The following is a 54877-nucleotide window of genomic DNA, read 5'->3' on the forward strand; positions in this document are numbered from 1 at the left end:
GGCCACGACGCTCGTGTTCATCGTCTCCTTCTCCCTTGCGGGGAGCGATCAAGGGTGGGGCTTTCTTGGGGGAGGGGCATATGGCTGGTGAGCAATTCGCGCTCGAAGCGCGCGGAATAATAAAAGTCTTCGGCAACCATGTCGCCCTCGACAATGTCAATTTCGGCCTAAAAGCTGGGGAAGTGCATGCGCTGCTGGGCGAAAACGGCGCCGGCAAGTCGACGCTGATCAAGATCCTGACCGGCGCCTACCAGCCGACCACCGGGCAGGTCCTGGCCGATGGCGAGCCGGTCGTGCTCGATAATCCGCAGCAGGCGCAGAAATACGGCATCGGCACGGTCTACCAGGAGGTCAATCTCCTGCCCAACCGCTCGGTGGCCGAAAACCTCTATCTAGGGCATCAGCCGACGCGGTTCGGTTTCGTCAATCGCCGCAAGATGGAGGCGGATACCCGCACCGTGCTGGCGCGCTATGGCCTCGATCTCGATCCGGCAAGTGAATTGGGCAGCCATTCGGTGGCGGTGCAGCAGATCGTCGCCATCGCCCGCGCCGTCGAGCTGTCGGGCAAGGTGCTGATCCTCGACGAACCTACGGCAAGCCTCGACCGCAATGAGGTCGAGCGGCTGTTCGAGATCATTGCGGGCCTGAAGTCCTCGGGCCTGGCCATCGTTTTCATCACCCATTTCCTCGACCAGGTCTTCGCCATTGCCGATCGGGTCACCATTCTGCGCAATGGCAAGCTGATCGAAACCCGGGCGCTGGACGATCTCAGCCGCACCGACGTGGTGCGCCTGATGTTGGGCAAGGATGTCGCTTTTTCGGGCGCTACCAAGCTCGAGGAAAACCGGCCGCTGGGCGACGTGCTGCTCGACTTCCAGAACTATGGGCGCAAGCGCTCGGTGCTGCCGTTCAATCTCACCATTCACAAGGGCGAAGTGATCGGCGTTGCCGGGCTCCTGGGCTCCGGGCGCACCGAAATGGCGCGCATCATGTTCGGGGCAGACAGCGCCGATGAAGGCACGGTCAGCTTCGAGGGCAAGCCGGCCAGCATCGCCCGGCCAACCGACGCCATCGCGCTCGGCTTCGGCTTTTGTCCGGAGGATCGCAAGGCCGAGGGCATTTTCGGCGACCTTTCCGTGCGCGAAAACATCATCATCGCGTTGCAAGGCAAGCTGGGCTGGTTCTCGGCGCTTAATCGCGACGAGCAGATGGAAATCGCCGGCAAGTTCGGGGAGTCCATGGATATCCGAGCGGCTTCGCTCGACATGCCGATCAAGCTCTTGTCCGGCGGCAACCAGCAGAAGGTGATCCTTTCGCGCTGGCTGGCCACAGACCCGTCTTTCCTCATCCTTGATGAGCCCACCCGCGGCATCGATGTCGGCGCCCATGCCGAAATCGTCCGCACCATCAATCGCCTGCGCGACGAGGGACTGGCGCTGGTCGTCATTTCCTCCGAACTCGACGAGGTCGTGGCCTATTCCTCGCGCATCGTGGTGATGCGCGATCGCGAAATGGTCGCCGAGCTCAACGGAGAAAACATCAATCCCGGCGTGATCGTGCAGGCCATCGCCAATCACCGTGAAGGAGCGCCCGCATGATCCGGCGCTATGTCAGCAAGCTGGCTAACCCGCAGCTCATCGCCCTTGCCGGCGTGCTGCTGATCAACTGGCTGCTGTTTCCCAATTTCTTCCGTATCACCTGGCAGGACGGGCGCCTGTTCGGCAGCCTGATCGACGTGCTCAACCGTGGGGCGCCTGTGGCGATCCTCGCCATCGGCATGGCCGGCGTCATCGCCACCAAGGGCGTCGACCTCTCGGTGGGCGCTGTGATGGCGGTTGCCGGTGCGGTCGCGGCGACGCTGGTGGTGGCGGGCTATCCGGCGCCTGTCGCCGTCACCGCCGCGCTGGTTGTCGGCCTCTTATGCGGACTCTGGAACGGCTTTTTGGTGGCGGTGCTCGACATCCAGCCTATCGTCGCCACGCTGGTGCTGATGGTGGCCGGGCGTGGTATCGCCCAGCTCATCACTCAGGGCTTCATCGTCACCTTCAACGACCCGGTACTGATCTTTATCGGCACTGGCTCTTTCCTCGGCCTGCCCATGGCCACGGTCATCGCCCTGGTGCTTATGGTGCTCGTCACCTTGCTGGTGCGTCGCACGGCCATCGGCCTCTTCATCGAGGCAGTGGGCGTCAATCGCGCTGCCGCCAGTCTCGCCGGCATTCGCAGCCGCATGCTGCTGATGCTGGTCTATTCGCTGTCCGGCCTGTGTGCCGCCATTGCCGGCATCATCGTGGCCGGCGATATCCGCGGCGCCGACGCCAATAATGCCGGGCTGTGGCTAGAGCTCGACGCCATCCTTGCCGTGGTGATCGGCGGCACCTCGCTTCTTGGCGGGCGCTTCTCGGTGCCCCTGGCCGTGGTCGGCGCGCTGATCATCCAGGCGATGAATACAGGCATCCTGGTCTCCGGCTTCCCGCCCGAGTTCAATCTCATCGTCAAGGCTGGGCTGATCTTCATCGTGCTGTTGATCCAGTCGCCACTGGCCTCGCGCCTGGCCCCCGTCCGACTCCGGCCCGTTGCCAAGGGAGCGCAGAAATGAGCCGCAGCCTTCGTCCGCTCGTCGCCACCGCGCTGATCTTCGCGATCGCCTATGCCGTGGCGGTCATGCAGTTCCCAAATATGTTCTCCACCCGGGTGCTGGGCAATTTCCTCACCGACAATGCCTTTCTCGGTATTGCAGCGGTGGGCATGACCTTCGTCATCCTGTCGGGCGGCATCGACCTGTCGGTGGGTGCTGTGATCGGCTTCACCGGGGTTCTGGTGGCGGTGCTGATCTCCTGGGCGGGCCTGCATCCGCTGCTGGCCTTCGCCATCGCCATTCTGGTCGCGGCCGCGTTCGGCGGCACGATGGGTCTGGCTATCCACTTCCTTGCAGTGCCATCTTTTATCGTGACGCTGGCTGGCATGTTTCTGGCGCGCGGCGCCGCTTCGGTGATAACCCAGGATTCGGTGCCGATCAGCCACGAATTCTATTCTTGGATTTCGAGCCTGATGATCCGCATGCCGGGCGGAGGACGACTGAGCTTTATCGGCCTGTCGATGGTGGCAGTGTTCATCATCGGCGCGCTGGTAGCGCACCGGACCAAATTCGGCTCCTACGTCTATGCCTTGGGCGGCAACCCGGTTTCGGCCTCGCTGATGGGTGTGCCGGTGGCGCGCACGACAGTCGCCATTTATATGCTGTCTTCGGTGCTGGCGGCCTTGGCCGGAATCGTGTTTTCCCTTTATACCTCGGCGGGCTATCCGTTGGCGGCAGTTGGCGTGGAGCTCGATGCCATCAGCGCGGTGGTGATCGGGGGCACGCTGCTCACCGGCGGTTATGGCTTCGTTCTCGGCACCTTTATCGGTGTCATGCTGCTGGGCCTGGTGCAGACCTACATCATCTTCGACGGCACGCTGTCGAGCTGGTGGACCAAGATCGTGATCGGCATACTGCTGTTCCTGTTCATTCTGCTGCAGCGCATCATTTTCGCGGCCGCGGCTCCCGGAGACAAAGCCTCACAGAAAGCCTGACATGATCGAAGCAGGCAGCCTCATCCGGTCCCTTTCGGGGCGGCACGCTGCGCGCAATTTCCACACCTTCGTCATCAACGAGATTGGGCGCGCCATTGTCTCAGGCGCGTTTCCCGTTGGTTCGGTGCTGGCGAGCGACGCGGTGATGATGGAGCAGTATGGTGTGTCGCGCACCGTGCTGCGCGAGGCCGTCAAGACGCTCGAGGCCAAGGGACTGGTTGAGGCGCGGCCCAAGGTCGGCACCAGGGTGTCGCCGCGCAGCCGCTGGAATTTCTTCGATTCACAGGTGCTGGCCTGGCATTTTCACGCGCCTGACGACCCCCATTTCTTTGAAAATCTGTTTGAGGTGCGCGCGGCCCTGGAGGTGCCGGCCATCGAAGGGGCTGCCCGCCATCGCACGGCAGAGCATGTGCGACTGATGAAATATTGGCTGCATCAGGCAGCAACCTCAGGAGACGGGGTCGAGCAATTCGGCCTCGCGACGCTCGAAATTCATTCCATCATTGCCGAGAGTGCGCACAACACCCTGCTGCGGTCGGTGGTGGGGGTCGTCGAACTGCTGCTCGCCCTGGCGCTGACACGTGATAGGTCGGGGTTGAGCGACTACATGCACCAAGCCTCTGTTCGGCTGGAGGTGATGGTTCTGGCCGTTGAGAAGGGTGATGTCGAGGCGGCGCGCGTCGCGCTCGAGGCCGCCATGCTATTGGACCGCGAGCGGCTGCTTGCCCGCTAGGCGCGAATACGCTCGGGCCCTGCGAGAAAGCCGGCAATGCTGTCGACCGAAAGCGGGCGGGCAAAGTAGAAGCCCTGAATCAGGTCGCAGCCCAATTCGCGCAGGACCTTGAGCTCTTCCTCGGTCTCGACGCCTTCGACCACGCAGGACAGGTCCATGTCGCGGCACAGTGCCACGAGGGATTTGACGATCTTGTGGCTGGCTGGATTCTTGTCGATATCGACGACGAAGCTGCGGTCGATCTTGATCTTGTCGAGCGGCAGCCGATGCACCTGGGTCAGGCTGGAATAGCCGGTGCCGAAATCGTCGAGCGAAATGCCGACGCCGAGCGATTTCAGCGTGTCGATGGCCTGGGTGACCTGGGCAAAGTCGCGCATCATTGCTGTTTCGGTGATCTCGAGATCGAGCCGGCGTGGATCGAAGCCGCTGGCAGTGATGATGCTGATGAGCGGCAGCAGCCCATCGGCGATGCTGAGATCATGCACCGAAAGATTGAAGGAGAGCCGGAGCGGCGCAGGCCAGGCACCGGCCTGGTGAAGCGCCTTTGTCAGCAGCAGGCGGGTCAGCTTCGAGATGAGCCCGGCGCGTTCGGCCACGGGAATGAATAGGCCGGGCGAGATCTGTCCCAGGGTCGGGCTGCGCCAGCGGGCCAGCGCCTCAAATCCCATGGGCAGGCCGTTGCCGGCTTCAACGATGGGCTGGAATTCGAGATAGAGCTCGTCCTCGAGATTTCCGTTGATCAGCGCATGCTCGATGGCGATGTTCTGCAGGATCGCCGACTGATGCGCGGCCGAGAAGAAATGTGCCTTGCCGCGCCCGCTGCCGCGCTTGGCGTCGTAAAGCGCATAGTCGGCCTGTTCGAATAGATCGTGGGCGGTGCGACATTGGGGGCTCAGGGCGCTGAAGCCGATGCTGGCCGAAATCTGTGCCGTGCCATTGGTCACCGGATAGGGCATGCGCAACAGCGCACAGATGCGATCGGCTTTTTCGAGAATGACATCCTCGGTGAGATGTGTGCCCACCATCAGGGCGAATTCGTCGCCGGCCAGCCGGTAGGGGGTGATGTCGGAGCCGCAGACATCGCGCAGGCGCTGCGCGACTTCCACCAGCACTAGATCGCCCACGCCATGGCCATAAGCGTCGTTGACGGGCTTGAAGCCGTCGAGGTCCAGAATGCCTAGCACCAGCGGGGTATCGGTCTCGCGCGCCTTCGCAAAGCTCTGCTCGAGATTGAAGAAGAAGCTCCGGCGGTTGGGCAGGTCGGTCAGCGCATCGAGATTGGCGAGACGGAAATTCTCGTCGCTGAGCGCCTGGGTCTCGACCTGCTTCTGCTCGAGTTCGCCCTGCTTTTGCAGCAGCGCCTTGCGTGAGGCGATGAGGTGCGTGAAGTCGCGATAGGAGATGTTGAGGATAATCAGCATCGCTACCGATACGAGGGCAACGTTGATGGAGGTGGCGATGAAGGTCGGGTTGCCCGTGGCGCTGAAGAACAGCACGAAGGGCACATTCACCAGCACCATCAATGACAGCGCCGCGGCGCGCAGATGCATGAGGCAGAAGATGCAGCTGACCACGGTGATGCCCATGAAGAAGGCGATGTGGCTCTGCGTATAGGCATTGCCATAGGAATAGAGCGACAAGCTCCAGGCAACGAACATGACGCCGAGAATAGCCGTCAGCCGATTGGTGCGCGTCAGGGCCTGGTAGGCTTCGCCGCTGCTGGGGACATAGCTGCGGCTACGCCACCAGCTGATGCAGCGGATGATGCAGACCAGGGTCAGCGCAGTGGGCAGCAGAATGGCAAGCCAATCCGGCGCCAGACCGATATGGGTCGTCGCCAGCCCCCAGGTATTGATGACGAGGATGGTGTAGAGCAGGGGCACCTGCTTGGAGAATGCTGCATATTGCGCACGCAGCAGCTCCGGATTGTCTCGGGGCACGGAAAACCAGGACCGCACAACATCAAGCATTAAAGCCCCCATTTCGGCGCGGACTGTTCTGGTCCTGTCGCTCCAGTGAATTGCTGCACTGAAAACGTTTCCAAACTCGATACGGCCTAGGGCGAAACACCTATCCTGCTGGCCGATTATGACGGTTGGTGCGCGATAGGGCGGATTTTGCGCGATATGGTTGCGGAAGTCTGTCGCCGCAGCCGATATCGGCGAATGCGAGTTTGTCCGAAAAATTGATGGTTTGAGCGCGCCTTTACAGCAAAATATATGTTGATATTGGATAATAATCGCATATTTTGCTTCTATGGATGAAATTGACCTCAAAATTGTTGCGCTGCTGGCTCAGGATGCGCGTCGGGCGCTGGCGGATATTGGCCAGGTGGTGGGCTTGTCGCCCTCGAGCGTGAACGAGCGCATCAAGCGATTGGTGGCGTCGGGTGCAATCCGGCGGTTCACCGTCGATGCTGCCCCCGAGGCGTTGGGGCTCGCTACTTTGGTATTTCTCTGGGTGGCGCTGCGCCAGGATGCCGACGAAGAGGCATTCCGCCGCTTTGCGTCGGCGCATCCCAATATCTTTGAATGCCATCATGTCACCGGCGCCTGGTCGTATCTGGTGAAGCTGCGCGTGGCGAGCGTGGCTGACATCGAGGGCGTACTGGCCGAGCTCAAGGCCCAGCGTTTCCTTGGTCGCAGCGAAACGGTGATCGCCCTGTCTTCCACCGTGGGTGGCGCCTTCGTGCCGGGGGGCTGAACATGGACTGGATGTTGCTGGTCAAGAGCGTGGCGCTTGGCATTGCCATTGCGGCGCCGCTTGGGCCCATTGGTGCGCTCTGCATCAATCGAACGCTCGAGCGCGGCTTTGCCGCCGGTTTGGCGGGGGGCCTGGGCACCGCTCTGGCTGACGGCACCTATGCGCTACTGGCGGCGCTCGGCTTTGCGGCCTTCTCCGGGGCGCTGGGTATGGTCGATCTGCCGCTGCGTCTTCTGGGCGGCGCTTTCATGCTGTGGCTGGGCTGGACGAGCCTGAGGCCAAAACCGATGCGCGCGGCTGCAGACGTGCCGGCGCGCGACCTCGTCGGCGTTACCGTTGCCACCTTTGTTCTGACCATCGCCAATCCGATGACCATAGTGTCGTTTGCAGCTTTGTTCGCCGGGCTGGGATTGGCGTCGGCCGACGGGCTGGGGTCGGTCGCAATGGTGGTCGGAGGGGTCTTTGCCGGCTCGATGCTCTGGTGGTGCCTGCTAATCGGCGGGGTGGCGCTGTTGCGGCAGCGCCTGCCCACCGGTTTTGCCGCCGTCATCTCCCGCCTTTCGGGGCTGGTGATGATCGGTTTTGGGCTCTGGGCCGTCGTTTCGGCCGTCGCGTCCACCCTTGGCCGTTAGGTCACGTCCTGGGTGATCACCACCTCGGCTGTCTGTGTCACGGGTGCCGGCTCGTCGAGATCGAGCATCCATTCACGCCACATCGACACCAGCAGCGCCATCAGCACCGGGCCGATGAACAAGCCGACAAAGCCCATGGTCTTGACGCCGCCGATCAGGCCGAAAAAGGTCGGCAGGAAGGGCAGCTTGATGGGGCCACCCACCAGCTTGGGCCGCAAGGTCTTGTCGACGATGAAGAGCTCCACCGAACCCCAGGCCAACAAGGCCAGTCCATGGAATGGGGAGCCCGAGGCGACCAGATATGCCGAGACCAGGGTAAAGGAAAGCGGCGCACCGCCCGGGATCATGGCGGCGACGCCGGTGATGATGCCCAGCAAGACCGGTGACGGGGCGCCGGCCAGCCAATAGGCAATGCCCAGCACGATGCCTTCGCCGATGGCGATGATGGTCATGCCAGTAACGGTGGAGCTTATTGTTGCGGGCACGATGCGCGACAGGCGATCCCAGCGCAGCGGGAAGATCCGATTGCCGATCTTGTCGAGTTGAGCCGCCAGCTTCTCGCCGTCGCGATAGACAAAGAGCAGGGCGACGATGGCAAAGAGCAGGTTCAGCAGGAAGTTGAGGGTGCCGCCGGTGATGCTGAGTATGCTGTGGTAGATATTTAGAATATTGGCGCCAACAGTGCCTTCCACCAGGAGCGCCACTGCGCCGGGGCGGCCGATGCGCTCAGCCCAGAGCTCGCTCAGCCAATCGCCGCCAAGGGGCAGCGTGGCTAACCAATCCGGTGGCGGCGCGCCGGCGCTGTTGGTGGCCATGGCCCACTGGTAAAGCGCCCGCACTTCTTGCACCGCAAAGGCACCGATGAACAGCGCCGGGACCACCAGGAACAAGACGATGGCGGCGATCATCATCGATGCCGCGAGCGTCCTGTTGCCACCGGCCCAGCGGATCACGTGGCGGTAGAGCGGCCAGCTGGCAAAGCCGATGATCAGTGCCGCCAGCACCGGCACTAGAAAGCCATGGAAGAAATAGACGCTGATCAGCACGATCAGGAGGATGATCCAGCGCGCGGCAGACAGAGGCGGGATCAGCGCAATGCGGGCCGGGGCGGCAAGGCCGAGAAGTCGGGGGCGGCGCTTGTCACCCGATGGGTCGGATTGCGTCATGCTGGCCTCTGGTTGTGCAAGGGTCGGGTGCGGTTATTGGGCCGCAATGGCATGCTCGTCAAATGTCTTGTTGTCAGCAAGATGACGAAGGAACGAATTTAGCACCCAATGGGATAAAAATACGCGGCCCTTGCCTTGCATTTTCAGCTGATTGCGATGTCAGGGCGCGAAGAAGTCCCGATCCTCCTCGGCCAGATATTTTTGTGCGCCTTCGGCGTCGATATCGAGGCCGAGGCCAGGTGCCTCAAGCAGGCCGACATGGCTATCCCTGACGATGGGGCCGTCGGGCAGGCCGATGACGATGTCGGTCCACCAGGGATCGGACGCGCTGGGATATTCGAAGGCGATATAGTTGGCGGGCAGGGTGGCGCAGACATTGATCAGCGCGCCGAGGCCCAGGAGGCCATTGGCTGTGCCATGCGGCGCCATCATGATCGAATGCATATAGGCGTGTTCGGCCACCCATTTGAGTTCGGCAATGCCGCCAATGTCCGCGGGGTCGGGACCGACGACGCGCACGGACTGGGTCTCGATCAGTTCCTTGAAATTGTGCCGGGAATAGATCTGCTCGCCGGTATGGATCGGCGTCGAGGTGGAGGTGGTCAGTTCGCGATAGGCCTGCGGATTGACCCAGGGGACATAGTCGCCGGTCAGCATGTCTTCGAGCCACATGAGGTCGTATTTTTCGACGGCGCGGGCAAAGCGGATGGCGTCGTTGAGGAACCAGCCGGGGCCGCAATCGAGCGCCAGAGAGACCTTGTCGCCAAGCACTTCCTTCATGGCGGCGACGCAATCAAGCATGTGGTTGAAGCCACGCTCGGAAATCTGCCCCTGGTCCATGGCGCCGTGATAACCGGACTTGGTCTGGGTGATGCCGTAATGGAAGTCGGGAATGGTGTCCTTCATGTTGGAATGAAAGGAGATTCCCTGCTTGACCATGAAGAAGTTTTCGGGCCGCTCCATCATCCATTTGACGTCGGCGGCGTAATCCTCCGGCCGCTCACCGTTCCGCTTCTGGCGGATGGAGCCGTTGTAGACGCGGACCTTGTCCCGCACTTTGCCGCCGAGAAGCTTGTAGACCGGCACATTGGCCGCCTTGCCGGCAATGTCCCAAAGCGCGTGCTCGATGGCCGAGACGGCGGCGCCATAGGGCTTGAAACTGCCGCGCTGGCGGATTTTGAGCATGCAGCGCTCGACATCGGTGGGGTCCTCGCCGATGAGGGCTTCCTTGAAATGGAGCACGAAGGGTTTGAGGTAGGGCTTGGTGAACTCCACCTCTCCCAAGCCATAAAGGCCTTCATCGGTGACGATGCGGACGATGGGGTGGCGGCCGATGACGGCGCAGCGCAGGTCGGTGATTTTCATGGTGATCTGCCTTTCTTCACCTCTCCCTCAGGGGGAGAGGTCGACCGAAGGTCGGGTGAGGGGGCCTTGTCGTGGGCGAGGGGAAGGCCCCCCGACCCGTCGGCTGCGCCGCCGACCTCTCCCCAGAGGGAGAGGTCAGAAATCAACTCCAGGTGCGGTCCCAGGAATATTCCTCGTCCCACTGGTCAGTGGGCTGCCAGATGCCGGTGGTGTGGTCCTGGAGGTGTTGCAGGAGGACCTCGTCGACGATGTCGTCAATGCCGAGACCCGGCTTGTCGGAAACGGTGATGAAACCGTCCTTGACCAGCGGCTTGGGCAGCCCGGTGACGATGTCGTCCCACCAGGGCACGTCGACCGTGTGATATTCGAGCGCCATGAAGTTCTCGGTGGCCACGGCGACATGGGCGGCGGCCATGCAGGCGATGGGGCTTTCGGCCATATGGATGGCCATGGCTATGCCGTGTTCCTGCGCCGCATCGCCGATCTTCTTGGTTTCGAGAATACCGCCCGAGGTCAGCAGGTCCGGATGAATGACCGAGATGCCGCTCTTGAGCAGCGGCTCGAAGCCTTCCTTGAGGTAGATATCCTCGCCGGTGCAGATCGGGACGGTGGTGGCTTGCTGGAGCTGGCGATACTGGTCGGTATATTGCCAGGGGATTACGTCTTCGAGCCAGGCCGGGACGTATTTCTCGATGCGGCGGGCAAGGCGGATGCCATTCTGCAGGGAGATATGGCCGACATGGTCGATGGCCAGCGGCACTTCCATGCCGATCACCTCGCGCACCTCGGCGATATACTGCTCGAGCAGGTCCAGACCCTTGTCGGAAAAATGCAGGCCCGTGAAGGGGTGGCGCACATTATGCGTGTCGTAGACGGCATTGCGAGCACGGCGGTCGTCCATGGTCTTGCCGGAACCGCGCGAGGGGTGGATGCGATAGCCTTCGAGCGAGCCGACCGGGGCAACGACGGCGCCGGGGACGTCGGCGATCTGCATGAGACCCAGATCCATCTTGAGGAAGGTGTAGCCAAGGTCCATGCGCTCCTTGAGGCGCTTGCCCGTCTCGGTGCCGCTGGGCTTTTCGGCGTCGGTGTCGGAATACATGCGGACCTTGTCGCGGAACTTGCCGCCCAGCATCTGGTAGATCGGTACGCCATAGGCCTTGCCTGCCAGATCCCAGAGCGCAATCTCGACCGCCGAGACGCCGCCGCCCTGGCGGCCATGGCCACCGAACTGCTTGATGCGGCGGAAGAGGCGGTCGATGTCGCAGGGGTTTTCGCCAAGGAGGCGGGATTTGAGCATCAAGGCATAGGTGGCGCTGGCGCCGTCGCGGATTTCGCCGAAACCGACAAGGCCTTGATTGGTGTAGATCTTGAGCAGAGCGGTCTGGAACGGGGCGCCGGTGATTTCGGCGACCCGCATGTCGGTTATGCGCAACTCGCTTGGCCGAGAAGCCGTCCGCACATTGTTTTCGATACTTTCTGCGGCCTTGTGCGCATCCATGGTCATTCCTCCTAAACGAGTTCAGTTCACGCCGGTCTTCAGTCGACTTCTATGGCGTTGGCTTCGAGATAGGCCCGGTTCATCTCGATGCCGAGCCCAGGCGCCTTGTTGAGCTTTAAGGCGCCATTGGAATTATCGAGCGGCTTGTCGATCAGGTGATCGTATTTGGAGAGGTTCCACTCCGAGGTCTCGAGACGATAGAAATTGGGCACCGTCATCATCACCTGCGCGCCGGCCACGACATTGATCGGGCCGGCCGCGTCATGGGGCGAGACCGGGATGTAGTAGGCCTCACACAGTGCCGCGATTTTCTTGAGCTCGGTAATGCCGCCGGTCCAGGTGACGTCCGGCATGATGTAGTCGGCGAGCTTGTTTTCGAGGACGGGCACGAAGTCCCATTTGGTGTGGCCGCGCTCGCCCCAGGAAATGGCGGCATTGACCTTGTCGCGGACCTGCTTGAGGGCATTGACGCTTTCGGGTGGAACGGGCTCTTCGAACCAATCGATATCTCCGGCTTCTTCGAGATCGCGGCAGCAGCGGATGGCGGTGGGCACGTCGAAGCGGCCATGGGCGTCGATGAGGATGTCGATATCCGGGCCGGCGGTTTCGCGGATGAGGGCGGTGAGTTCGGCGGCTTCGCGGGCGTGGCGGCGGTCCATCGAGCCATCGAGATAGCCATCGCCCTGTTCGCGGGCGATGCCGTGCCGGTCCAGCTTGCCCTGCTGCGGGTAGGGGTCGAATTTCAGCGCCGTGTGGCCGGAGGCGATGATGTCGCGGATTTCCTGAACCACGCCTTCCTTGCTGGTGAATTTGCGCTGATCGGGATGGGTATAGAGCAGCACCTCTTCGCGCACTGGTCCGCCGAGCAGCTCGTATATAGGCTGGTTCAGCACCTTTCCCCGGATGTCCCAGAGGGCGATGTCGATGGCGCTGACGCATTCGACGGCGGCGCCGCGGCTGCCGACATAGGTGAAGTTGCGGAAGATCTTGTGCCAGATGCGCTCGATATGGGCGGGGTCGTCGCCCTCGATGATCTTGCTGATCTGGCGCAGCATGACGGTGAGCGCGCGATTGCCCACGAAAGTGGTGGTGGTGATTTCGCCCCAGCCGGACACACCCTCATCGGTGGTTACCTCGATGAAGAGAAACTCCCCCCAATAGGATGCCGTGGACCGAATAAGCCACGGCCTGACGCCAGTGATCTTCATGCTGAGCTCCCCCCGTTCGGCTGGCGCCGAATTATAGTTATCCGGCGCGTGCGGCCTCCGCGGCGCGCATATGTTCGAGAATATGGCGGCCCGAGCCCTCCACGTGCTGGGCCACGAGGGCGGCGGCCTTGTCGGCCTCGCCGTCCTTGATCAACTGGATGAGTTGGCGATGTTCGCGCAGCACCTGGGCCCGACGGGCCAGGGTGAAATTGAAGCGGCGGCTGACGGCACGCAGCACTTCACGATGCTTCCACCACAGTTCGGCAGCGTGCCGGTTGTAGTGGCGCTCGTACATGATGGTGTGGAAGCGGGTGTCGAGCTCGCTATGGCGTGTGGGATCGAGGAAATTGTTCTCCTCGATCTGGGTCTGGATCTCTTCCAGCCGCGCGATATCGGCGTGGGTGGCCATGCCCACGAACCAGCGGGTGAGCGCTGGTTCGATCAGTACGCCGATCTCGTAGATATCGCGCACGAAGTTCTGGTCGATCGGCCGCACCCGCGCGCCGCGATTTGGCGAGATGACGACGAAGCCTTCGCCGCGCAGCAATTGCAGCGCCTCGCGCACCGGATTGGTGGAGGTGTCGTGCTGGCGGGCGAGGTCGGCCACGATCAGCCGTTCATTGGCCTTGAGGCGGCCGGAAATGATGTCGTCGCGAATCTTCTGGTAGACCGAGTCGCCGGCCAGTGAGGCGCCGCTGGGCTCCATGCCTTCGGGTGGCTGCGCCTTGAATTCGCTCATCTGTAGCTCCGTTGTCCCTGGTGTCCTGAGCCGGCTTTGTAGCCTTGTGGTGGTGGGACTTCTCTAGGGCCCTGGTCGAAATGCACGTGAAAATTCTTGGATAATGTATAATCTGATCCGGTTGACACGCAATATGGCTTCTGCAACGTTGGTTTCAACGACAGATGTACATAAGAGGCCAGAGCCCGATGTCTGCTGTCGGATGGGAGCCTGCCGCGGAGAGGCGTGGGCAGGGTGACAGGAGGATTTTATGGGACGATTTCATCTCGGCCGTGCGCTGGCGCACGGCGCGATCGTGTCTGCCATGTCGGCGTCGCTGTTGGCCAGTTCGGTCATGGCGCAGAGCGTCGACCTCAGCAAATGGTCGCCGGAATATGTGCGCTCGATCGCCGGCACAGAAACCTACAATACTGCCGAGCAATGCGGCGCCGTGACGCCACTCGACTACAAGGGCAAGCTGAGCTTCTGGTACCAGGGCGTGTTCGAGGGCGACCCGGACCTGCTGCGCCAGTATTACAAGGACTTCTTCGAAGCCTTCCGCGCCACTTATCCCAATATCGAGCTGCAGGAACAGGCGCTGACCTATAACGACCTGCTGGACAAGTTCCGCACTGCGCTGCTCGGCAATGCCGGCCCGATGGTGGTGCGCCTGCAGATCCTGGGCGGCGTGGAATTCGCTTCCAAGGGGTACCTGCAAGAGCTCAAGCCGGAAGATGTGGGTTGGAAGAGCGAGGATTTCTGGCCAGGCGCCATGAAGTCGGTGATGTGGGAGGGCAAGGCCTATGGCATTCCGACCAATAACGAGACCATGGCCTTCATCTGGAACGCCGATGTCTTCGAACGCGCCGGGCTCGACCCGGAAAAGGCGCCGGAGACCTGGGATGATGTCGTCGCCTATTCCAAGCAGATTCACGACAAGCTCGGCATTGCCGGTTATGGCCTGGTCGCCCGCAAGAATGCCGGCAACACACCCTATCGCTTCATGCCGCAACTCTGGGCCTATGGCGGTGGCGTCTTCGACGAAGCCGACCCCAACCCGAATTATGGTGAAATCCGGCTCGATAGTCCGGAAAGCATCCGCGCGCTGCAGGCGTCCTATGACATGTATGTTCGCGACCAATCGGTCCCGGTTTCGGCGCTGACCAACCAGCAGGCCGACAATCAGCCGCTGTTCCTGGCCGGCCAGGTGGCGATGATGATCAGCCATCCGTCCGACTACAATGTGATGCTGGACCTGCAGAAGAAGGCGACCGGCAGCGATGCCGAAAAGGCCCAGACCGTCATCGACAATATGCGCTATGGCCTCATCCCCACCGGCCCCGACGGCAAGCGCGCCGTGGTGTTCGGCGGCTCAAATATCCACATTCTCAACCCCGAATATGTCGAGGGCGGCGAAGTGGACGAGGCCGCGGCAAAGGCCATGGTCTGCTTCTGGACCAGCCCGGAATGGAGCCTGAAGATGGCCTATGCCGGCTCCAATCCCGGCAATCTCAACGGTTTCAAGACCGAGTGGATGAAGGAGCGACTCGACAGCATCAAGTTCCTCGATGTGACGACCTCGATGCTGCCCTATGGCATTCCGTTCCCGACCCTGCCGGAAACGCCCGAGATCATGAACATCATCATCCCGGACATGCTGCAAAACGCTCTGACCGGTGCGATGACGGTCGAGGAGGCAGCGGCCGATGCGGCGCGCAAGGTGAGCGAAGTCACCGACGGCGGCGGCCTCTAATAACCTGCGGATCAAAACGGCCGGCGGTGCAAAGCGCTGCCGGTCTTGCCTTCCTGATCAGGACAAGGGCTCATTTCGATGACCATTGCTTCAGCCGGGGTGGGCGCCACGCGTAAAGACGCGACGGCGCGGCCCAGCGTGTTCCAGCAGATGTGGACCAACCGAGCGGACTATCTCTACGTGCTGCCGGCCATCATCGTCATGCTGATCGTGATCGCCTATCCGATCTACTACACGATCGAACTGTCCTTCTTCAAAACGCCGCCGGGCCTGCAGTTGCGCGACAAGATTTTTGTCGGCACGGAAAACTACTCGGCGATCCTCTCCAGCGACGTGTTCTGGAAGGTGACGATCAATACCTTCGTCTGGACCATCGCTTCGACGTTGGTCGCCTTCGTGCTCGGCTATGGCTGTGCGCTGGCCCTGCATCGCGACTTTTTTGGCCGCGCCATATTGCGTGCCATCCTGATCATTCCATGGGTGATCAGCGCGGTGGCCGCCTCCTATATCTGGAAGTGGATCTACCACTCCGATTTCGGCATTATCGGCGCCGTCATGGTACAACTGGGCATCGTCGACCGGCAGCCCAACTTTATTGACAACGTCAATACGGTCCTGCCCTCGCTGATCGTGGTCAATATCTGGCGCGAGTTTCCCTTCGCCATGATCATGATCATGGCCGGCTTGCAGACCGTGCCCGAGCAATTGCTGCGCGCGGCGAAGGTCGATGGCGCCAGCGCCTGGCAGCGGTTCTGGCACGTGACCTTCCCGCATCTGCGCGGCGTCTCGACCGTGACGATTCTGCTCTTGGCGGTGGCCAATTTCAATTCTTTCATCGTGCCCTGGATCATGACCGGCGGCGGGCCGTCCAACGCTTCGCACATCTGGATCACGCACATCTATGAGCTGGCTTTCGGCCGGCAGCGCTGGGGCGTGGCGGCGGCCTATTCGGTGCTGCTGTTCATCATCCTGATGGTGCTGGGCTACTTCTATGTCCGCGCCCTCAACGGCAATGAAAAGGAGCAGGGCGCATGAGCACTTCTTCCGAACCCATTCGCCCGCGCAGCCGCAAGAAGATCGATGGCTGGCGCTGGGGCGGGCGCTTCTTCCTGTTCCTGATGCTGCTCTATACGGCCGTGCCGATGGTTTGGATGCTGCTGACCTCGATCAAGTCCGGCTTCGCCGCCATGCAGTTTCCGCCGCAATGGTGGCCGAGCGAACCGACATTGGCGAGCTATCAGAAGCTGCTCGACCCGGCCAACAGCGTTGGGCAGGACTTCCTGCGGTTTTTCCTGAACAGCCTCATCGTCTCGGTGCTGACCACGATCCTGGCGGTGGTGGTGGCGGTGCCGGCGGCCTATGCCTTCTCGCGCTTCCGTTTTCCGGGTCGGAAATTCCTGTTCTTCTCGGTGCTGCTGCGCAACATGTTCCCGGCGGTCATTTTCCTGGTGCCGCTGTTCATCCTGATGCGTTGGCTGGGGCTGGTGAACACCCATGGCTCGCTGGTGCTGACCTATCTGACCTTCGGCCTGCCGCTGGCGATCTGGCTGCTCAAGGGGTTTTACGACAATATCCCGATCCAGCTCGAACAAGCGGCGCGCATCGATGGCGCAACTCGCTTCCAGGCGTTCCTCCTGATCGTCACGCCGCTTTCGGTGCCGGGGATCATCGCCACGGCTATCTATTCCTTCATCGGGGCGTGGAACGAATACATCTATGCCGCGACCTTCCTCACCAAGAACGAGCAGTTGACCCTGCCCGTTGGCATCCAGCGGTTCTTCTCCGAGAACACCACGGATTTTCCTGGCCTGATGGCGGCCAGCTTCATGATGAGCGTGCCGGTGGTCGTGCTGTTCCTCGTTCTCCAGAAATACTTCGTGCGTGCCCTCACCGAAGGCGCGGTCAAGCACTAAAGGCGGTCTTTTATGGCTCAGGTTGTACTCAAGGATCTCGTCAAGACCTATGGCTCCGTCTACGCGGCCAAGGACGTGTCGTTGACGGTCAATGACGGGGAGTTCGTGGCGCTGGTCGGCCCGTCCGGCTGTGGCAAGACCACGACGCTCAACCTGGTCGCGGGGCTGATCCCGATCACCTCGGGTGACATCGTCATCGGCGACCGGATCGTCAACGATCTCGATCCCAAGGACCGGGACATCGCCATGGTGTTCCAGAACTATGCGCTCTATCCGCAAAAGAGCGTGTTCCAGAACCTGGCTTTTCCCTTGCAGATGCGCAAGCTCGCCAAGGAAGAGATCGAGCGCAAGGTGCTGGATGCCGCCAAGGTGCTCGATATCACCCACCTGTTGGAGCGCAAGCCGCGCGAGCTATCGGGCGGACAGCAGCAGCGCGTGGCACTGGGCCGGGCGCTGGTGCGCGATCCGGCAGTGTTCCTGATGGACGAGCCGCTGTCCAATCTCGATGCCAAGCTGCGCGTGCAGATGCGCTCGGAGATCAAGCGCTTCCACCAGGATCTCAACGCCACCATCATCTATGTGACTCATGACCAGCTTGAAGCCGTGACCATGGCCGACAAGATGGCGGTGATGAATGGCGGGCTGCTGCAGCAATATGACTCGCCGGCCAATGTCTTCGCCAATCCCGTCAACATGTTCGTGGCCAGCTTCGTCGGCAGTCCGGCCATGAGCCTGGTGCCGCTGGAGGTTGCGAACCAGGATGGACGCACGGTGCTCAAAAGCCCCGAAGGGTGGAGCCTGCCGCTCTCCGATGCCAATGCCCGCAAGGCTGCCACCTTGACCTCGCGCAAGGTGGTTCTGGGGGCGCGGCATTCGACCATCAAACTGCACAAGGGCCAGGTGGAGGGCGCGGTGCCGGCCAAGGTCTATACGGTGGAGCCCACCGGCGACATCACCTTTGTCCAGGCTTTCCTGTCCAGCTCCATCGTCAATATCAGTCTGCCGCCCTCGGTACAGGTCGCGCCCGATGAGATGGTGTGGCTCGAATTCGACCAGGACAGAATCCACCTGTTCGATGGTGAAACCGAAATGGCGCTGCGCGCCAGTTGACGCCGCCTGTTCTTCTCCCCGAGACCAAAATGTCGATCAAGCTCAAGATTACCGCCGTAAAGCCCTATCCCGTCTGGGTGGGGATCAGGAACCAGTTCCTGCTCAAGATCGAAACCGATCAGGGGATTTTCGGCTGGGGCGAGAGTGGGCTTTCAGGCCGCGAAAAGGCGGTTGCCGGTGCCATCGAGCACTACCGCGAATTCCTCATCGGCCAGGACGCGATGCAGATCGGCCGCATCTGGCAGGAAATGTATCGCAGCCAGTATTTCGAAGGTGGGCGCGTGTTGCAGGCGGCCATTTCCGCCATCGACATTGCGCTGCACGATATCAAGGGCAAGGCCCTGGGCGTGCCGGTCTATGACCTGCTGGGTGGCAGGCAGCGTCACCGGGTTCCGGCCTTCGCCTCCACGGGCGACGCCGCCGGCGAAGGGGCGATCGATCGCGCTCGCGAGCTGATGGAAATGGGGTTCGACGCCATTCGCTTCTTTCCCATTGGGCAGGATAATCGCGAGGTTTTCGAGCCGCGCGATTCCATTGCGCGAACGGCGCGATTGCTCAATCGTGCGCGCGCCGAACTGGGCGATGCGGTGGTTCTGGGTATCGACTACCATCATCGGTTATCGGTTGCAGAGGCCGCGAGCTTTTGTGCACGGCTCGACAAGGGCGTGCTCGATTTCCTAGAGGAGCCGATCCGCGACGAGACGCCGGAAGCCTATGAATCGCTGCGGACCATGACCGATATTCCCTTCGCCATCGGCGAGGAATTCGCCAGCAAGTGGCAGTTCGTGCCCTATATCGAGCGCGGCATCCACCAGTTCAACCGGCTCGATGTGTGCAATGTCGGCGGGCTGACCGAGGCGATGAAGGTGGCGGGGTGGAGCGAGGCGCACTATGTCGATCTGATGCCGCACAATCCGCTGGGGCCGGTCTGTACGGCCGCGACGGTGCATATGGCGGCGGCAGTGCCCAATTTCGCCTGGCTGGAAACCCGGGCGCCAGAGCAGGCTCTGGGCTTCGACAACAGCGACTTCTTTCCGGTGCAGCCGCGGCTGGACGGCGCCGCCTATCCGGTCAGCGACCTGCCGGGGCTGGGGGTCGAGGTGAACGAAGATCTGCTGGCCAGGCAGAGTTTCCAATTTTGGGAAGCGCCGCACTTGCGGCGCAATGACGGTTCGGTGACCAATTGGTAGGTCACTGCCGCATTGGAGGACTAGAGTATGATCAAGACCGCAGACATCACGCGGCCGCCAAAGCATTTGATTGAAGGATTAAAGGATCTGGGCGCAGCGACCATTGCCGGGACGCTGGGCCATATGGGGTTCAAGAACCCGCACATGACAGGCATCCTGCCCCAGACCAAGGGAAAGTCGATCTGCGGGCCGGCGCTGACGCTGCAGTGCCTGCCACAGCGGCCAGACCTGTTCAGCGAAGGCGAATATGCCGATCCCGAAACGCAGTTGCACCGGCATGTGCTCTATCACGTGCAGGAGGGCGACGTCGTCGTCGTCGATGCACGCGGTGACATGCGCTCGGGCATTTTCGGGGACATGATGTCCACCTATTTTAAGGGCCGCGGCGGCGCCGGCATCATTATCGATGGCGTGATGCGTGACCGGCCGAATGTGGAAAAGCTCGACCTCTCGCTGTGGCTCAAGGGCTGGTCGCCCAATTACCATGTGCAGACGGATATCTTCCCGAATGCGGTCAATGTCACCATTGCCTGTGGCGGTGTGACCGTGGTGCCGGGCGACATCATTGTTGCCGATGACGACGGCGCTGTCGTGGTGCCGGTATCGATGGCCGAACGGGTGATCGAAGACGGCAAGAAGCATGCAGAATGGGAGGAATTCTCCCGCCTGAAGTTGATGCAGGGCGAGTCGCTGCAGCGGTATTATCCACTCCATCCGGATGCGGAAGAAGAATATCAGGCCTGGCGCAAGCTGAACGCGGCCAAGAAGGGGTAGCTCCAGCTCGCATTGGTGAGCCATGTGAACAAAAAGCCCCGGACGCACGTCCGGGGCTTTTGATTCAGGCAGCAGGGGTGAAGTTGAGGGCGACCCCGTTGATGCAATAGCGCAGGCCGGTGGGCGGGGGACCGTCGGGAAAGACGTGGCCGAGATGGCTGCCGCAGGTGGCGCAATGGACTTCTGTGCGCACCATGCCATGGCTGCGATCGGTGGTGGTTTCCACCGAGCCGGGGAGCGGATCGTTGAAACTGGGCCAGCCGGTGCCACTTTCGAATTTCAGCGTCGAGGCGAAGAGCGGGGTGTCACAGCCGGCACAGGCAAAGGTGCCCTGGCGCTTTTCGTAGAGCAGGGCGCAGGAGCCGGGGCGCTCGGTGCCATGCTGGCGCATGATGTAATATTGTTCTTCGGTCAGCCGCGTACGCCATTCGGCGTCGGTGCGGGTCACGGGGAAGGCATGAGCGTCCATCGGCATCACTCCTTTGGCGGACTGGTCTTTGGCCCTAGATATAGGCATAGTCGCGGCGATTTCCCAGCGTTGGCCTCATCACAAGGCCCGGCACATGCTCCGAGGATGCCCAGTCCATGACCATCGTTTCCAGCCTCGAGCACCTCGAGGCGCTCTATCAACCTGCTCCGGCGCCGGCGGCCATGACCAAGGTCGCCTCAGTCGTCACGCCTGATTATCGCAGCCTCATCGAGGCCAGTCCGTTCCTGGCGCTGGCCACCATTGGACCGGAGGGGATTGATTGCTCGCCACGTGGTGACAGGCCGGGCTTCGTGCGCATTCACGACGAGAAGACGCTGATGCTGCCGGATCGGCGCGGCAATAACCGCATCGACAGCCTCAGGAATATCGTGCGCGATCCGCGCTGTGCCTTTCTGTTTCTCATTCCGGGTTCGGGCACCACGCTCAGGGTCAATGGCCGGGCGCAATTGTCCATCGATCCGGCGCTGCTCGAAAGCTTTGCCGTCGAGGAGAAGGCGCCGCGTTCGGTGCTGGTCCTCGACATTGACGAAATCTACTTCCAGTGCGCGCGCGCCATCATCCGCTCCGAATTGTGGAATCCGGAGCGGCATGTCGATCCCGCGAGCCTGCCAACCCCGGGGCGAATTCTTGCCACGCTCACGGAAAATGCCGTGGGCGGCGATGCCTATGACACGGCCTGGCCGGAACGGGCGAAGCAGACAATGTGGTAAGCGAGGCTAGCTTTTGTCACCGCTGGCCGGATCATCGCTGCGCCGCGGTCCCCAGTCGAAATCGGAATTGGGTACGGCGGGCCCGCATTTCGACATGATGCGCGTCTCATAGCGTTCGCACTTGTAGGTTTTCTGGCCGTTATATCCAATCCAGGCCCAGCTGGCACAGACCTTGGTCGTGCAAATCTTGGGTGCCTCGGCAAATGCGGGTGCAGTACCGGTGAGGCACAGGCCCAATCCGATGGCGGCAAAAATCGGTCGGATCATTCCGCTATCCCCTTCTCTAAAGGGTATAGGCTAGAGGTGCGACTTGGTCTGCGCATCGTTCACTCGAATGAGTGGAGCAGCGGCGCAATATTGTACTTCGCGGGAAATCTTGTTATAGCTCACTGAGCTATTAATGGGTGCAGCCATGGACGTAGTGCTGTTTCGCAATCGCATGGGCGGCCTCAATCTGCTTTGGGCGGGACTAGGCTTTCTGGTCGCTGCGGTTGTGCTGGTCTATCAGGGCATCCCCCTCCTGGAGGTGGCGCTTTATGTGGGGTTGCTGATGCTGGCGGCCTTTGCCTTCATCTGGGGCTTGATCGCCTGGATGGGCCGCAGCAATGCCGCCGAGGTACGCCTGCGCGACGGCAGGCTGTCTATAGAGATGGTGCATATTCTGGGGCGTGGGCGGACCGTGACGGTGCCGCTCCACGAGGTGTCGCGCATCGCGCTGCGGCGGCAAAAGAATGGGGCCGGCGCCGGTCGCGACGGTTTCTGGATCGATATTTTCGTTCAGCACAAATGCTATCGGCTGCCGCTCTATGGTGCCAGCGTCTTTGATCGAACAGTTCTCAAGCAGATCGCGCCCGAGGCGGCCGCTGACCTCGAGCGCATCGCCACTCCCGGGGCGAGAGGCAAACGCTAGAAGCGCCCGTTTCCATGGGACTTGCCAAAAGTTCGGCGATGGCGAATATCCTTTATGCAGGGGGCTGGAGGGGACGGTCATGCGCCTGGCAAGGCTGTGGATGCGGGTGTTTCCGGCCGGCATGGTCATCCTGCTCGCGCTGGCGATGGGATACCTGATTGTTTCCGGGCTGAACCGCGACGGGCAATTGGCGCCGGCTGCGCCGCCCGATCCCGCGATCCTGGTCGGCGCGACCGCCGATTTCCTGCTCGACCGCAAGACCATCATCACCATCGACGCCACGACCTGGCCCGAGATCGCCGCCCGCTTTACCCCCAATGAAGGCAAGGTTCCTGGTGTGGGCTGGCGCTACTATCAGGGCGATGCCCTATGGCTACGATTCAATATCCCCAGCATGGACACCGACCAGTCGCGCTGGGTGTTGCGACTGGCCAATACCCGCGTCGAGGATTTGCGGCTGATCATCATCCGCGACGGGGCGTTTCGCGAATATGACTGGTCCTATGACGATCCTACCCGCAGGGCCGGGCTGTCCAATCGACAGCCGGTGTTTTTCTTTGATCGCGAGGACATCGAAGGCGCAGTGGGTGTGATCGGCTTTACCGCGCGCGGTGCCATGCGCGGCTCGGTTCTGCTCGAAACCGAGCGGGGCTTTGTCGCCGGCGAAGTGCGTCAGGCGGTGGCCTATAGTACGCTCTGGGGCATTCTGCTGGCCCTGGCGATCTATCTGCTGGTGATCGGCTCACGGCTCGGCGAGCCGGCCATGCTTTATGCAGGCGGGCTGTCCTTTTTTGCCGGCACCTTCATTTTCGGCGCGGGTGGATACATCCACGCGCTGCTGCTGCCCAATTGGCCAAACCTGGCCGATGTGCTGCTCTATGGCTCGCAGCCGGTGATGATGACCTTCTGGGTGCTGCTGGTGGTCAGCTATCTCGACCTGCGCCAGCGCAACCCGGTGCTGGGAGCTCTCCTGGTCACCCTTGCGCTGGTTTTGCCGCTGCAGGGCATCTTCGTGCTGTTCGCCGCGCTAGGCTATCCGGTCCCCATTCTCACCGACAATGCCACACCTGTATTGATGGGCATCGGTGCCGGCGTTTTGACGCTGGCTTACTATGCCATTCGCGGTGACCGGCGGGCGCTGCGGCTGCTGGTCTGCTTTGCGCCGGTGGTGATTTTCAGCGTCGTACGGGCGCTGCTCTATCTCACGCCATCCCCCAATCCGGCTGTGGTCGCTGTGCTGGAGGGCTATCTCGACCTCGTGCTCACCATGGGACTTCTGGCTATCCTCATCGTGCTCGACCTGCAAATCCGCGAGCAAGGACTGCGCAAACAGGCGCTGCGCAATGAGCGGCGGTTCCGCCAGTTTGCCGAGATTGCCTCGGACTCTTTCTTTGAACTCGACGGACAGGGGCGCATTGTCAGCGCCGCTGGCACGATGGCACGACGGCTGGGGCTGGAAGAGGGCGGCGACTTTTCCGGCGTGCTCGTCCATCAGGTGCCATTGGGCTTCGACACGTTGCGTCGGCAACTGGTGGCAGTGCAGAAACAGGGGCGTCCGGCCCGCGATATAGAAATCGCGATTGCCGGCTCTGCGGACGCGCCCAACTGGGTATCGTTCAATCTCGAACCCTGGCCGGGCGAAGACGGCGCCATGGGGCTGCGCGGCACGCTCACCGATGTAACCGACCGGGTGGAGCGGCGGCTGCGCGAAAGCCGGCAGAATACGCTTTCGGCCCTGGGCCAACTGGCGAGCGGGGTGGCCCATGAGGTCAACAATCTCCTCCACCCCATGGTCAATCTGGCGCAGCGCGTGCGCGACAAGCACACTGAGGACCCAGAAGCGCGCAAGCTGCTGGACCTTGTGGTTGCCTCAGGAAAGCGCGCGGGCGAAATCGTGGCTGGAGTGCTCAATGCCTTCAATCCGGGCCGGATTCCTGGGGAGAAAATGGCAGTGGCCGGCGCCCTCATGGATGCTTTGGCGACGGTGCGCTCCACCTTGCCGGCCACGATCATCCTGGCAGAAAGCATTGATGAGAGCGCCCAGGCTGCTGTGCCGCCGGGGGAAATGCTGCAGATCGTTTCGAATATTATTGCCAATGCCGTCCGCGCCATGGAGGGCAGCGGCACCATCCAGGTGACCCTCGCCAATGAGCAGGGCCTGAGCCGGCTGGTGTTTGCCGATGACGGCCCCGGCATGCCCGAAGATCTGCGGCGTCGGGCCACCGAACCCTTCGTGTCCGGGCGTGCGGAGGGCACCGGCCTGGGCCTGGCTGTGGTGGCCAATATCGTGCGCAACTGGCAGGGGCATTTCGACATCGATTCTGCGCCCGGCGCTGGCACGCGGGTCGTCATCACGGTGCCGCCGCAGCTTGTCGGCGAACCATGAGTGCCGCGCCGGCCAGCGTGTTGATCGCCGATGACGGCGTCGCCAATCGACTGTCACTGCGGTTGGAGCTCGAAGATCGCGGCCTTGTCGTCACCGAGGTCTGGGATGGTGCTTCGGCACAGCTGGCTTTGACGGCGCGCAGTTACGATGCCGTCATCAGCGATATGTGGATGCCGGGTACCGATGGACATTCCCTGGTCCGTGCGCTGCAGGCGCAAAACCCAGATATCTTGGTGCTGGTGGTTACCGGCGGTGGATCGGGTCTTGCCGATCCGGAGGCCATCGCCCGCAAATGGCATGCCGAACGCGTTTACCTCAAGCCGTTCGATCTGCGCACTTTGGTGGGCGACCTCGTTGGGTTGCTAGAGGCGAGGCGTAGCGGTGGCTGATGCGTGATACGGATGCCGACGAGACAGGCGCAGAAGCGCTCGCTCCAAACCAAGATTTATATCTGATCCGGAACAATGGTGGGTGCGACAGGGATTGAACCTGTGACCCCTGCCGTGTGAAGGCAGTGCTCTCCCGCTGAGCTACGCACCCGCTGCCTCAGGCAGGGAAGAAAGAAGAGATGGTGGGCGTAACAAGGATCGAACTTGTGACCCCTACGATGTCAACGTAGTGCTCTCCCGCTGAGCTATACGCCCATCTCTCCGGGTCGAAGCGCCTGTGGCGTTCCGATGGCGCGGATAGACCACAATTCCCGGTGCCTGGTCAAGAGGGCAAAATCGGGCCTGTGGATTGTTGCCACGATTTTTCTCAGGCGGCCAGCAAGCGCTCCACTTCGGACACCAGATCCTTGAGGTGGAACGGCTTGGACAACACCGATGCATCCTTGGGGGCGTCGCTATCAGGATTGAGCGCCACGGCGGCAAAACCGGTGATGAACATGACCTTGAGGTCGGGATCGAGCTCGGTGGCGCGGCGCGCCAACTCGATGCCGTCCATTTCGGGCATGACAATATCGCTGAGCAGCAGCGAGAAGGGTTCTTCGCGCAGGCGCTCATAGGCGGAAAGGCCGTTATCGAAGGACACCACCTCGTAGCCGGCGGTCTTAAGCGCCCGGGTGAGGAACTGGCGCATGTCGTTATCATCTTCGGCGAGCAGAATTCGCTTCATCAAAAAACCCTTTGGGCCGGTTCGGCAGGTGAGTCGCGTCTTTCCCGATGTTTAGTGCAGTTTGCCGCTTTCGCAACCGCTGAGGCGTATGCCTCAAGCTCGAACGCTGCTTTTCCCGGCCGAGGGCGCGGAAATTGTGGCTTTGCGGTGCGTCGTGGCGGCGATCGCTGGACAAGACGGGCTTTGCAGGCGACACTTGATTGACACAAATCACCACGAGGGCCCTGGCGAACAGGGCCGCAGGGGAGGCGGCGTGCGATCCGACTATTGGGATCAACCGGCATTCGAAACGGTCAGGCCACGGCGTCTGGTGGCGCCTATCGTGTTCAATTCGCCCCATTCCGGTCGGGTCTATCCGCCGCGCTTTCTGGCGATGACGCGGCTGGATCATCTCTCTATCCGTCAGTCGGAAGACGCCTTTGTCGATGAGCTGTTTGCGCGCGCGCCGCATCTGGGCGCCCCCCTGCTCAGGGCGCATTTTCCGCGCGCCTATCTCGACGTCAATCGCGAGCCATGGGAGCTCGATCCCACCATGTTCGTCGAGCCGCTTTCGGACCGGTTCAACACCAATTCGCCGCGCGTCGCCGCCGGGCTCGGAACGCTGGCGCGCGTCGTGGCCGAGAACAAGCCGATCTATCGCGAGCGCCTGACGCTTGAGGATGCGCGCATGCGGATCGACGGCATCTACCATCCCTATCATGCCGCCTTGCAGAAGCTGTTGAGCGAGGCAATGACCGGATTCGGACTGGCCGTTCTCATCGATTGTCATTCCATGCCGCGCATTGGTCGGCATGGGGAGCGGGCGGCGCCCGATATCGTGCTCGGCGATCGCTATGGCACCACCTGCGCGCCCGGACTTGTCGATCTGGTGGAAACGGTATTCACCGCCGCCGGTCTGCGGGTGGCGCGCAACCGGCCCTATGCCGGCGGCTTCTGCACCCGCACCTATGGGCGCCCCCAGCATGGCGTGCATGCCTTGCAGATCGAAATCAGCCGGCACCTCTATATTAACGAGGCGACGCTGGAGAAGAATGCCGGCTTCGAGATCGTGCGCGGGCTGATGGAGCGGCTGATGCTGACGCTGCTGGGCCTCGACCTGGTGGCGCTGGCCGGCGGGCCTGCCATGCCTGAGAAGGCCGCCGCCGAATAGGCTCAAATCCCAAACAAAAGGGGCCGCCTCGAGTGACGGCCCCAGTAAGGGAGGAACGATGTGCGGGACTTCGGCGCAAATCTGCCGGACGGTCTCGAAACGCATCATGCCCATAATCGGTGCGCCGATTTGCGCGTCCCCTCAAGCCAGGATCGGCTGTGCGCTGCGCATTGCTGCCGGCTTGTTGCAAAAAGGAATCAGCGTCATCCTGTTGCCGGAGCGTTCCGGTGGACGAATGGGTCGCGCTGTGGCAGTCAGCTTGGCGTTCCGCCCGTCCAATTGGAGTGCCCGCGATGACGGCTGCCGATCCGATCGATTTTGCCCGCGTCGAGGCTACGCTGCTGGCTGCGGCCGACGCCGCCGCTGCGCATACGCTGGCGCTGTTCCGCACACCGCTGGCCGTGGACAACAAGCTGGCTGCCGGTTTTGATCCGGTCACCGAGGCCGACAAGGGCGCCGAAACCGTCATTCGGGCGGTGATTGCCGAGACCTTCCCTGATCATGCAGTGATCGGTGAGGAATGGGGCAGCAGCGGCGAAGGGCGGTTCAGCTGGATCATCGATCCGGTGGACGGCACCCGCGCCTTCATTTCGGGCGCCCCGGTCTGGGGCACGCTGATCGGCTTTGCCGTGGATGGCGTGGCCGTGGCGGGACTGATGAGTCAGCCTTTTATCGGCGAGAGTTTCGTGGCAGTGCCGGGGCGGTCGCGCTATCGCCGCGCCGCCGTTGATCAGGCCAACCGCACCAGTGGGCTGACCGAGTTGGGCTCGGCGCGGGTGTTCACCACGACCCCGAAACTGTTCGATACCCCGCAAATGCAGGCGCTTTGGGCGGCTGTCGAAGGGGCGACGCGGCTGCAACGCTTTGGTATGGACTGCTATGGCTATGCGCTGCTGGCGGCCGGACATGCCGATCTCGTCATCGAGCCTTATCTCAATACCTATGATATCGCGGCGCTGGTGCCGATCATCCGGGAGGCGGGCGGCGCCATTGCCTGTTGGGACGGGTCGGAGCCGACCGGTGGTGGCAATGTCGTCGCTGCCGCCACGCCCGAGCTTTTGGAGCGCGCCTTGGCGCTGATTAACGCCGCCTGAGACCTTCTCAGGCGAGCAGCATGCAGGCCAGGGCAATGGCTCCGGAGACGAGCCCCATCCAGGCCAGCGCCAGCCAGCCATCGCGCGCGGTGATGGCCAGGGCGTAGACAGCGACAATGCTGGCTGCCCATGTCGAGGTGAAGGGGATTACCTCCAGCACCGGCATGATGCAGCCAACCAAAACACAGATTACAGCGCCGGCCCGGCGCATGGCTGCCCCGGTGAGCGCATGGGCACGCGGCTTGACCACATGATCGGCTGCGCGGCTGACCGGGCGCAGGAAGGTCATCAGCTTTTTGGCGTATTTTGCGGGGACGCAGCGTTCGGTCAGCCATTTGGGCAGCCAAACCTGCTCCCGTCCCAGCGCCAGTTGCCCGGCGACAAGAATGGTATTGATGCCCACCATGGCCGGCAGGCCGGGAATTATGCTGAGGGGCGAGACCACGATCAGCGCCGGCAAAAGCAGCATGGGACCGGCAGCGCGCTGGCCGGCGACGCGCTGGATGGTGCCAATGGACACGGCTTCGCCGGCGTCGAGCCGCTCCTCCACCTTGCGCACCAGCTTACCCAGTGCCCCTTCCTGCGCCGCTTCCATGGGAAACTCCTTCCCACTCGCAACGCGCGGCACGGCGGCGTGTTCCGCCGCACCGCTTAGTCGTGCGCGTGCCTTCTATAGCCGCAGGCCATTCTGGCCGAAGGCGAGCATCGCGCCCGGCTCTATGCCAACTGTGATGGGGGCGCCGACGGTGATGCGTGAGTGGCCCTTTTGCTGGATGGTCACCTTGGTCTCACTGTCCGTGCCCAAGGCATAGACATAGGAGACGCCGCCCAGTTGCTCGATCACCTGCGCGCTGGCCGAGAGGGTGGGGCCGCCAAGTGCAGCGTCGGCAAAGTGCTCGGGGCGAATGCCGACATTGATGGTGTCGCCCACTACGCCGCCGCTGCCACGGCGCCTGACCTCGAGCGCCGGCGCGTCGAAAGCGGAGAGCGAGACGGTGAGGTCCTGACCATCGATGGCAGTGATGGTGCCTTCGAGGAAGTTCATTCGCGGCGAGCCGATGAAGCCGGCAACGAAGATATTGTCGGGATTGTCGTAGAGCTCGACCGGGCTGCCCTGTTGTTCGATGCGGCCGGCACGCAGCACCACGATCCGGTCGGCCAGGGTCATGGCCTCGACCTGGTCGTGGGTCACATAGATCATGGTGGCGCCCAGCTGGTTGTGCAGCTTGGCGATTTCGATGCGCATCTGCACGCGCAGTTCGGCGTCTAGATTGGAGAGCGGTTCGTCGAACAGGAAGGCCTTGGGCTGACGCACGATGGCGCGGCCGATGGCGACGCGCTGGCGCTGGCCGCCCGAGAGTTGGCGTGGCTTGCGGTCGAGCAGTTCGGTGAGTTCGAGGATGCGGGCCGCCTCGGACACACGCTGGGCCACCTGGTCGCGTGGCATGCCGCCCATGCGCAGGCCGAAGCCGAGATTCTGCTCGACGCTCATATGCGGGTAGAGTGCATAGGATTGGAACACCATGGCGACGCCACGCTCGGAAGGGTCAAAATCGGTGACGTCCTCGCCGCCGATCAGCACCTGGCCGGAGGTGGGCTCCTCCAGCCCCGAAATGGTGCGCAACAGGGTGGACTTGCCGCAGCCCGAGGGGCCGACAAACACCACGAATTCTCCGTCACCGACATCGAGATCGATGTCATGAATGATCTTCACCGAACCAAAGCTCTTGTTGATCCCGCGCAGTTGCAAGTCCGCCATCGTATCCTCCTCGCCGATGGTTAGAGACGATCAGCGTGCCGCCCACAGGGCGCCACGTTCGAAAATGGTACGCATTTGCGGCACCTTGAACTCGTCAGCGATATGCCCGAGCGCGGAGTAGAAAACCCGTCCCTTGCCGAAGCGTCGTTTCCAGACCACGGGCATCACCACGCCATCGATCTCGTCGAAGATGTCGCCCGAGAAGGTGGTGGTCGCCAGCACTTCGACGCTGGGGTCGAAATGCATGTAGTACTGCTCGGAGCGATAGGGAAAATCACCGATGCCGGCCATGACGGGATCGTCCGATTTGGTGATATTGACGGTGTAGTCGATGATGTTGCCGGGATGAGCAACCCACTGCCCGCCGGTCATGAACTGATAGTCCGGCTCATTGCGGAAGCTGTCGCACATCAGGCCATGAAAGCCGGCAATGCCGGTCCCGGCCCGCACGGCGGCCAGCAGATTGGTCAGCTCCTCGCGTTCAATGCGGGACATGGTGACGGCGGGCACGATGAGATCATAATTGGCCAGCCCTTCATCGGCGAAGGCTTCGGTGGTCGGCTCGATATCGACGGAAAAACCATGCTGCTCGAGAATGTCGCCGACGATGCGGGCGCTTTGCTCGGGGGTGTGGCCATCCCAGCCTCCCCAGACGATCAGGGCTGATTTGCTCATGGTATTTCCTCCTAATATGCGGGTGTCCAGGGGGCGCTATAAATGTCGCGCAGCATCAATGCAGCCGCGCCGCGCGCCCAGAGCTGGTCGTCCAGAGTATGGAAAATCAGCTCGGTGGTGGCGAAATGGGCCCGGAAGGAATTGGCCTCGGCGGCGGCGCGCAGGGCAGGGGCCATGGCCTCGCCCAATTGTGCCGATTCCAGCGCGATGATGATCTTTTCCGGGTTGATGAGATTGATGATGTGCGAAATGCCGACTCCCAACTTCTCACCCAGCTCGGCGAGCAGCGCGGAGGCAGCGGGATTTCCAGTGACGGCGGCATCGGCCAGCGCCTGCTTGAGGTCGGCACGGGCGGCAGCGCTGCCCAGGAAATCAGGCCCCATGGCGTCTGCGGCCTTTCGGCGAATGACTGCTTCGCTGACATAGGCATTGAGGCAATCTCTTTGCCCGCATTCACAGACCACACCTGCGCCGCCGACCTTGATATGGCCGAAGGTGGGGCCGAGCGTGCTGGCGCCGCGATGCAGATCGGCCTCGACCCAGAGCCCCAGGCTGGCCGTCTGGTCCAGGGCGACAACGGCAAAGCTGCGCTCGCTCTGGGCGTAGCCGAACCAGCTTTCGGCCAGGGCCATGAGGTTGGCCGGCTTTTCCAGTTTGACCGGCAGGCCGGTCCGGCCCTCGAGCAGCGAAGTTATCGGCACTTCCCGCTCGCCGAACACCGAGCTGGAATAGCTTTTGCCCGAGCGCGGATCGACTAGGCCGGGAACGCCAATGCCGATGCCACGAATGCGCTTGCGGTCGATATCGGCCTTGTTGACGCAATCGTCCATGGCGTCTTCGATGAGGTCGGCGATGACTTCGGCGGGCTGGCGGGCGAGACGCACCGGCAATTGCACCGAGGATACCGATTCACCACGGAAATCCACCAGCGTCACCGTGGTCATGGCCTCGGAAATCTTGATCCCCAGTACATAGGCGGCATCGGGGACGAGACCGAGCAGAACGCGTGGCCGTCCGCGCTGGCTCTCGCCGTTAACCTGGGTATGGGTGGCTTGGATCAGCCCTTCTTCGATCAGCGCGCCGGTAATGGCCGAAACCGTGGTGCCGCTCAACAGGGTCCGCTCGGAAATCTCGACGCGCGAAATCTGTCCATGGTGCCGGATGGTCTCGAGCACATGGTATTTGTTGATTTCGCGCATCAGCAGCGGATCTGCGATCTTCACGCCCAAAAAGGCTTCTCCTGTTTCCTGCAGTTGTCAGACAAATTAGTTTGTCCTCTGTATCAAATTATTCCGGCGGATGGCGAGGTCGCGGTGCGTACTCTGGCGAAAATCCAGGGATTATCGATTTAAATTCAATGTGGATAGGGGTTTCATGGCGCCCCATGCATGCTGTGGACAAGCTGAGGTACGTCCCTCTTGCGTCTTTAATACGGGATGCGTAAAAAGTAGCAAGTGCTGAGTTCAGTGGGGACTGGTTCAGTGCCGCGGCCAGGGAGGAGACCGAGTTCCGGTTTCGGCGGTCGCATGCGACAGGAGGAAAACATGAAGCATATTGCGCTTGCCGCAATGCTGGGACTGGCCGTCATCATGCCGGCTCAGGCTCAAACCGTAGTCAAGCATCTGCACATCACGTCGATCCCGGCGGAAGTGGAGCTGATGAATTCCATCGCCGCCGACTTCATGGCGCAGAACCCGGATATCAAGATCGAACTGCCGTTCCTCGAGAACGAGGCTTTCAAGGCCAAGCTCACGACGCTGTTGCAGTCGGCCGATGCGCCCGACGTGTTTCACACCTGGGGTGGCGGCGTGTTCTACGAGCAGGCCAAGGCCGGCTTCCTGCGTCCGGTAGAGGATGTCTTGAGCGACGAAGCCAAGGAGGCCATGGGCACGGCGGGCGTTTCCGCCTTCACCGCACCCGATGGCCACCTCTATGGCGTCGCCCGCGACGTTGGCGAAGTGGTGTTGTGGTACAACAAGGCCCTGTTCGAGCAGGCTGGCGTTGATCCGGCCAGCATGGAAACCTGGGACGGGTTCCTGGCCGGCGTGCAGAAATTCAAGGATGCGGGGATCACCCCGATCGCCATCGGCGCCAAGGACAAGTGGCCGGCGCACTTCTGGTGGTCCAAGCTGGTTGTCCGGCTGGCCGGCAAGGATGGCTTCCAGGCCGCCCAGCGCGGTGAAGGCGACGGCTTTGCCGGCGAAGACTTCGTCAAGGCGGGCGAATATTTCCTGCAGCTGGCTGAGATGGAGCCGTGGCAGCAGGGTTTCCTGGCCGCGTCCTATGGCGACGCCTCCGGCTTCTTCGGTGACGGCAAGGCCGCAATGCATCTGATGGGCGACTGGGACTACGGCGCCATGAAGGACAATTCGGCCAATAAGGAAGGCATTCCGGATGACCAACTGGGCATCCTGCCGTTCCCGACCATCGAAGGCGGCAAGGGCGATCCCACCGATACACTGGGCGGTCTGGGCGGCGTGCTGTTCTCCAAGAACGCCTCCGATGCTGCCGTGAAGTGGGTCGAGTTCTTCAACAATGCCGAGAACCAGGCCAAGTACGCCGCAGAGGCCTACTACATCCCGATTTCTAAGGGTGCGGCCGATGTGATGACCAACCCCTTCAAGGTGCAGATCGCCAAGAATATCGGCAATGCCCACTGGCATGCCCTGTTCTTCGACCAGGCGCTGGGCCCCAATGTCGGTGGCGTGGTCAACGATGTGTCCGCCGAACTGGCCGGCAATTCCATCAGCGCCCAGGAAGCTGCCGAGCTGATCAAGGAAGCGGTCGACGACACCCTGTAGTCGAACGGTTCCGCCGGCGGGCAGTACCCTTTCTGCCCGCCGGTTCTTGTGCCGCACACCAGATTTTTCCATGCCGGTTTTTCGTGCCCATGCATCGCCCGTTGCCGCGCTTCATGCGCCGCCGCGATGTTCGGGGACAGGGCGGCAGGGTCGAGGACGCCGATGACCAGCATCGCTACCGCATCGAACCCGGCAATGGCAGGCGCGCCGCGGCGCCGCCGCTATATGGACCGCAAAAGCCTCGTGCCGCTGCTGTTGTTCCTGCCGCCGTCGATCATTCTTTTCACCGTCTTCGTCGTCCTGCCGATGATCGATGCAGCCACGTTCTCGTTCTTCAAGTGGAACGGCTATGGGCCCATCACCGATTTCGTCGGCTTCAAGAATTACGAGGATGTGCTCACCCATCGCAATTTCGGCACGGCGGTGCGCAACAGCCTGATCGTGGTGGCGGTGTCGCTGGCGATCCAGTTGCCTTTGGCCATGTGGTGCGCGGTGGCGCTGTCAGAGCGCGGCGCCCATATCAATCTCATCCGCGTATTGTTCTTCCTGCCCTATATGTTGGCCGAGGTCGCTGCGGGGCTGATCTGGAAGTTCGTCTATGACGGCAATTACGGCCTGTTGCCGGCCATAGGCGGCGCCATCGGGGTCGATATGCCCTTTGTTCTGGGCGACAAATTCTGGGTCATGCCGGCCATCATGCTGGTGATCACCTGGAAATATTTCGGCTTTCACATGATGATCTATATCGCCGGGTTGCAGTCCATCCCCGGCGAGGTGATCGAGGCGGCTCGGCTCGACGGGGTCAAACGCTGGCAGATCGTGTGCCATATCCAGATCCCGATGATCCGCTCGGCCATCGTCATCTCGGTGTTTTTCGCCATTACCGGCGCCTTGCAGCTGTTCGACCTGATCATCCCGCTCAGCAATGGCGGTCCCTCCCATTCCAGCCACACCATCGTGACCTTCCTCTACCAGTTCGGCATCACGCGCATGAATCTGGGCTTTGGTGGTGCGGTCAGCGTGCTGTTGTTCATCGCCTGCGTGGCGGTAGCGCTGGCCTATCGCCGCGTTCTCTTCAAGGCGGAGCAAAACTGATGACCACACGCACCAAAAAGCGCCGCCGTTCCGCGATTTCCGGCGTACAGTGGATTACGCTCATCATGGTCGCCGCCTTCGTGATCGTGCCGTTTTACACCACGGCTCTGGGGGGCTTTAAGGAGATCGGCGAGCTGCGGGTCAATCCGTTCGGCCTCCCCGCGAGCTGGGATCCGGTACGTTTTGTCGAGATCCTGGGCGGGCCGCGCTACTTCTCGTCGCTCGGCAATTCGCTGCTGATTGCAGCCGGTACGGTGGCGCTGTCGACGCTGGTGGCGTCAATGACCGCCTTTGCTTTGGCCCATATCAAGTTCTTTGGCTCCAAGTTCATCCTGGGCTATCTGATGCTGGGCCTGCTGTTTCCGGCAGCGACGGGCATTCTGCCGCTGTTCATCAAGATGCGCGATCTAGGCATGCTCGACAGCCACTGGGGCATCATCATCGTGCAAGTCGCGTTCAGCGTGTCCTTCTCGGTGCTGCTGTTCCACAATTTCTTCAAGGAGCTGCCCAAGGAGCTGGTTGACGCGGCCCGCATGGATAATTGCGGCTATATCCGGATCTACTGGTATGTGACGCTGCCACTCTGCCTGCCGATTATCGCCACCGTTGGCGTGTTCAACTTCGTTGGGAGCTGGAACAGCTTCCTCTTGCCGCTCATCGTGCTCAATTCCGAGGCCAAATATACCTGGCCGTTGGGCATCATGCAGTTCCAGGGTCAGTTCGGCTCGGACTGGCCGCGTATTCTGGCCTTCCTCACCCTTTCGATCATGCCGGCCATCGCCTTTTTCCTTCTGGCGCAACGCTACGTGATTTCGGGGCTCACCGGTGGGGCAGTGAAGGGCTGATCTCAGGGATCTGCACTTGGCCGGGGCGCCGTATGTGAAGTAAGACCGGACGCCGATCTGACATTGTGCGGGTCGGCGTTTCGTTCAGCGCACAAACGGTTTGGCCAACATGTCAGCGTCAGTCTCCCACCGCATCGTCATGCTCGACCGCGGCACCTTTCCGCCCGATACCCGGCTTGATGGGCCCAAGGCGCGCCACAGTCTCGTCCTGCATGAGCGGACTGCGGCGGGAGAGACAGCGGCGCGGATCGGTGAAGCCGAGATCGTCATCACCAACAAGGTGCCGATCACGAAGGCGGTGCTCGATGCGGCGCCAAACCTCAAGATGGTGGCGGTGGCGGCAACCGGCTATGACGTCATCGATGTCGCCGCCTGCAAGGCGCGCGGGATCGTGGTTTCCAATGTGCGTGACTACGCCCGCAACACGGTCCCGGAGCATTGCTTTGCACTCATGCTGGCGCTGCGACGAAGCCTTATTGCCTATGAACGCTCGGTTGCGGCGGGTCGCTGGCTGGAGAGTGGGCAGTTCTGCTATTTCGATTATCCGATCAGCGATCTGGCGGGCTCGACGCTGGGCATTATCGGCGGGGGTACCTTGGGGCAGGCCGTCGCCAAGATTGCCGAGGCGTTTGGCATGCGGGTGCTGTTCGCGGCGCGGCGCGGTGCGTCCGAGGCGACGCCGCCCTATGCACGGTTCGAGACAGTGCTGGAAGAGGCTGACGTGCTGACCTTCCACGTGCCGCTGCGGCCCGAAACCCGCGACATGATCGGCGCTGCCGAGTTCGCTCTGATGCAGCGCCGGCCGCTGATCATCAATGCCGGGCGCGGCGGGCTGGTCAATGAGGCGGCGCTGGCCGAGGCCCTGGTGGCAGGAAAGATCGCCGGGGCCGGCTTCGACGTGACCTCGGTCGAGCCGATGCCGGCCGACCATCCATTCCAGGCGCTGTTGGGTCGGCCTGATTTCATCCTGACCCCCCATGTGGCCTGGGCCAGCCGTCAGGCGACGCAGGCGGTGGCCGACCAGGTCTTCGCCAATATCGACGCCTTCATCGCCGGAAAACCGGTCAACGTGGTTGGATAGGGGCTAGGTCCTCCCCTATTGCGTGCTGGCGGCGAGGAATTCTTGGCTATAGGGCTGGGTCAGGTCACGATCGACCAGTTGCTGGCGGGTCAGCGTTTCGATCTGCCGGGCATTCTGCATCAGCATCAGCCGGTCGCAGCAATAGGAAATGACAGCCAGATTGTGGCTGACGATCACATAGGTCAGCCCCATCTCTGCGCGCAGCTGATTGAGCAGGTTGAGGATTTCAGCCTGGATCGACACATCGAGGGCTGAGGTCGGTTCGTCGAGCAGCAGCAGCTTTGGTGACAGGGCGAGCGCGCGGGCGATGGCGACGCGCTGACGCTGGCCGCCGGAAAGCTCATGCGGATAGCGATAGGCAAATTCCTCGCCGAGGCCGATGAGGCGCAGCAGTTCTAAGGTGCGGCTCTTGGCATTGGCAATGCCGTGAATGTGCATGGGCTCGGCGATGGCGGCGCCGATCAGGTGCCGAGGATGCAGCGAAGCATAGGGGTCCTGAAATACCATCTGCACCTGGGTGGCGAATTCACGCCGGCCGGTGCCGCGCGCCGGTACGCCATTGACCAGGATATCGCCGGACCAATCGTGGTTGAGGCCCATAATGGTGCGCAGAATGGTGGACTTGCCTGATCCGCTTTCTCCCACCAGGCCGAAGCTTTCGCCGCGCGCCACAGCAAAGCTCACATCGTCAACGACGGTGCTGGTCCCGAAACGGACGGACAGGTGATCGACCGAAACAATGGATTGGCTCATGACGGCTGGCTCCAGGCGGCCTGCCGGTCGAGCGTCGGCAGGGGTGTCAGCGGCCCGTCGATCACAGGCAGGCAGGCGAGAAGTCCCTTGGTATAGGGATGGGTGGCTTCATGCAGGCGCTTGGCGTCGAGGGTTTCGACGATACGGCCGGCATACATGACGATAACCCGATCGCAAAAGCGGCTGACGAGTTGCAGGTCGTGGCTGATGAAGATGAGGCCCATGCGGCGACGCTCGATCAGCTGGTCGAGAATGGCCAGAACCTGAATTTGCACGGTGACGTCGAGCGCCGACGTCGGCTCGTCGGCGACGAGTAGGTCGGGCTCGCGTACTACCATCATGGCGATCATGACGCGCTGGCCCATGCCGCCGGAAAGCTCGTGCGGATAGCGGTCGAAGACCAGTTCGGGTGAACGGATGTGGAGGCTTTCGAGGATTTCGAGCGCCGCCTTGCGCGCCTCTGCCTTGCTGATCCTGCGATTGCCGATGCGGATGGCCTCGACGATCTGGGCACCGGCGGTCATGACCGGATTGAGCGAGAATTTGGGGTCCTGCAGCACCATGCCCAACCGCCCGCCGCGGAGGTGGCGGCGCTGGCGGCGCGAAGCGGTGAGCAGATCGAAACCGTCGAAAGCGAGTTTGTCGGCCTCCACGCGCGCATAGTCAGGCAGCACGCCGAGCAGCGCCCGGCCCGAGAGGCTTTTACCAGAGCCGCTTTCGCCCACGATGCCGAGCTTCTCGCGGCCAAGGCTGAAGCTGACGCCGCGCACGGCCTGGTGCCAGCCGCCATCCTCGGTGGGGAAGGAGATGCGCAGGTTTTCGATTTCAGCGAGCATGCCGGTCATGATCTTGCCTTGAGATGCGGATCGAGCAGATCACGGATAGCGTCGCCCAGCAGGTTGAAGCCCAGCGAGACGATAAAGATGGCAAAGCCGGGAACGGTCGCAACCCACCACTGATCGAAGATGAACTTGCGGCCCGTGGAGATCATGGCGCCCCATTCCGGCAGCGGTGGCTGGGCGCCGAGCCCGATGAAGCCGAGGCCGGCGGCGGTGAGAATGATGCCGGCCATATCCAGGGTCATGCGCACGATCACCGAGGACATGCACATGGGGATGATGTGGAAGAGGATGATGTGGAACTCGGAGGCACCGGCAAGGCGCACCGCATTGACATAGTCGCTGTTGCGCACCGCCAGGGCCTCGGCGCGTGCCATTCGGGCATAGGGGGGCCAGGCGGTAAGGGTGATGGCGATGGCGGCGTTGACGATGCCGGGGCCGAGAGCGGCGACGAAGGCCAGGGCCAGGAGCAGCTTAGGCACGGCGAGGAAAACGTCGGTGATGCGCATGAACAGCGCATCGAGCCAGCCGCCATAGGTGCCGGCGACAACGCCGATGATGAGGCCTATGGGCGCGGCGGTGACGATGACGAGGCCGACGATCAGTAGCGTCAGTCGGGAGCCATAGATGACGCGGCTGAGGATGTCGCGACCGAGCTCATCCGAGCCGAGCCAGAATTCGGCGCCTGGGCCGGTGAGGCGCGCGGCGAGGTTCGGCAGATAGGGATCGTATGGCGCGATGAACTCGGCAAAGGCGGCGCAGAAAAGCAGCACCAAGAGGATGAAGAGGCCGAACATGCCCAGGGGATTGCGCGAAAAGCGGCGGCAGAAGCTGACGATCTGCTTCCAGCGGGCACGACCGGCGCTATCGACTTGGTCCAGAGTGGTCATTTGCGCACCTCCCGCGTGCGGGGGTCGAGCGTGGCATAGAGCACGTCGGACAATTGATTGAGGAGAATGAAGATCACTCCGACAAGGAAAGTGCCGCCAAGCACGGCGTTGATGTCGCCGCGGAACAGCGAGGAGGCGATGTAGTTGCCGATCCCGGGCCAGCCGAACACGGTCTCGATCAGCACCGACCCCTCAAGCAGGCCGCCATAGGAGAGGGCGATGATGGTGACGAGCGGAATGGCGGCATTGCGCAGGGCATGGCCGACCACGACTTCCAGCTCGGTGGCGCCCTTGAGCCGGGCAGTCAGCACATATTCCTGGGTCAGTTGGTCGAGCATCAGCGAGCGGGTCATGCGCGAGAGATAGGCCATGGAGAAATAGCCGATGAGGCAGACTGGCAGGATGATGTGGCTCACCGCATTCCAGAACACCTCCCACTGGCCTCGCAACAGGCTGTCGATGAGAATGGAATTGGTGATCGGCTGCACGATGCCGACATAGAAGACGTCGAGTTGGCCGGGTCCGGCGACCCAACTGAGCTTGTAGTAGAACACGTAAAGGCCCACGAGGCCGAGCCAGAAGATCGGCACCGAATAGCCGACCAGGCCGACCATGCGGATCAGGTGATCGGGCCACTTGTCGTGCCAGTAGGCCGAGGCGACGCCCGCGGGAATGCCAAGCAGCACGCCTATCAGAAGTCCCAGGGTTGCCAGCTCCAGCGTGGCGGGAAAGAAGCTCAGGAGATCGGTCAGTACCGGGCGGGTGGTGGTGAAGGAGGTACCGAAATCGCCTTGGATCAGCTTGAGCGTGTAGGAGGTGAACTGTTCCCAGACCGGTTTGTCGAGGCCGAGCTCAAAGAAGACCTTGTCATATGCTTCCTGGGTGGCCTTTTCGCCGACGATGGACAGCACCGGGTCGATGGGAATGACACGCCCGATGAAGAAGGTCAGCGCCACCAGGCCGAGAAGCGTCACGATGGTGGTGACGAGGCCATTGGCGAAACGCCTGAGGCGCAGCAAGGTCGGGGAAGCAGTAGCGGCCACAGATCAGTCCTGTCGGGAGAGGGGGCGCGGCAGCATGGCCGCCGCGCCGAAAAGTGGAATCAGTCCTTGTGCGCCTTCCAATAGCGGTCGTCGGACAGGGTCAAGCCCAGTTCGAGATCCTGCACATTGGCGCGGATGGCGACGCGGCGTACTTCCTGGAACATGTAGAGGAAGGGCGAGGTGTCGGTGTGCTCGACCTGGATTTCCTCATACATGGACTTGCGCACTTCGTTGTCGTTCTCGCGCAGAGCTGCCATGGCCTTGGGCGAGAGGTCGCCGGCATCCCAGCCGAAGCGGTCGGCCAGGCTCTGCGAGCCATCGGGCGTGTCGTCGGAATTGACCGCGAAAGCCTTGGCGTTGGAGTGCGGATCGGGATAGTCCGGACCCCAGAGGCCCACCCAGATATCGAGATCGGAGGAGCGGTAGCGTTCGAGCCACTGTTGGCCATCGACCACCAGGAGATTGAGATCGATACCGGCCTGGGCCATGGTCGCCTGGGCGGCCTGGGCGAAGTCGGTATAGGGCGGCACGTTCCAGACCACGGTGTCGAGCTTGACCGGGGTGGTGACGCCGCTCGAGGCGATCAGTTCCTTGGCCTTCTCGATGTCGAGCGAATAAGGATTGTAGTCGAGGCTGCCCAAGAACCCTTCGGGAACCAGGGTCTGGTGAACCTTGATGGTGCCCTGGCCGATGGTCTGGGCGATGCCTTCATAGTCGACCAGATATTTCATGGCCTTGACGAAGTCGGGGTGCGAAAGGGCTTCGTTGCGGACGTTGAGGCCCATGTAATAGATAACGCCGGAGCTGCCATCGAGGGTCTTGATATCGGCGTTTTCGGCGATCGAAGTGTAGTCGTCGGCGCCAAGCTTGTTGGCGATGTCGATGTCACCCTTTTCGAGCAGCAGGCGCTGGGCGGCGCTTTCCGGCACGTGCTGGAAGAACAGCCGCTCCATGGCCGGCTTTTCCTGCCAGAAGTTCTCGTTGCGGGTGAGCAGGATCGACTGCTTGGGCGTCCAGGTGGTCAAAACGAACGGGCCCGAACCGGCGGAATTGGCCTGCTTGAGCCAGGCATTGCCCATGTCGCCATCGACTTCGTGTTCCATCACCAGCTTGCTGTCGACGATGCCGCCGCTGTGCGAGGAGAGGGCATAGAGCACGAAAGACTCGGCATAGGGTTCGCCGATTTCGAACACCAGCGTGGCGTCATCGGTGGCCTTGATGCGCTCTTCGACATTCTCGGCGTTGAGGCCCAGCTGTGTGAGCAGGAAGGCGGAACGCGAGGCCATCTTGACCACGCGACGCAGCGAGAATTCGGCGTCATGGGCGGTGACCGGGTTGCCCGAGGCAAACTTGGCGGCCGGGTTCATCTTGAAGGTGAAGGTCTTGCCGTCTTCCGAGACGGTCCAGCTTTCGGCCAGGACGCCGTAGATCTTGGTCGGGTCGGCCACATCGGGGGCGATCAGTGTCTGGTAAATCTGCTTGGCGGCCATGATGCCACCGACTTCGCCAACTTCACCGGGGTCGAGCGTGATGATGTCGTCGAGCGCATCGGCGATGACGAGCGTATTGGCCGGGGTCGCCGCAAAGGTGGCGCCGGTGAGCATGGTCATGCTCAACAGCGCTGCGGTCAGCGTCCTGGTCAGTTTCATGATGTTTCTCCTGGTTGAAGCTGCTGCGTTCCCGGCAGCGATATTGAAGGGGCATTGGGGCGGGCATTGTCCGAAAACACCCTCATGGTGCCGACCCAAAGTTCGATGGCCACCTCTTGCCCCGGATTGCGAGACATGTGCGGTAGGCTTGAGGAAAAGTGCAGCGTTCCGCCGGCCTCGAGGGGGTATTCCACCCCGTCGACCACGTAGAGCATGGTGCCGCTGATGAGGTAGACGAAGTCCTCGCCTTCGTGGCGCATGACTTCGGAGGCAAAACCCGGCGGGATGTGGGTGATGCAGGCATTGAGCGCGGCATCGGCAAAGCCGGGTTCGAGGAATTCGTAGAGCGGTTCGGTCGCCCCGAGCGAGAACTTGGCGCGCTCACTTGAATGGGTGACCATCTGGTGCTGGCGCTGTGGCGCTTCGGAGAGGAACCGGTCCACATTGGTGTCGAGTGCACGGGCAACGGCGTAAAGCGAGGCAAGCGAGGGGCGGGAAATGTCGCGCTCGATCTGGGAGATGAAGCCGACAGTGCGACCACTCGCCTTAGCGAGGTCATAAACCGTCAGACCAAGTTCCCTGCGCCGCGCCCGGATGCGTGTGCCGAGCGTCGGCGTGGTGGATGTCTCCAACAGACGCTCCTGCCAATGCTTTGTTTAGCGAGACTAAACAGATCGCCGGGGTGCGGTCAATGTGCTGGAAGGCTGTAGGACGCAATCGTCTTTTTGATCGCCGCACTTTCCGGCTGCACTTCGGAAAATCCGAGTTCGTTGCGGATGCGGGTGGTGTCGAGGGTGAGCGGGTAGCGCAGGTCGGAGGCATCGGCGCGATCGGCCCACACGCCTTGACCGGCAGGTGCAGCAATCACCTCGGCGGTCGAGCCGATATAGGGCAGGAGGGTGCGGGCCCAATCCGCGGCACTGCGCACGAAATTCTGTCCCACATTATAGGTGCGCCCGGCGGCCTTGGGATGGAGCGCGGCAAGGGCGAAGGCTTCAGCGATGTCCTCGACATAGCCATAGGAGTTGAGCCAGCCATAGGCGCGCTCATCGATGGCGAAGGGCTCACCGGGTTTGGCATTGTCGGTGACCCAGCCGAAGCGGCGCTGTTTGTCGGCGACCCCGAAGATCATCGGCGGTCGCAGGATGATGGCATCGAGATCGGCGGCCCGGGCGGCCTCTTCGAGCACGATCTTGTCGTAGTTTTCGAAAAGGTCGTCGCTGACGCCCTGCGGACGGCGAGGGTTGCCGCGATAGGGGTAGCGCATGGTGCGGAGCGGTGCGTCTTCGTCGGCCGGCTCCATGCGTGGCGCGGCATCCCCCTTGCGCAGCAGGCCCTCATAATTGGCGTAAACATCCACTGAACTGGTGAGCACATAGCGCGCGCGGGCGCGCTGGGCGGCATTGATCACCGGCTGGGTATTACCGAGGCTCAGCGCGAAGATATCAACGACCGCCGTCACCTCATGGCGCCGGAAGATGGTGTCGAGCGCCGTTTCGTCGGTGCGGTCGGCGTGTTCGATTGCAACGCGCTCGGGCAGATTGGCCGGTTCGTGCCCGCGATGCACGACGACAGGTTTTTCGCCATGCGCCAGCAGGCGCAGCGCCACATTGCGTCCGAGGAAGCCGCTGCCGCCGATAATTGCCGTGGTCATGAAGTGCTGTTCCTGCCGCCAAGTGGTGGCTATGGTTCTATGAGCATATCGGGATGGAGGCCAGAGCCGGCAGGTTCGCGATGCACCGGTTTCGAAGTGGTGGCCTCGGTGCGCTCAGCTGTTGGGCCGGCTGACCGAGTTGCGCACGATCAGTTCGGCCCGCAGCAGCACTTTCTGCGATTTGGGCTGTTCGCCCGCCAGCATGGCCAGCAGCAATTCCATGGCCGCCTCGCCCATGCGGTGGCGGGGCTGTTTCATGGTAGTCAGCGAGGGGCTGACGAAGCTGGCAAAGGAAATGTCGTCGAACCCCATGACCGAAAACTGGCGGGGCAATTCGTAGCGCCGGGCGTTGAGGGCGATGATCACGCCCAGCGCCGTGGCGTCGTTGACGCAGAAGAAGGCCGTGGGCAGGGCATCGCGAACGAACATCAGTTCGGCGGCGGCGCGACCGCTTTCGGTGGTGCCCTCGCCATCGAGGATGAGGCGAGGGTCGATGGCTATGCCCGCGCTCTCGAGCGCGAGCCGATAGCCGGATTCGCGCACGCGATTGATCTCGCGGCCAGGCGAATGGCCGATGAAGGCGATGCGACGGTGGCCTTGGGAAATCAGGTGTTCGGTGGCGACACGCGCGCCTTCGAAATTGTCGACGCCCACGAAAGGCACGGGTTGGTCGACCACCGGCTCGTTCACTGCCACCATAGGCGGCAATCGGGTTTCTTCGGCGTTCTGGCCAAAGCCATAGGGCAAATGGCCGGTGAAGAGAATCAACCCGTCCGCCTGGTTGGAGCTGATGAAGCGCAGATAGTCGGTTTCCCGGCTGGGATCATTCTGGGTATTGCCGATCAGCAGGCCATAGCCGCGCTTGCTGGCCTCGGTTTCGAGGCCGACCAGGATGTTGGAGAAATTGGGATCGCCGACATCGGGGGCAAGGATCAGAATCATGTTGGAGCGCCGCATGCGCAGCGAACGGGCCATGGCATTGGTGGTGTAACCGGTGCGGGCAACGGCTTCCGCGACCTTGCGGCGCGTGGCGTCGGCGACCTTGGTCGGCTCGTTGATCGCCCGACTGACGGTGGCAATGGATACCCCGGCCAGGGCCGCGACATCTTCTATGGTTGCCAGCTTATGGTGCTGCACTTGGACCGCTCCGCCCTCGACGCCCGGCCACTTCGTGCCAATGCGCCACTGCCTTTAGCAGATGCCGTTTCCTCCGCCACGGCATTCTCCACAAAGCCTCTCACTTATGCCCTTGTGTAAACCTTTACATCAATCATGAAAACCTTTACATCATGGCTTGAGCAAAGAGCCGCACAGCAAGGGCGCCGTGCTCAGGGGAGGGGCTGCCAAGCATGAGCGATGCGCAGGACAGGACACTTGCGCCGATTTTATCGGCGCATCGCATCTCCAAGTCATTCGGCGAAATCCCGGTGTTGTTCAGCATCGATTTCGACATCAAACCGGGCGAGGTTCACGCCATTATCGGCGAGAATGGCGCTGGCAAATCCACGCTGATCAAGATCCTCTCGGGCATCGAACAGCCGACATCGGGCAGTATTATCTATGACGGCGAAACCGTGGTGCTGCCGCCCAATGGGCAGGCCGCATCCATGGGCATTGTGGTCATCCACCAGGAATTGTTGCTGGCTGAGCATTTGAGCGTTTCGGACTCGATTTTCCTGGGGCGAGAATTGCGCTCAGGGCCGTTCCTGCAACTTCGGGATATGCGCGAACAGACCCGCCGCATTCTCGAAACACTGCACGTCAATATCGACCCTGATGCGCGCATCAATACGCTCTCGGTGGCCGACAAGCAGATGGTTGAGATCGCCAAGGCGATCAGCCGCGACGCACGCGTCATCATCATGGACGAGCCGACGGCCGTGTTGTCGGTGGCCGAAACGCAGACCTTCTTCGAGCAGATCCGCCGGCTCACTGCCAAGGGCGTCGCCGTGATCTTCATTTCGCACAAGCTGGACGAAATCATGGAACTGGCCCACCGGGTGACCGTGTTGCGCGACGGGCAGTTGATCGCCACGGTCGGCACCGAGAACCTGACACCGGACTCCATCGCGCAGATGATGGTGGGGCGCGAACTGTCCAACCTCTATCCGCCCAAGCATGAGCCCGATGTCGATGCGCCGGTGGTGCTGTCGGTGCGTGAGCTGGCGGCCACCGGTATCTCGGATATTGCCTTCGATCTCAAGCGCGGGGAAATCCTCGGCTTTGCCGGGCTGATCGGTTCCGGTCGCACGGCGGTGGCGGAGGCCATTGTCGGCTTGACCAAGAAGAGCGCCGGCACAGTGGTGGTCAATGACGCTGTTTCCGAGTTCTCCGATGTTTCGAAATCACTTGCGGCGGGCCTAGCCTATATGACCAAGGACCGGAAGGGGCGGGGGCTGCTGCTCAATGCAGGCCTCCAACCCAACCTTACGCTGCTGACGCTCAAAAAGCATTTGCGCAACGGGTTCCTGGACGGGCGCAGCGAAGAGCAGGCGCTGGAGCGCGCGGTGCGCCGCTTCGACGTGCGGGCCCGCGATCCGTCAGTGCCGGTGGGAAAGCTCTCGGGTGGTAACCAGCAAAAGCTGATGCTGGGCAAGACCATGGAGAGCGAGCCGGACATCGTCATCATGGATGAGCCGACGCGCGGCATCGATGTCGGCACCAAACAGCAGATTTATCACATCATCGCGGCGCTGGCCGCCGAGGGCAAGGCGATCATCGTCATCTCCTCGGAAATGCAGGAAGTCATCGGCCTTTCCCACCGTGTCGTGGTCATGCGCAATGGACGCATGGCCGGCGTGCTGGAGGGCGCAGAAATTACCGAAGCCGAGATCATGCGTTACGCGGCCGGCATCAAGCAGGGTGGAGAAAATGACCGTGTCAGCGCCTGAAACCGCGAGCAGGCCCCAGAAGGGCTTCAAGCTCGATCTGAAGACCGCTGGGCCATTGCTGGCGCTGATCCTGCTGGTCATTCTTGGCTATAGCCTGAACCCTGCCTTTCTCAACGAGGGCAATGTCACCAACCTGCTGACCCGCTCGGCCTTTATCGGCATCATCGCGGTGGGCGCCACATTCGTCATCACCGCCGGGGGCATCGATCTTTCGGTGGGCTCCATGGCTGCCTTCATTGCCGGCATGATGATCATCATCATGAACTCGGCAGTCGAGAGCATGGGGGCATCGATCTGGACCGTGCTGCTGGGCATCGGCTGTTCGCTGATCCTTGGAACCGGTGCCGGCTTCATCAATGGCTTCCTGACCACCAAGGCGAAAATCGAAGCCTTTATCGTGACGTTGGGCACGATGGGCATTTATCGCTCGCTGGTGACCTATTTTGCCGATGGCGGCACGCTCTCGCTCAATAGCGGGGCCCGCGAAATCTACCGCCCAGTCTACTACGACAACTTCCTGCGCGTTCCCTATCCGGTCTGGGTGTTCATTATCGTCGCCGTCATCGGCTGGATCCTGATGAACCGCACCGCCTTCGGCCGCTATTGCATGGCTATCGGTTCCAACGAGCAGGTGGCGCGTTATTCGGCCATCAAGGTCGATCGCGTTCGCACCTGGACCTATATCCTTCAGGGTCTATGCGTCTCGCTCGCGACCATCATCTATGTGCCGCGCCTGGGCTCGGCCTCCTCGGCCACCGGCGTGCTCTGGGAGCTGGAGGCCATCGCCGCAGTGATCATTGGTGGCACCATGCTTAAGGGCGGCTATGGCCGCATCGGCGGCACGGTGATCGGCGCGCTGATCCTCACCGCCATCGGCAATATTCTCAATCTCACCGATATCATCTCCAACTACCTCAATGGGGCAGTGCAGGGCGTGATCATCGTGGCGGCGGTCTATCTGCAGCGTGGCAGCTTCAAGCGCGCCATACGCAAGAAGGCCGAATAGCAAGCATTCCCGCTTCGCAAGGGCGGGCAAAACCGGCGCACAACGCGCCACTCAAGGGAGGACTACCCATGTCTATCAAGGCATTGACCCTGGCTCTGGCCGCGACCACCGCTCTGGCGCTTCCGGCCTTCGCTCAGGACCAGATCAAGATCGGTGTTTCCATTCCGGCAGCGACCCATGGTTGGGCAGGCGGGCTCAACTGGCATGCCGGGGAAGCTGAAAAGCGCATCGAAGCCCTGCATTCCAATATCGATGTGATCATCGTCACCGCCGATAGCCCCGCCGACCAGGCTGGCGACATCGAAGACCTGATCTCGGTACAGCAGATCGACGCCCTCGTGGTGCTGCCGTTCGAATCCGAGCCGCTGGTCGAGCCGGTCCGCCAGGCCAAGGCCGCAGGTGCCTTCATCACCGTGGTGGATCGCGGCCTGCCCGATTCCACCATTCAAGACGTCTATGTCGCCGGCAACAATACCGAGCTGGGCGCCGTTTCGGCCGAATACTTCAAGACCCGTCTGGGCGAAGGCGACAATATCGTCATTCTGCGCGGTATTCCAACCGTGATCGACACCGAGCGTTTCGACGCCTTCATGGCCGGGATCGAGGGCTCGGGCATCAATGTGCTCGACAACCAGTTTGCCAACTGGAACCGTGATGATGGCTTCGAAGTGATGCAGGACTTCCTCAGCCGCTTCCCCGATATTGACGGCGTCTGGGCGCAGGACGACGACATTGCCATGGGCGTGGTCGAGGCCGTGCGTCAGGCGGGCCGCGAAGGCGAGATGTTCATCGTCGGCGGCGCCGGCATGAAGGACGTGATCAAGGGCATCATGGATGGCGACGAGCTGATCCCGGTCGACGTGCTCTATCCGCCGGCGATGATCGCGACCGCCATCGATGTGACCGTGGCCAACTTCACCTCCAACGGTCCGGTGCAGGGCGAATATATCCTGGGCGCCCCGCTGGTAACCAAGGACAATGCTGCCCAGTTCTACTTCCCCGACAGCCCGTTCTGATCGGTTCTGATCATCTGAAAAGGGGCGCTTCGAGCGCCCCTTTTTGTTTTGATGCTGCGGCGTGTAACACGCTGCGGGCGCTAGAACAGGTCATAGGCCTGGTCGGCAGGCAAAGCGAGAAGCCGGTCGCGCATGTTCAGCTTCAGCCATTCGTGCCGCTCGTCTTCTTCTGGAGTGCGATCGGGTCTGCGGCCCAGGGCGATGAATTCATCGCGCACGATGCCGTCACGGATGCGCAGCCGGATCTCGGTGCCGCGATAGCTGAGGATGAACACATAGGCTTGTAGCGTCGTGCCGCGCTCGGGCTGCGCCAGATCGGCATCGACTTTGTAGCGACCTTCGGTCAGGCTGCGCGTCACCATTTCGAAGGCGTCGCGGGCGCCGGGGCCCTTAAAGGCGGTGCAAATTGCGATCTCCCGGCGTTCGGGGACCTCGCCATCGGCAAGCAGCGGCAAAGCACGCTGCATCACCTTGAAGCCATGGGCGACGCCGCCGGGAAAGCCGAAGCCATGATAGCTCATGAGGTCGTCGAAGCTGAAAAGCAGCGGTTTGCCGTTTTCGAGGACGGTAAGGGTTGTGGTGCTCATGGCTGGGTCTCCTTGTCGAGTTGATCGCGCATCCAGGGCAGGAAGCCATCGAGGAAACGAGTCGTCGCCGGCATGAAATGGCTGCCGTGGTGATAGAAGGGGTCGAGGCTGGTGATGATCATGCGCCCAGAAGTCGTTACCTCGTCTACATAGAGAATAGGCTTGCCGCTCTCGTTGATCGCCAGGACTTCGGCGCCCGCCGGCACCTCGAACCAGCCATGAAGATGCCAGGTGATGTCCTTTTCACCCAATCGCGAAAACAGGCTGTGGCCAGGGCTGGCGATGCGCACGCCCAAATCGGCGCCGGGCGTCAGCCACCACCAGAAATTGGTGGGCTGCGGCGTGAATTCTATGCCGGGCAGGAAAAGCTGGCTGTCGCTTTCGCCGGTGGCGATGATGGTACCGCCTTGGTCGAGATAGGTTCGCAACGCCTCGCGATGCGGCATCATGCGATCGGCGGGTGTGCGACAGGGGATGAGGACGACTGCAAAGTCTGCGAGCCGGATGGTGCCGAGGTCTTCGGGGCGCACCAGCCGATCGAAATAGCCGGCATAACGCGGGCTCTCCAGGCTCTCGATGTGGTAATATGTGCCCGGATGAATGGCGAGGATGGCCATCAGAGTTCTCCCCTGGTCCAGGCGATGATGCGCGGCCCGACAATGGCGTGGTTGGGATTTGGGCCTTTCATGCCACCGATGTCATTGCCGGCATGGCTGAACATCTTGCCACCTGCGGGGAGCGTCCATTCCCAGTCGATGGGGTGTCTGTCGGGTCCAATGCCGTTGATGGCGCGGGCGCCTTGCGGCATGGGATTGTGGCCCCGGCCGTAAAATCCGGCGACGCCATTATTTTCCTCTAAGTCGGATTGCTCGATGCCGGAAAAGATCGGGTGCTCGGCAAGGCGGGTCAGCGTCAGATCGGTGCGACGGGCCCGGGGGATCGGCAGGAAGGGCTCGAGGCCGGCCAGGAAGGGGCGCATGATGTGGCCGTTGAAGAACCAGCGGCCGCCGCGAGCCATGAAAGTGGCAAGCGCATCTGAAAACTGCATGAAGCCGACCTGGTCGAGATGGCTGGTGGTGATCAGACCGCGCGCCGTGGCGAAGAGATGGGGCGACAGGTCGCGCTCGCGCACGAGGAGTGCATCGTTTCGCTCCATGGCCAGTGCGAAGAGGTCGGGCGCCGGGCCGAAGTGGGAGTGAACGAGCAGCAAGCGCCCGCTCTTGTCGTTAGTGCGGCTCATGGCTGAGGCTGCCTGAATGGCCGGGTTGGAGCGGCGAGGCTTGGAGCGCGCAACAAGGCGCACGCGGCACGAACCTTGGTTCGGTGCATGGTGGTGGATCCAGTCCTGTTGGTTTTCGGAGCCGCTGGCTCCTAATTCGGACTGCTACGATCAGCTTTATGTGATGTCAATAAAGCTGATCTCAAATATCATATTCAGTGACGCCGTGTCGCAACCAACCTGTCAGGCGGTGCGGGCGGCGCGCAGTTCCGGCGCATCCATGCCGTCTTGCCAGAACCAATAGCGAATATCACCGTCGCAGCGGAAATTGACCACGTCGTGACTGCCCTCGGCGTCCATGGCGTGAATGACGACGCCACCCAGAAACCCGCCGGAGAGGTCCTGCAGGTCCTCGATGGCGAACTCGATGGCTTCGGAGAGGCTATAGCCTAGCCGCAGGGCCATGACGATGGCGCGGGCTGTGCCGGCGCGCATGGTCATCTCACCGGTATGGGTGCAGGCGGCAGCGCCGTAGCGGCTATCGGCGTAAAAGCCGGCGCCGGGAATGGGGCTGTCGCCCAGCCTTCCGGGATATTTCCAAGCCCATCCAGAGGTGGATGTGGCCGCGTGAATGCCCTTCTTGGTGTCCTGGCAGAGGAAAACCGTGGTGTCGCGTACGCGTTCCGGATCGGTAATGGCGGTGCTGAGCGGGGCCAAGGGGATGTCTGGGAAATTGGCGCGCTGCTCGGGGCTCATTTCCTTTTCCAGCCGTTCCCACCACACCCTCTTGCTGTCGGGAAACAGGGGGTCGTCGCGGGTGAAGCCGATCTCGTCGGCAAAGCGGCGGGCGCCGGCGCCGGTCAGCGTCACATGGGGCAGGCGCTGCATCACCTCATAGGCGAGGGCGCAGACCGGGATGGTGTCGGGAACGGCGCCCACAGAGCCCACAGTGCGGGTGGTGCCGTTCATCACCGCCCCGTCGCACTCCATGACCCCCAGCATGTTTGGCCAGCCGCCATAGCCGACGCTGCGCACCTTGGGCTCGGCCTCGACGCGGGAAATGCCGCTGACCATGGCGGGGAGCCCCTCGTCGCCGGCGCGCAGGCGCTCGACGGTGTGAGAAAAGCCCGGCCAGGCTTCGGCATTGGCTAGCAGCAGCATGATAAACCCGCTAAGAATTGACTATGAAACCGATTTCACATTCGACCGTGATCGTCAATCCATCCGGGTGTCCGTCAGGCGGTGGCGCCGGGGACGAAATGGGTTGGCACAGTCACCAGCCGCTCGCCCGGCGCGGCGGGGTTGGTCAGCAATTGAGCGATGCGGGCCACGTAGTCGGCCTTGTTGAAACCGATGGAAGCAATGGGATAGGCCGCCATACCGATCAGCGAGAGGTTGTCGAAGCCGTAAAGGCGGAAACGGCCGGGGCGATTGCCCAGAAAGTCGTCGCGGCGCATATCGAGCAAGCCCATGGCCATGGCGTCCGAGGTGCAGAACACCGCCTCGGGCCAGATGTCGCCAGCCAGCATGGAGGCCGCAGCGCGGCCGCTGGCATAGGAATAGTCGCCCTGGACCATCCGTTCGAGCGCGATGCCCGCGTCCGCCAAGGCGGTCAGGTAATGGTCTATGCGCTTTTTCTCGGTGGGGGAGGTGGCGCGGCCGGTCACGAGGGCTGCGGTGCGCACGCCCTTGGCGGCAGCATCGGCGACTGCCGCTGCAATTCCCGGCGCCTCGTCGGCGATGACGGCGGGCGAGATGTCGTCGTGCCGGCCGTTGAGCATTATGACGGTTTCGGAGCGAAACAGGTCGCGAATACGCGGGGCGTCGGCGAAGTCGGAAAAGACCAATGCTGCATCGACGTGGTAGGCGATGCCTTTCTGGATCACTTCGGCGGCGTGGTCCTCGCTGTCCATGCGGATGAGGATCATCTGCTTGCCCAACTGCTGAATGGCCTCGAGCAGACGGTCGAAGAGGTCGATATCGGAGAGGTCGTGAATGTGGTTGACCACCACCGCCACGAGATCCAACGACTGGCGCGACATGCCGCGCGCCAGAGCATTGGGGCTGTAGCGCAATTGAGCCGCCGCCGCCTCCACCCGCGCCTTTTTCTCCGGCGAAACCGGGCGCTTGTCGGTGGAAAGGGCGCGCGATGCCACGGCGCGCGACACGCCGGCCAGGGCGGCGACATCGGCAATGGTGGGCGCGGGCTTGTTGTCTCGGCCGGCTCGCGGCATGTATCCCCACTCTAGATTTCAGGCGGACAGCCAGATGATGATGACCTGTTTCGATATCGGCGGCAGCAATATCAAGGCTGCGACCGCCACAGGCCCGGAGACACTGCATAATCTGGGACGGGCAGCGACGCCACTGCTGGATTTCGATGCCTTTGCTGGCGTGATCGCTGATTTTGTGGCTGCGGGGCGGGCGGCCGATGGCGCGCCGGTGGCCATTTCCATCACCGGCGTGGTCGATCCGCAAACCGGCATCGCCACTGTCGCCAATATTCCGTGCATCGATGGGCGTAATCTGGCCGGAGACCTGTCGGCGCGCCTTGGGCGTCCGGTTTTCGTCGCCAATGACGCCGATTGCTTTGCCCTGGCCGAGGCGCATGCCGGGGCGGGCAAGGGGCATGACGTGGTGTTCGGCGCCATTCTGGGTACGGGCGTAGGTGGCGGCATTGTGGTCGATGGACGCGTCTTGCGCGGGGCGGGCGGCATTGCCGGCGAATGGGGGCACGGCACGATCGTGGCCACCGATGTCAGCGTCAAACCCTTCCATCTCCCGCACTTCCCCTGCGGCTGTGGGCAGAAAGGCTGTGCCGACACCATTGGTGGCGCGCGCGGCATGGAGCGGCTGCACACGCATCTGCATGGCGTGGATCTGCCGAGCCTTGCCATTGTCGAGGCCTGGATGGCATGCGAGGCGACGGCCGCCCAAACCATCGATCTCTATGTCGAGCTCTTGGCCCAACCCCTGGCATTGGTGGTCAATGTCGTCGGTCCCGATATTGTCCCGGTGGGCGGTGGGCTGGGCAATAGCGCGGCGCTGGTGGAGCGGCTGGACGTGGCGGTGCGCCAGCGCATCCTGCGCAAGCTTGGCCGGTCGCTGGTGGTTCCGGCGCAGTTCAGCGTCGATGCAGGGCTGCTGGGCGCCGCTAATCTGGGATTTTCGGAGATGACGGCATGACATTGCTGGAAGTTTGCGTTGATGATGGCGCGGGCCTCGCTTCTGCCATTGCCGGCGGTGCCGATCGGATCGAATTGTGCTCGGCGCTGGAGATGGGTGGGCTGACGCCGGGGCCGGGTTTGATCGCCGAGGCGGCGCAGGCGCCCATTCCGGTGCGCGCCATGGTGCGGCCGCGCCCGGGGGATTTCGTGGTGTCGAACCAGGACATGGCGATCATGCTGGGCGATATATCAGCCATTCGCGCGGCCGGGCTTTCCGGCGTGGTGTTGGGTGCCAGCCTGCCCGATGGGAGGCTGGATGTCATAAATCTAGCGCGTCTGGTCGAGGCTGCGGGACCGTTGCACAAGACCTTGCACCGGGCAATCGATCTCGTGCCCGACATGGCAGAGGCGGTGGAGCAGGCGGTGGCCCTGGGCTTTGACACCATTCTGACCTCGGGCCGTGCCGATACTGCCATGGCTGGACTGGACGAGATTGCATTGGCGCATGCAGTTGCGAGCGGGCGGATCACCATCATGGCTGGGGCCGGAGTCAATGCCGACAACGCGGCCACAATCTTAGACCGTGTGCGGCTGGGGGCTCTGCATGGCTCCTGCTCTGCGCCTGCCCAGGCCGATAGTGCTGCGGCGGCGCGGCTGGGCTTCGATAGCCCCTTGCGCAAGGCGACGAGCGCCGAGAAGGTGGCCGCAATGAAGGCCGCGATGCGCGCAGCTTCCTGAGGGAGCTAAATCCTGGCGCAGGACTGGCCGATGACCAGGCGCGGCATGGCGACATGGGTGCGTGGCGGCATTGCAGCGCCGCCGCGAGTGGTAATGCGCTCGAGTATCCAGCGGGCCGCGACCTCTGCCAGTTCTTCGACAGGCTGCACCACGGTGGTGATGCGAGGCTTGATGACGCTGCCCCAAGGCACGTCATCGACGCCGGTGAGCGAAATGTCCTCGGGGCAGCTGAAACCGAGATCGTTGATCGCCTGCAATGCGCCCAGCGCCATGAGGTTGTTGGCAGCGACGATTGCGGTCGGGCGGTTGGAGCGCGACATCAGCCGTGTGACGTGGTCATAAGCGCGTTCGCCACTGAAATCGGCAGCGATCTCAAGTTCCGGATCGACATCAATGCCCGACGCCGCCATGGCGGTGCGGAAGTCGGCAAGGCGCAGGCGCGCAGTCCACCAATGCGGCTGTCCGCCCAAATAGCAGATGCGCCGATGGCCGAGGCGGATGAGATATTCGGTCAGCATGGTGGTGGTCAATTCGTTGTCAGAGCAGACGAAATCGAGTTTTACGCCGTCGACATACTGGTCGATCAAGACCACGGGTACATCGATCTGGCGTAGGAAGGCGGCAAAGGCGGGGTCGTTGCTGATCGGTGCCATGATAATGCCGCCCACCCGGTGGCGCCGCAGCTGCGACAGCGTGAGGATTTCGCGATCCGCATGGGAGGCGGTATCAGCCACGATCAGCATGTGGTCGGTCTGCGACACCACGGCATCAACATTGCGCAGCAGGCGCCCGAAGAACGGGTTGCCGATATCGCCGAGCACCAGGCCGATCAGCTTGTTATGGCCGCGCCGCAGGCTTTGCGCCATGGCGGAGGGGCTGTAACCCAGGTCCTCTGCGGCCTGCTCGATGCGTTCGCGCGTCTCCTGGCTGATCGGGCCCTTGCCGTTGAGCGCCAGAGAAACCGTCGATATGGC

The 54877-nt window shown here is 62.2% G+C and carries 54 protein-coding genes and 2 tRNA genes (1 of these 56 cut by a window edge); 27 read left to right on the forward strand and 29 right to left on the reverse strand.

Annotation, left to right across the window (positions count from 1 at the left end; genetic code table 11):
• Nucleotides 1-80 precede the first annotated feature (80 nt).
• Genes DEVEQU_RS06500 through DEVEQU_RS06515 form a run of 4 tightly spaced genes read left to right on the forward strand, consistent with a single transcriptional unit; the run spans nt 81 to nt 4306 of the window.
• A complete protein-coding gene (locus DEVEQU_RS06500) occupies nt 81-1598 on the forward strand; it encodes a sugar ABC transporter ATP-binding protein (protein WP_126149777.1) in 1518 nt (505 codons plus the stop codon).
• Nucleotides 1595-2599 carry an ABC transporter permease gene (locus tag DEVEQU_RS06505; RefSeq protein ID WP_126149778.1) on the forward strand — a complete coding sequence of 335 codons (1005 nt, stop codon included), beginning with the start codon at nt 1595-1597 and terminating at the stop codon, nt 2597-2599. The genes DEVEQU_RS06500 and DEVEQU_RS06505 overlap by 4 nt, the downstream gene beginning before the upstream one ends.
• The gene (gene yjfF / locus DEVEQU_RS06510; protein ID WP_126149779.1) at nt 2596-3573 is read left to right on the forward strand and encodes a galactofuranose ABC transporter, permease protein YjfF; all 978 of its coding nucleotides are present in this window, start codon (nt 2596-2598) and stop codon (nt 3571-3573) included. The genes DEVEQU_RS06505 and yjfF overlap by 4 nt, the downstream gene beginning before the upstream one ends.
• A gap of 1 nt (nt 3574) precedes the next feature.
• The gene (locus DEVEQU_RS06515) at nt 3575-4306 is read left to right on the forward strand and encodes a FadR/GntR family transcriptional regulator (protein WP_126149780.1); all 732 of its coding nucleotides are present in this window, start codon (nt 3575-3577) and stop codon (nt 4304-4306) included.
• Here the strand turns inward: DEVEQU_RS06515 and DEVEQU_RS06520 are convergent.
• Nucleotides 4303-6276, reverse strand: a complete 1974-nt coding sequence (locus DEVEQU_RS06520) for a putative bifunctional diguanylate cyclase/phosphodiesterase (protein ID WP_223214125.1) — start codon at nt 6274-6276, stop codon at nt 4303-4305. The genes DEVEQU_RS06515 and DEVEQU_RS06520 overlap by 4 nt on opposite strands.
• Before the next feature lie 286 nt (nt 6277-6562).
• On the opposite strand from DEVEQU_RS06520, the gene DEVEQU_RS06525 reads away from it, so the two are divergent.
• Complete coding sequence (locus tag DEVEQU_RS06525; RefSeq protein ID WP_126149782.1) at nt 6563-7009, forward strand: Lrp/AsnC family transcriptional regulator; 447 nt, start codon at nt 6563-6565, stop codon at nt 7007-7009.
• 2 nt (nt 7010-7011) lie between these two features.
• Complete coding sequence (locus tag DEVEQU_RS06530; protein ID WP_126149783.1) at nt 7012-7641, forward strand: LysE family translocator; 630 nt, start codon at nt 7012-7014, stop codon at nt 7639-7641.
• Here DEVEQU_RS06530 and DEVEQU_RS06535 read toward each other — a convergent pair.
• The 5 genes from DEVEQU_RS06535 to DEVEQU_RS06555 all read right to left on the reverse strand — a co-directional run bounded on the left by DEVEQU_RS06535 (nt 7638) and on the right by DEVEQU_RS06555 (nt 13620).
• Complete coding sequence (locus DEVEQU_RS06535; RefSeq protein WP_126149784.1) at nt 7638-8807, reverse strand: AI-2E family transporter; 1170 nt, start codon at nt 8805-8807, stop codon at nt 7638-7640. The two genes, DEVEQU_RS06530 and DEVEQU_RS06535, sit on opposite strands and share 4 nt — an antisense overlap.
• A gap of 159 nt (nt 8808-8966) precedes the next feature.
• Nucleotides 8967-10172, reverse strand: a complete 1206-nt coding sequence (locus DEVEQU_RS06540) for a mandelate racemase/muconate lactonizing enzyme family protein (protein ID WP_126149785.1) — start codon at nt 10170-10172, stop codon at nt 8967-8969.
• 142 nt (nt 10173-10314) lie between these two features.
• Complete coding sequence (locus DEVEQU_RS06545; RefSeq protein ID WP_126149786.1) at nt 10315-11673, reverse strand: mandelate racemase/muconate lactonizing enzyme family protein; 1359 nt, start codon at nt 11671-11673, stop codon at nt 10315-10317.
• 38 nt (nt 11674-11711) lie between these two features.
• Nucleotides 11712-12881 (reverse strand): mandelate racemase/muconate lactonizing enzyme family protein, encoded by a 1170-nt coding sequence (locus tag DEVEQU_RS06550; RefSeq protein ID WP_126149787.1) that lies wholly within the window; start codon nt 12879-12881, stop codon nt 11712-11714.
• Between the two features lie 37 nt (nt 12882-12918).
• Nucleotides 12919-13620, reverse strand: coding sequence for a GntR family transcriptional regulator (locus tag DEVEQU_RS06555; protein ID WP_126149788.1), 702 nt, complete (start codon nt 13618-13620; stop codon nt 12919-12921).
• Between the two features lie 250 nt (nt 13621-13870).
• Here DEVEQU_RS06555 and DEVEQU_RS06560 point away from each other — a divergent pair, with 250 nt between their 5' ends.
• From DEVEQU_RS06560 to DEVEQU_RS06585, 6 genes are all read left to right on the forward strand, one after another.
• Nucleotides 13871-15352: an ABC transporter substrate-binding protein gene (locus DEVEQU_RS06560; protein ID WP_126149789.1), complete on the forward strand. Its 1482-nt coding sequence runs from the start codon at nt 13871-13873 to the stop codon at nt 15350-15352.
• 150 nt (nt 15353-15502) lie between these two features.
• The gene (locus DEVEQU_RS06565) at nt 15503-16387 is read left to right on the forward strand and encodes a carbohydrate ABC transporter permease (protein ID WP_223214127.1); all 885 of its coding nucleotides are present in this window, start codon (nt 15503-15505) and stop codon (nt 16385-16387) included.
• Nucleotides 16384-17265, forward strand: coding sequence for a carbohydrate ABC transporter permease (locus tag DEVEQU_RS06570; protein ID WP_126149791.1), 882 nt, complete (start codon nt 16384-16386; stop codon nt 17263-17265). Before DEVEQU_RS06565 ends, DEVEQU_RS06570 begins: the two co-directional genes overlap by 4 nt.
• 12 nt (nt 17266-17277) lie before the next feature.
• Nucleotides 17278-18375: an ABC transporter ATP-binding protein gene (locus DEVEQU_RS06575; RefSeq protein WP_126149792.1), complete on the forward strand. Its 1098-nt coding sequence runs from the start codon at nt 17278-17280 to the stop codon at nt 18373-18375.
• 29 nt (nt 18376-18404) lie between these two features.
• Entirely contained in the window at nt 18405-19565 is a 1161-nt protein-coding gene (locus DEVEQU_RS06580; RefSeq protein ID WP_126149793.1) for a mandelate racemase/muconate lactonizing enzyme family protein, read from the forward strand.
• A 27-nt stretch (nt 19566-19592) separates the two neighbouring features.
• Nucleotides 19593-20339: a ribonuclease activity regulator RraA gene (locus tag DEVEQU_RS06585; RefSeq protein ID WP_126149794.1), complete on the forward strand. Its 747-nt coding sequence runs from the start codon at nt 19593-19595 to the stop codon at nt 20337-20339.
• A gap of 64 nt (nt 20340-20403) precedes the next feature.
• Here the strand turns inward: DEVEQU_RS06585 and msrB are convergent, their stop codons facing one another.
• Nucleotides 20404-20808: a peptide-methionine (R)-S-oxide reductase MsrB gene (gene msrB / locus DEVEQU_RS06590; protein ID WP_126149795.1), complete on the reverse strand. Its 405-nt coding sequence runs from the start codon at nt 20806-20808 to the stop codon at nt 20404-20406.
• 116 nt (nt 20809-20924) lie between these two features.
• Between msrB and DEVEQU_RS06595 the strand changes: the two genes are divergently transcribed.
• Nucleotides 20925-21539, forward strand: coding sequence for a pyridoxamine 5'-phosphate oxidase family protein (locus DEVEQU_RS06595; RefSeq protein WP_126149796.1), 615 nt, complete (start codon nt 20925-20927; stop codon nt 21537-21539).
• Between the two features lie 6 nt (nt 21540-21545).
• On the opposite strand, the gene DEVEQU_RS06600 is transcribed toward DEVEQU_RS06595, so the two are convergent.
• A complete protein-coding gene (locus DEVEQU_RS06600) occupies nt 21546-21806 on the reverse strand; it encodes a hypothetical protein (protein WP_126149797.1) in 261 nt (86 codons plus the stop codon).
• A gap of 145 nt (nt 21807-21951) precedes the next feature.
• Between DEVEQU_RS06600 and DEVEQU_RS19850 the strand changes: the two genes are divergently transcribed.
• The 3 genes from DEVEQU_RS19850 (at nt 21952) to DEVEQU_RS06610 (ending at nt 25224) form a co-directional block, all read left to right on the forward strand.
• Nucleotides 21952-22449 (forward strand): hypothetical protein, encoded by a 498-nt coding sequence (locus DEVEQU_RS19850; RefSeq protein ID WP_164550292.1) that lies wholly within the window; start codon nt 21952-21954, stop codon nt 22447-22449.
• A gap of 79 nt (nt 22450-22528) precedes the next feature.
• Nucleotides 22529-24835, forward strand: a complete 2307-nt coding sequence (locus DEVEQU_RS06605; RefSeq protein WP_164550293.1) for an ATP-binding protein — start codon at nt 22529-22531, stop codon at nt 24833-24835.
• The gene (locus tag DEVEQU_RS06610; RefSeq protein WP_126149799.1) at nt 24832-25224 is read left to right on the forward strand and encodes a response regulator; all 393 of its coding nucleotides are present in this window, start codon (nt 24832-24834) and stop codon (nt 25222-25224) included. Before DEVEQU_RS06605 ends, DEVEQU_RS06610 begins: the two co-directional genes overlap by 4 nt.
• Before the next feature lie 76 nt (nt 25225-25300).
• Here DEVEQU_RS06610 and DEVEQU_RS06615 read toward each other — a convergent pair.
• The 3 genes from DEVEQU_RS06615 to cpdR form a co-directional block, all read right to left on the reverse strand.
• Nucleotides 25301-25375, reverse strand: a tRNA-Val gene (locus tag DEVEQU_RS06615).
• Nucleotides 25376-25404: 29 nt separating this feature from the next.
• A tRNA-Val gene (locus tag DEVEQU_RS06620) sits at nt 25405-25479 on the reverse strand.
• 112 nt (nt 25480-25591) lie between these two features.
• Entirely contained in the window at nt 25592-25951 is a 360-nt protein-coding gene (gene cpdR, locus DEVEQU_RS06625; protein ID WP_126149800.1) for a cell cycle two-component system response regulator CpdR, read from the reverse strand.
• Between the two features lie 253 nt (nt 25952-26204).
• Here cpdR and DEVEQU_RS06630 point away from each other — a divergent pair, with 253 nt between their 5' ends.
• Both DEVEQU_RS06630 and DEVEQU_RS06635 read left to right on the forward strand, forming a co-directional pair.
• Complete coding sequence (locus DEVEQU_RS06630) at nt 26205-27101, forward strand: N-formylglutamate amidohydrolase (RefSeq protein WP_223214126.1); 897 nt, start codon at nt 26205-26207, stop codon at nt 27099-27101.
• 293 nt (nt 27102-27394) lie between these two features.
• Nucleotides 27395-28195, forward strand: a complete 801-nt coding sequence (locus DEVEQU_RS06635) for an inositol monophosphatase family protein (RefSeq protein ID WP_126149802.1) — start codon at nt 27395-27397, stop codon at nt 28193-28195.
• Nucleotides 28196-28202: 7 nt separating this feature from the next.
• On the opposite strand, the gene DEVEQU_RS06640 is transcribed toward DEVEQU_RS06635, so the two are convergent.
• The 4 genes from DEVEQU_RS06640 to DEVEQU_RS06655 all read right to left on the reverse strand — a co-directional run bounded on the left by DEVEQU_RS06640 (nt 28203) and on the right by DEVEQU_RS06655 (nt 31852).
• The gene (locus DEVEQU_RS06640; protein WP_126149803.1) at nt 28203-28790 is read right to left on the reverse strand and encodes an exopolysaccharide biosynthesis protein; all 588 of its coding nucleotides are present in this window, start codon (nt 28788-28790) and stop codon (nt 28203-28205) included.
• 75 nt (nt 28791-28865) lie between these two features.
• Nucleotides 28866-29954 (reverse strand): ABC transporter ATP-binding protein, encoded by a 1089-nt coding sequence (locus tag DEVEQU_RS06645; RefSeq protein ID WP_126149804.1) that lies wholly within the window; start codon nt 29952-29954, stop codon nt 28866-28868.
• Nucleotides 29955-29984: 30 nt separating this feature from the next.
• Entirely contained in the window at nt 29985-30629 is a 645-nt protein-coding gene (locus DEVEQU_RS06650) for a ThuA domain-containing protein (protein WP_126149805.1), read from the reverse strand.
• 11 nt (nt 30630-30640) lie between these two features.
• Nucleotides 30641-31852, reverse strand: coding sequence for an ROK family transcriptional regulator (locus DEVEQU_RS06655; protein ID WP_126149806.1), 1212 nt, complete (start codon nt 31850-31852; stop codon nt 30641-30643).
• A 321-nt stretch (nt 31853-32173) separates the two neighbouring features.
• On the opposite strand from DEVEQU_RS06655, the gene DEVEQU_RS06660 reads away from it, so the two are divergent.
• The 4 genes from DEVEQU_RS06660 to DEVEQU_RS06675 all read left to right on the forward strand — a co-directional run bounded on the left by DEVEQU_RS06660 (nt 32174) and on the right by DEVEQU_RS06675 (nt 36451).
• Nucleotides 32174-33430: an extracellular solute-binding protein gene (locus DEVEQU_RS06660; RefSeq protein ID WP_164550294.1), complete on the forward strand. Its 1257-nt coding sequence runs from the start codon at nt 32174-32176 to the stop codon at nt 33428-33430.
• A 162-nt stretch (nt 33431-33592) separates the two neighbouring features.
• Nucleotides 33593-34525, forward strand: coding sequence for a carbohydrate ABC transporter permease (locus DEVEQU_RS06665; protein ID WP_126149808.1), 933 nt, complete (start codon nt 33593-33595; stop codon nt 34523-34525).
• Nucleotides 34525-35370, forward strand: a complete 846-nt coding sequence (locus tag DEVEQU_RS06670) for a carbohydrate ABC transporter permease (protein WP_126149809.1) — start codon at nt 34525-34527, stop codon at nt 35368-35370. The genes DEVEQU_RS06665 and DEVEQU_RS06670 overlap by 1 nt, the downstream gene beginning before the upstream one ends.
• 109 nt (nt 35371-35479) lie before the next feature.
• Nucleotides 35480-36451, forward strand: coding sequence for a D-2-hydroxyacid dehydrogenase (locus DEVEQU_RS06675; protein ID WP_206437802.1), 972 nt, complete (start codon nt 35480-35482; stop codon nt 36449-36451).
• 15 nt (nt 36452-36466) lie between these two features.
• Here DEVEQU_RS06675 and DEVEQU_RS06680 read toward each other — a convergent pair whose 3' ends face one another.
• The 8 genes from DEVEQU_RS06680 to DEVEQU_RS06715 all read right to left on the reverse strand — a co-directional run bounded on the left by DEVEQU_RS06680 (nt 36467) and on the right by DEVEQU_RS06715 (nt 44416).
• The gene (locus DEVEQU_RS06680; RefSeq protein WP_126149810.1) at nt 36467-37204 is read right to left on the reverse strand and encodes an ABC transporter ATP-binding protein; all 738 of its coding nucleotides are present in this window, start codon (nt 37202-37204) and stop codon (nt 36467-36469) included.
• Nucleotides 37201-38049 carry an ABC transporter ATP-binding protein gene (locus tag DEVEQU_RS06685; protein ID WP_126149811.1) on the reverse strand — a complete coding sequence of 283 codons (849 nt, stop codon included), beginning with the start codon at nt 38047-38049 and terminating at the stop codon, nt 37201-37203. Before DEVEQU_RS06685 ends, DEVEQU_RS06680 begins: the two co-directional genes overlap by 4 nt.
• Entirely contained in the window at nt 38046-38933 is an 888-nt protein-coding gene (locus tag DEVEQU_RS06690) for an ABC transporter permease (protein ID WP_126149812.1), read from the reverse strand. The genes DEVEQU_RS06685 and DEVEQU_RS06690 overlap by 4 nt, the downstream gene beginning before the upstream one ends.
• Nucleotides 38930-39976 carry an ABC transporter permease gene (locus DEVEQU_RS06695; protein WP_206437803.1) on the reverse strand — a complete coding sequence of 349 codons (1047 nt, stop codon included), beginning with the start codon at nt 39974-39976 and terminating at the stop codon, nt 38930-38932. The genes DEVEQU_RS06690 and DEVEQU_RS06695 overlap by 4 nt, the downstream gene beginning before the upstream one ends.
• 59 nt (nt 39977-40035) lie before the next feature.
• The gene (locus DEVEQU_RS06700; RefSeq protein WP_126149813.1) at nt 40036-41625 is read right to left on the reverse strand and encodes an ABC transporter substrate-binding protein; all 1590 of its coding nucleotides are present in this window, start codon (nt 41623-41625) and stop codon (nt 40036-40038) included.
• Nucleotides 41622-42257, reverse strand: a complete 636-nt coding sequence (locus DEVEQU_RS06705) for a helix-turn-helix domain-containing protein (protein WP_126149814.1) — start codon at nt 42255-42257, stop codon at nt 41622-41624. The genes DEVEQU_RS06700 and DEVEQU_RS06705 overlap by 4 nt, the downstream gene beginning before the upstream one ends.
• A 56-nt stretch (nt 42258-42313) precedes the next feature.
• A complete protein-coding gene (locus tag DEVEQU_RS06710; RefSeq protein ID WP_126149815.1) occupies nt 42314-43279 on the reverse strand; it encodes an NAD-dependent epimerase/dehydratase family protein in 966 nt (321 codons plus the stop codon).
• Between the two features lie 114 nt (nt 43280-43393).
• The gene (locus tag DEVEQU_RS06715; protein WP_126149816.1) at nt 43394-44416 is read right to left on the reverse strand and encodes a LacI family DNA-binding transcriptional regulator; all 1023 of its coding nucleotides are present in this window, start codon (nt 44414-44416) and stop codon (nt 43394-43396) included.
• 212 nt (nt 44417-44628) lie between these two features.
• Between DEVEQU_RS06715 and DEVEQU_RS06720 the strand changes: the two genes are divergently transcribed.
• The 3 genes from DEVEQU_RS06720 (at nt 44629) to DEVEQU_RS06730 (ending at nt 48192) form a co-directional block, all read left to right on the forward strand.
• Nucleotides 44629-46170, forward strand: coding sequence for a sugar ABC transporter ATP-binding protein (locus DEVEQU_RS06720; protein WP_126149817.1), 1542 nt, complete (start codon nt 44629-44631; stop codon nt 46168-46170).
• On the forward strand, nt 46151-47176 hold the full coding sequence (locus tag DEVEQU_RS06725; protein ID WP_126149818.1) for an ABC transporter permease: 1026 nt from the start codon (nt 46151-46153) through the stop codon (nt 47174-47176). The genes DEVEQU_RS06720 and DEVEQU_RS06725 overlap by 20 nt, the downstream gene beginning before the upstream one ends.
• Before the next feature lie 68 nt (nt 47177-47244).
• A complete protein-coding gene (locus tag DEVEQU_RS06730) occupies nt 47245-48192 on the forward strand; it encodes a substrate-binding domain-containing protein (protein WP_126149819.1) in 948 nt (315 codons plus the stop codon).
• Nucleotides 48193-48272: 80 nt separating this feature from the next.
• Here DEVEQU_RS06730 and DEVEQU_RS06735 read toward each other — a convergent pair whose 3' ends face one another.
• From DEVEQU_RS06735 to DEVEQU_RS06755, 5 genes are all read right to left on the reverse strand, one after another.
• Nucleotides 48273-48779 (reverse strand): hypothetical protein, encoded by a 507-nt coding sequence (locus DEVEQU_RS06735; RefSeq protein ID WP_126149820.1) that lies wholly within the window; start codon nt 48777-48779, stop codon nt 48273-48275.
• The gene (locus tag DEVEQU_RS06740; protein ID WP_126149821.1) at nt 48776-49396 is read right to left on the reverse strand and encodes a hypothetical protein; all 621 of its coding nucleotides are present in this window, start codon (nt 49394-49396) and stop codon (nt 48776-48778) included. Before DEVEQU_RS06740 ends, DEVEQU_RS06735 begins: the two co-directional genes overlap by 4 nt.
• The gene (locus tag DEVEQU_RS06745) at nt 49396-50019 is read right to left on the reverse strand and encodes a hypothetical protein (RefSeq protein ID WP_126149822.1); all 624 of its coding nucleotides are present in this window, start codon (nt 50017-50019) and stop codon (nt 49396-49398) included. The genes DEVEQU_RS06740 and DEVEQU_RS06745 overlap by 1 nt, the downstream gene beginning before the upstream one ends.
• A gap of 222 nt (nt 50020-50241) precedes the next feature.
• Nucleotides 50242-51159 (reverse strand): isoaspartyl peptidase/L-asparaginase, encoded by a 918-nt coding sequence (locus DEVEQU_RS06750; protein WP_126149823.1) that lies wholly within the window; start codon nt 51157-51159, stop codon nt 50242-50244.
• 74 nt (nt 51160-51233) lie between these two features.
• The gene (locus tag DEVEQU_RS06755; RefSeq protein WP_126149824.1) at nt 51234-52232 is read right to left on the reverse strand and encodes a LacI family DNA-binding transcriptional regulator; all 999 of its coding nucleotides are present in this window, start codon (nt 52230-52232) and stop codon (nt 51234-51236) included.
• 37 nt (nt 52233-52269) lie between these two features.
• Between DEVEQU_RS06755 and DEVEQU_RS06760 the strand changes: the two genes are divergently transcribed.
• Both DEVEQU_RS06760 and DEVEQU_RS06765 read left to right on the forward strand, forming a co-directional pair.
• On the forward strand, nt 52270-53184 hold the full coding sequence (locus DEVEQU_RS06760; protein WP_126149838.1) for an ROK family protein: 915 nt from the start codon (nt 52270-52272) through the stop codon (nt 53182-53184).
• Nucleotides 53181-53903, forward strand: a complete 723-nt coding sequence (locus tag DEVEQU_RS06765) for a copper homeostasis protein CutC (RefSeq protein WP_126149825.1) — start codon at nt 53181-53183, stop codon at nt 53901-53903. Before DEVEQU_RS06760 ends, DEVEQU_RS06765 begins: the two co-directional genes overlap by 4 nt.
• Nucleotides 53904-53908: 5 nt before the next feature.
• On the opposite strand, the gene DEVEQU_RS06770 is transcribed toward DEVEQU_RS06765, so the two are convergent.
• Nucleotides 53909-54877 carry the 3' portion of a LacI family DNA-binding transcriptional regulator gene (locus DEVEQU_RS06770; protein WP_164550295.1) on the reverse strand. It continues 39 nt past the right edge of the window, so the window shows 969 of its 1008 coding nt (coding positions 40-1008); its start codon lies beyond the right edge, outside the window; the stop codon is at nt 53909-53911.

The organism is Devosia equisanguinis, assembly GCF_900631955.1.
GTDB lineage: Bacteria > Pseudomonadota > Alphaproteobacteria > Rhizobiales > Devosiaceae > Devosia > Devosia equisanguinis.

Excerpts from the sequence above, each read along its gene's own strand:
- DEVEQU_RS06500 (WP_126149777.1), top strand. The coding sequence starts at position 81 with ATGGCTGGTGAGCAATTCGCGCTCGAAGCGCGCGGAATAATAAAAGTC.
- DEVEQU_RS06505 (WP_126149778.1), top strand. The coding sequence starts at position 1,595 with ATGATCCGGCGCTATGTCAGCAAGCTGGCTAACCCGCAGCTCATCGCC.
- yjfF (WP_126149779.1), top strand. The coding sequence starts at position 2,596 with ATGAGCCGCAGCCTTCGTCCGCTCGTCGCCACCGCGCTGATCTTCGCG.
- DEVEQU_RS06515 (WP_126149780.1), top strand. The coding sequence starts at position 3,575 with ATGATCGAAGCAGGCAGCCTCATCCGGTCCCTTTCGGGGCGGCACGCT.
- DEVEQU_RS06520 (WP_223214125.1), bottom strand. The coding sequence starts at position 6,276 with ATGCTTGATGTTGTGCGGTCCTGGTTTTCCGTGCCCCGAGACAATCCG.
- DEVEQU_RS06525 (WP_126149782.1), top strand. The coding sequence starts at position 6,563 with ATGGATGAAATTGACCTCAAAATTGTTGCGCTGCTGGCTCAGGATGCG.
- DEVEQU_RS06530 (WP_126149783.1), top strand. The coding sequence starts at position 7,012 with ATGGACTGGATGTTGCTGGTCAAGAGCGTGGCGCTTGGCATTGCCATT.
- DEVEQU_RS06535 (WP_126149784.1), bottom strand. The coding sequence starts at position 8,807 with ATGACGCAATCCGACCCATCGGGTGACAAGCGCCGCCCCCGACTTCTC.
- DEVEQU_RS06540 (WP_126149785.1), bottom strand. The coding sequence starts at position 10,172 with ATGAAAATCACCGACCTGCGCTGCGCCGTCATCGGCCGCCACCCCATC.
- DEVEQU_RS06545 (WP_126149786.1), bottom strand. The coding sequence starts at position 11,673 with ATGGATGCGCACAAGGCCGCAGAAAGTATCGAAAACAATGTGCGGACG.
- DEVEQU_RS06550 (WP_126149787.1), bottom strand. The coding sequence starts at position 12,881 with ATGAAGATCACTGGCGTCAGGCCGTGGCTTATTCGGTCCACGGCATCC.
- DEVEQU_RS06555 (WP_126149788.1), bottom strand. The coding sequence starts at position 13,620 with ATGAGCGAATTCAAGGCGCAGCCACCCGAAGGCATGGAGCCCAGCGGC.
- DEVEQU_RS06560 (WP_126149789.1), top strand. The coding sequence starts at position 13,871 with ATGGGACGATTTCATCTCGGCCGTGCGCTGGCGCACGGCGCGATCGTG.
- DEVEQU_RS06565 (WP_223214127.1), top strand. The coding sequence starts at position 15,503 with ATGTGGACCAACCGAGCGGACTATCTCTACGTGCTGCCGGCCATCATC.
- DEVEQU_RS06570 (WP_126149791.1), top strand. The coding sequence starts at position 16,384 with ATGAGCACTTCTTCCGAACCCATTCGCCCGCGCAGCCGCAAGAAGATC.
- DEVEQU_RS06575 (WP_126149792.1), top strand. The coding sequence starts at position 17,278 with ATGGCTCAGGTTGTACTCAAGGATCTCGTCAAGACCTATGGCTCCGTC.
- DEVEQU_RS06580 (WP_126149793.1), top strand. The coding sequence starts at position 18,405 with ATGTCGATCAAGCTCAAGATTACCGCCGTAAAGCCCTATCCCGTCTGG.
- DEVEQU_RS06585 (WP_126149794.1), top strand. The coding sequence starts at position 19,593 with ATGATCAAGACCGCAGACATCACGCGGCCGCCAAAGCATTTGATTGAA.
- msrB (WP_126149795.1), bottom strand. The coding sequence starts at position 20,808 with ATGGACGCTCATGCCTTCCCCGTGACCCGCACCGACGCCGAATGGCGT.
- DEVEQU_RS06595 (WP_126149796.1), top strand. The coding sequence starts at position 20,925 with ATGACCATCGTTTCCAGCCTCGAGCACCTCGAGGCGCTCTATCAACCT.
- DEVEQU_RS06600 (WP_126149797.1), bottom strand. The coding sequence starts at position 21,806 with ATGATCCGACCGATTTTTGCCGCCATCGGATTGGGCCTGTGCCTCACC.
- DEVEQU_RS19850 (WP_164550292.1), top strand. The coding sequence starts at position 21,952 with ATGGACGTAGTGCTGTTTCGCAATCGCATGGGCGGCCTCAATCTGCTT.
- DEVEQU_RS06605 (WP_164550293.1), top strand. The coding sequence starts at position 22,529 with ATGCGCCTGGCAAGGCTGTGGATGCGGGTGTTTCCGGCCGGCATGGTC.
- DEVEQU_RS06610 (WP_126149799.1), top strand. The coding sequence starts at position 24,832 with ATGAGTGCCGCGCCGGCCAGCGTGTTGATCGCCGATGACGGCGTCGCC.
- cpdR (WP_126149800.1), bottom strand. The coding sequence starts at position 25,951 with ATGAAGCGAATTCTGCTCGCCGAAGATGATAACGACATGCGCCAGTTC.
- DEVEQU_RS06635 (WP_126149802.1), top strand. The coding sequence starts at position 27,395 with ATGACGGCTGCCGATCCGATCGATTTTGCCCGCGTCGAGGCTACGCTG.
- DEVEQU_RS06640 (WP_126149803.1), bottom strand. The coding sequence starts at position 28,790 with ATGGAAGCGGCGCAGGAAGGGGCACTGGGTAAGCTGGTGCGCAAGGTG.
- DEVEQU_RS06645 (WP_126149804.1), bottom strand. The coding sequence starts at position 29,954 with ATGGCGGACTTGCAACTGCGCGGGATCAACAAGAGCTTTGGTTCGGTG.
- DEVEQU_RS06650 (WP_126149805.1), bottom strand. The coding sequence starts at position 30,629 with ATGAGCAAATCAGCCCTGATCGTCTGGGGAGGCTGGGATGGCCACACC.
- DEVEQU_RS06660 (WP_164550294.1), top strand. The coding sequence starts at position 32,174 with ATGAAGCATATTGCGCTTGCCGCAATGCTGGGACTGGCCGTCATCATG.
- DEVEQU_RS06665 (WP_126149808.1), top strand. The coding sequence starts at position 33,593 with ATGACCAGCATCGCTACCGCATCGAACCCGGCAATGGCAGGCGCGCCG.
- DEVEQU_RS06670 (WP_126149809.1), top strand. The coding sequence starts at position 34,525 with ATGACCACACGCACCAAAAAGCGCCGCCGTTCCGCGATTTCCGGCGTA.
- DEVEQU_RS06675 (WP_206437802.1), top strand. The coding sequence starts at position 35,480 with ATGTCAGCGTCAGTCTCCCACCGCATCGTCATGCTCGACCGCGGCACC.
- DEVEQU_RS06680 (WP_126149810.1), bottom strand. The coding sequence starts at position 37,204 with ATGAGCCAATCCATTGTTTCGGTCGATCACCTGTCCGTCCGTTTCGGG.
- DEVEQU_RS06685 (WP_126149811.1), bottom strand. The coding sequence starts at position 38,049 with ATGACCGGCATGCTCGCTGAAATCGAAAACCTGCGCATCTCCTTCCCC.
- DEVEQU_RS06690 (WP_126149812.1), bottom strand. The coding sequence starts at position 38,933 with ATGACCACTCTGGACCAAGTCGATAGCGCCGGTCGTGCCCGCTGGAAG.
- DEVEQU_RS06700 (WP_126149813.1), bottom strand. The coding sequence starts at position 41,625 with ATGAAACTGACCAGGACGCTGACCGCAGCGCTGTTGAGCATGACCATG.
- DEVEQU_RS06710 (WP_126149815.1), bottom strand. The coding sequence starts at position 43,279 with ATGACCACGGCAATTATCGGCGGCAGCGGCTTCCTCGGACGCAATGTG.
- DEVEQU_RS06720 (WP_126149817.1), top strand. The coding sequence starts at position 44,629 with ATGAGCGATGCGCAGGACAGGACACTTGCGCCGATTTTATCGGCGCAT.
- DEVEQU_RS06725 (WP_126149818.1), top strand. The coding sequence starts at position 46,151 with ATGACCGTGTCAGCGCCTGAAACCGCGAGCAGGCCCCAGAAGGGCTTC.
- DEVEQU_RS06730 (WP_126149819.1), top strand. The coding sequence starts at position 47,245 with ATGTCTATCAAGGCATTGACCCTGGCTCTGGCCGCGACCACCGCTCTG.
- DEVEQU_RS06735 (WP_126149820.1), bottom strand. The coding sequence starts at position 48,779 with ATGAGCACCACAACCCTTACCGTCCTCGAAAACGGCAAACCGCTGCTT.
- DEVEQU_RS06740 (WP_126149821.1), bottom strand. The coding sequence starts at position 49,396 with ATGGCCATCCTCGCCATTCATCCGGGCACATATTACCACATCGAGAGC.
- DEVEQU_RS06745 (WP_126149822.1), bottom strand. The coding sequence starts at position 50,019 with ATGAGCCGCACTAACGACAAGAGCGGGCGCTTGCTGCTCGTTCACTCC.
- DEVEQU_RS06750 (WP_126149823.1), bottom strand. The coding sequence starts at position 51,159 with ATGCTGCTGCTAGCCAATGCCGAAGCCTGGCCGGGCTTTTCTCACACC.
- DEVEQU_RS06755 (WP_126149824.1), bottom strand. The coding sequence starts at position 52,232 with ATGCCGCGAGCCGGCCGAGACAACAAGCCCGCGCCCACCATTGCCGAT.
- DEVEQU_RS06760 (WP_126149838.1), top strand. The coding sequence starts at position 52,270 with ATGATGACCTGTTTCGATATCGGCGGCAGCAATATCAAGGCTGCGACC.
- DEVEQU_RS06765 (WP_126149825.1), top strand. The coding sequence starts at position 53,181 with ATGACATTGCTGGAAGTTTGCGTTGATGATGGCGCGGGCCTCGCTTCT.